The organism is Acidimicrobiales bacterium, assembly GCA_036399815.1.
GTDB lineage: Bacteria > Actinomycetota > Acidimicrobiia > Acidimicrobiales > DASWMK01 > DASWMK01.
Genome location: DASWMK010000110.1, coordinates 1 through 56132 on the forward strand (window position 1 = coordinate 1; position 56132 = coordinate 56132).

Here is a 56132-nt window from a genome sequence, read left to right on the forward strand (position 1 = left end):
GACCGGCAGCTGGGGCAGGTCGGGGTTGCACTTCAGCGCGGCGGCCGCCCGCCACTCGGGCCGCTCGGCCAGGCGCCCGGCCGCCCGCTCGGCGCCGGTGAAGTTCGGGATGCGGCCTCGCGCGCCGGGGAACCGGGCGGCGCCGGCACCGGTCAGCGCGTCCCACACCCGCTCCCTGACCTGCTGCTTGGCGTCCACGGCCCCGTGCTACCTGATCGTCATGGAACCGACCAGCCGGGTCCACCGTCGGAGTGATCGGATCTGTGAGGCTTCAAGCGCGGGCGACCCGGCCGATGGGAGCGGGCCCGACCGTGGAGGGAGGGGCGATGGACACGTGGAGCCCGACGAGTGCAGCACCGACGGAGGTGGCGTCGTTCGCCGCCCGGCTCGGCCGGCTGACCGGTGACCAGATCGAGGCCCTCGCCGGCGTCGTGCGGGCCGAGCTCGGCTCGGCCGACGGGGAGGTGCAGTGGTGGCGGGCCACCCTCGGGGTCGAGCGCTCGCTGCGCTGCGCCCGGCGCGGCCGGCTGGCCGGCGCCGCCGGGCACGAGGCGTCCGCCGCCGTCCTGCGGGCCGCCGACGCCGCCGGCATCCGCTCGACCCGCCGCGACGACGTGACCCTCGTGGCCAGGGCGGCGTCCGACGTCGCCAGGGCCATGGTCGCCGGCGGCGAGCAGGTGCCCTGCCGGGTGGCCGCCGTGCCGGCGTGGGCCGCCGTCCTCGCCACCGCCGACGCCGCCGCCGTCGTCGTCGTCGCCTGACCGGGCGCAGCCGCCGCCGCCGGGCCGAGGCGTCGGCCGGCCAAAACGCGAGAAGCCCCGAGTAGCCTCCCGGCCGAAACCGGTCCGCTCCTCGGGGCGTCCCCGCGGTCCGGCCCCGTCAGGCGCCGGACCGGCCCGAAGGCCGCCCGGCCCCCGTGGCTCCGCCACCCGAAGGTGCGACGCCCGGGACCGTCCCTCCGCCAGACGCTCCCGAACCAGCGACCCCGGCGCCCCGTTCGGCCGAAGCCTCCCGGTGCCTCCGGTGCCGCCGGGCTCGTTCCTGCCTGGCGTGCCGTCACGATGCACCAGCCATCGCCGCAGGTCAAGCGATAGTTTTCAACTCACAGGGTTATCCCGAGACTTTTTTCGAAGTCCCCAGGACGGGCCCTGTTGCCCACAGCGCCGTCCACACCTCAGGCGTCGCGATGGACGGTCTCGGGGGCGAACGCGGGGAGGCAGACGGCGACGTAGTGGGCGCCGCCCGGCCGGGGGCTGGCGTACCGCACCCACTCGCCGGCCGGCACGTGGACGGCCTGGCCCTCGCCGACCTCGAGCACCTCGCCCCCCTCGGAGCGCACCTCCAGCAGGCCGGCCAGGACGACCGTGTACTCGTCGAACTCGGGCCGCTGGCCGGGCTCCTCCCAGCCCTCGGGGCTGCGCATGACGGCGACGCTGACCGCCTCGGTGCCGGTGTTGACCCGGCCGACGAACTCGTCGATCAGCTTGGGCGGCGTGCCCGCCGCCTCGACCCGGCTGGCGGAGGGGATGAGTCGGGGCATGGGGCGTGTCTAGTACCCGGCCGCCGCCCCGGTGAGCGCCCGCGGGTCGGCCGCCCCGCCCCACACGCCGCCCCGCCCGGCCTCGATGAGGTGGGCGTGGCCGAAGCCGTGGTCGAGGCCGTCGGCCACCGCCACCCGGTGGCCCCTCGCGGCCAGCCCGTCGGCCCAGGCCGGCGGGGCGTCGTGCTCGAGGCGGAGGCCGATGCCGGCCGGGTCCTCCCACGTGTCGAAGCCCCGGGTGCCCGAACCGGAGAGCGCCCAGCGGGGCGCCGAGATGACCGTCCCCGGCGAGTGCCCGGCGGCGAGCCACCGGGCGAGGAGCTGGAGGACGATCTGGGGCTGGGTGTCGCCGCCCATGGTGCCGACGACCCCCCGCAGGCGCCCGTCGCCGGTGGTGACCAGCGCGGGGGACAGGGTGTGGGGCGGCCGCCGGCCCGGCCCGTACTCGGCCGGGTGACCGGGCTCGAGCGAGAAGCCGATGCCCCGGTTCTGGAGGAAGATCCCCGTCCTCGGCTCCACCACGTGGGCGCCGAACCCCGCCGCGTTCGACTGGATGAGCGAGACGGCCATCCCGGCGCCGTCGGCGGTGCAGAGGTAGATCGTCCCGCCACCGGCGGCGGGCGCGGCGAGGGCGCGGGCCCGGTCGGGGTCGACCGCCGCCCGCCGGGGGGCCAGGCGCGCGGGGGCGACGAGGGCCTCGCCGTCGGCGTGCTCGTGCAGCACGGCGGTGCGGTCGTGCCCCGCCTGCTTGGCCGCCTCGGCCAGCAGGTGGGCCCACGCCGGGTCGTCGGGGTCGTCGGGCAGCGGGAGGCCGTCGGCGATCCAGGCGCCGGCCAGGGTGAGGTAGCCCTGCGAGTTGGGCGGCACGGTCCACAGGCGGTGGCCGAAGGCGTCGGCGCCGAGCGGCGCCACCCAGTCGGCCTGCACCCGGCGCAGGTCGTCCTCGCTGAACTCGCCGCCGCCCACCTCGACCAGGCCCTCGCCGAAGTCGCCCAGGTAGAACCCGTCCCGCCCGTTCCGCACGACGGCGAGCAGCGCCTCGGCCACCCCGGCCCGGCGCACGAGGTCGCCGGGCCGCACGTCCACCGGGAGCCGGTTGCCGCGCAGGCCGGCGACGGAGGGGACGGCCTTCGCCAGCAGGGGCGAGGCCGGGAACCCGTGGGCGGCGTAGGCGACGGCGTCGGCGAGCACGTCGGCGAGGGGGAGGCGGCCGAACCGCTCGTGCAGGGCCAGCCACCCGTCCACGCAGCCGGGCACCGGCGTGGCCCGCACGTCGCCCCGGAACGGCATCTCGGCGTGGCCCTCGGCCCTGAGGCGGTCCGGGTCGGCTCCCGAGCCGGCCCGGCCGGAGGCGTTGAGCACCGAGGGCGGCCCCGGCTCGGCGGGGTCGTGGACCAGCGCCAGCAGGTCGCCGCCCATCCCGCACAGGTGCTGGGTGGTGACGGCGAGCACGGCGCTCGTGGCGACGGCCGCGTCGGCGGCCGACCCGCCGGCCCGCAGCACCCGCACGCCGGACGCGGACGCGAGGTGGTCGACCGAGCACACCATCCCGCCGGTGGCGTGGCGCGTCGCCGTCGGCTCAGCCATCGACGAGCGACCCGGACTCGCGCCAGGCGGCCTCCACCCGGTCGAGGCGCCGGGTGGCGCTCACCCGCAGGCGGGCGGCCACCGCCGCCACCAGGGCGTTGGCCAGGGCGAGGATGCCGACGTGGCTGTCGAAGGGCCCGGCGCTCGCCGCGGCGGCGACGAAGGTCGGCCCGCCGAGGTCGGCGAGGGGGGAGAGGCTGCTGTCGGTCACCGCCACGATCCCTACCCCGCGGTCGGCCGCCCGCCTCGCCGTGGCCAGCACCCAGCGCTCGTAGCGGCGCAGGTCGACGGCGAGGACCGTGTCGCCCTGGTCGAAGTCGGCGAGGAGCCGGTCCACCCGCACCTCCGAGCCCGACAGCAGGGTGACGCCGGGGCGGACGAGGCCGAGGTCGGCCGCCACCTGGGCGGCGATCCCGTGGGACGCCTCGGCGGCCAGCACCCCGACCCGGTGGCGGCGGTCGGCCAGCCGGGCGACGGCGGCGGCGAAGGAGCGGCGGTCGACGGCCTCGAGCGTGCGGTGGACGTTCTCCAGCTCGACGTCGAGGCTGCGGCCGAGCACGTCGCTCGGCGGGCGCTGGCGGATCCGCTCGGCCGCCGGCCGCAGCTGGCGGGCCAGCTCCTCCTGGATGCCGGCCTGGAGCCCGACGAAGCCGTCGAGGCCGAGCTTCCCGGCGAAGCGGACGACGGTGGCCGGCGACGTGCCGGCCCGCTCGGCCAGCCCGGCGACCGTGCCGAAGGCGACGACCTGGGGGTCGTCGAGCACGACGGACGCGACGCGCCGCTCCGCCGGGGTGAGGCGCTCCCGGCGCTCGGCGATCCTCGTGGCCACGTCGGCCGGCGCCCTTCCCTCCATCGGCGGGCACGAACGTTACTATCAGGCGTCTGCTGAAACGGAGGTTCCAGCGATGACGTCGACCTTCGACTCGGTCAACCCGGCCCGACCCGCCGACGTGGTGGGCACCTACCCGAACATGGGCGCCGACGAGGTGGACGCGGCCGTCGCCGCCGCGGCCGCCGCCCAGAAGGAGTGGGCCCGCGTCCCCGTCCCGGCCAGGGGCGAGATCATCGCCAGGGCAGGCGACGTGCTCGAGCGGCGCAAGGCCGAGCTCAGCCGCCTGGTCGCCACCGAGGCCGGCAAGATCCTGGTGGAGGCGGGCGGCGACGTGCAGGAGGCCATCGACATGGCCCGCTTCGTCGCCGGCCAGGGCCGCGCCGCCTGGGGCGAGACGGTGCCGTCCGAGCTCGGCAGCAAGCTGTGCTGGACGACCCGCCAGCCGGTCGGCGTCGTCGGGATGATCACCCCCTGGAACTTCCCGGTGGCCATCCCGTCCTGGAAGATCTTCCCCGCCCTCCTCGCCGGCAACGGCGTGGTCATCAAGCCCTCCGAGCACACGCCGAAGTGCGCGGTCGAGTTCGTCGCCGCCTGCGTGGAGGCCGGCGTGCCCGAGGACCTCGTGCAGGTCGTCCACGGCTTCGCCGAGCCGGCCCAGGCCCTCACCGTCCACCCCGGCGTGCGGGCGCTGAGCTTCACCGGCTCGGTGCCGACCGGCCGCAAGGTGGCGACGGCGGCCATGCAGAACGGCCCCCGCCTCCTCTCCCTCGAGCTCGGCGGCAAGAACGCCATGGTCGTCATGCCCGACGCCGACCTCGACCTCGCCGTCGACGGCGCCCTGTTCGGCGCGTTCGGCACGGCCGGCCAGCGCTGCACGTCCACGTCCCGGCTGATCGTCCACGCGGACGTGGCCGACCAGCTGGTCACCGCCATCGTCAAGCGGGCCACCGAGCTGCGCATCGGCGACCCGGTCGACCCGTCCACCGACGTCGGCCCCGTCATCACCTCGGAGTCGGCCGACCGGATCGGCGGCATGGTCGCCGCCGCCGTGGACGAGGGCGCCGAGGTCGTGTGCGGCGGCAAGCGCACCACGGCGGACGGCTGCGACGGCGGCGCCTTCTTCCAGCCCACCGTGCTGGCCGGCGTCCGCCCCGACCACCGCATCGCCCGCGAGGAGGTCTTCGGCCCGGTCCTCGCCGTGCTGGAGGTGACCGACATCGGCGACGCCGTCGACATCGTCAACAGCGTCGAGTACGGCCTGTCGGCCGCCGTCTACACCAGGGACATCAACGCCGCCCTGAACGCCGTCGCCGGCATCGACACGGGCATCGTCTACGTGAACGCCCCGACGATCGGGGCCGAGATCCCCCTGCCGTTCGGCGGCACCAAGCACACCGGCAACGGCTACCGCGAGGCCGGCTCCCGGGGCATCGAGCAGTTCAGCGAGATCAAGACCGTGTACGTGGACTACTCCGGCCGCCTCCAGAAGGCACAGATCGACAACCGCCCGCCCGTGGCGGAGAGGGAGGTGTGAGGTGAGCGACGCAGCGACCGCCACCACGGCCGAGTGGCTGGCCAGGGACGAGGCCGCGCTGGCCGGCGTCCTCGCCCGCGTCCACCACGTGGTGGCCGAGCGGGGCGAGGGGTCCTGGCTCGTCGACGTCGAGGGCCGGCGCTTCCTCGACTTCGCCTCGGGCATCGCCGTCACCAACGTCGGCCACTGCCACCCGCGGGTCGTCGAGGCCGTCGTCGAGCAGGCCCGGCGCCTGCTCCACACGTCGGTCGTCACCCACCACCAGCGGTCCATCGAGCTGGCCGAGCGCATCGGCCGGCTGGCCCGGTTCCTCTCCCACCCCCAGGTCTTCCTCTGCAACAGCGGGGCCGAGGCCGTCGACGGGTCGCTGAAGCTGGCCCGCCGGGTGACGGGCAAGCCGGGGGTCATCGCCTTCCGCCGGGCCTTCCACGGCCGCACCCTGGCGGCCACGACGCTGACGACGGCCAAGGGGAAGTACCGGGAGGGCTACGAGCCGTTCCTGCCCTCGGTCCACGTCGCCCCGTACTGCACGACCCTCGGCTTCGACAGCGAGGACGAGGCCGTCGACCGGGCGCTGGCCGAGCTGGACCAGGTCCTCGAGCTCCAGGCGCCGGGCAAGAACGTCGGGGCGATGATCGTCGAGCCGGTGCTCGGCGAGGGCGGCTACGTGCCGCCGCCCCGGCGCTGGCTGGCCGAGCTGCGCCTGCGGTGCGACCGGTGGGGCATCCTCCTCATCTTCGACGAGGTGCAGTGCGGGATGGGCCGCACCGGCCGGCCGTTCGCGGCCGAGACGTTCGACGTGCGGCCCGACGTGGTGCTGTTCGCCAAGGGCGTCGCCTCTGGCCTGCCCCTCGGCGGCATCGTCGCCCCCCGGTCGATCATGGAGCAGTGGCCGCCCGGGGCCCACGGCTCGACCTTCGGCGGCAACCCGGTCGCCTGCGCGGCGGCCATCGCCACCATCGACGTGATGGAGGACGAGGGCGTCTACCACCGGGTCCGCACCCTCGGGCAGCGGGCGCTGGCCCGCCTCCGGGAGGCGACGGAGGGCAACGCCGCCGTCCTCCAGGTGCGCGGGGTCGGCTTCATGCTCGGCGTCGAGCTGGTGGACGCGGCGGCCGCCGAGGCCGTGCAGCGCCGCTGCCTGGACGACGGGCTGATCGTGCTCACCTGCGGCCCGGCCGACAACGTGCTGCGGCTCATCCCGCCCCTGACCGTCACCGAGGACGAGCTGGACCAGGGCCTCGACACCCTGGCCAAGGCGTTCGCCGCCCTGGGCTGACCCTGGACCTGCTCGCCGCCCTGCGGTCCGCCGTCGGGCCGCGGCACGTCCTCGTCGGCGACGCGGCCGCCGGCTTCGCCGTCGACTGGACGGGGCGCTTCGCCGGGCGGGCGGCCGCCGTCGCCCGCCCCGGCTCGGTGGACGAGGTGGCCGCCGTCGTCGACGCCTGCCGGGCCGCCGGCACGGCCCTCGTGCCCCAGGGCGGCAACACCGGGCTGGTGGGCGGGTCGGTGCCGCTCGCCGGCGAGGTCGTGCTGTCGCTCCGGCGGCTCGACGCCGTCGGGGCCGTCGACCCCGTGGCCGGGCAGCTGACGGCCGGCGCCGGCGCGACGATCGCGTCCGTGCAGGCGACGGCCAGGGCCGCCGGGTGGGACTACGGGGTCGACTTCGCGGCGAGGGACGCGGCGACGGTCGGCGGCACGGTGGCGACCAACGCCGGGGGCCTGCGCGTGCTCCGCCACGGCTCGACCAGGGCCCAGCTGCTCGGGGTGGAGGCGGTGCTCGGCGACGGGTCGGTCGTGCGCCGGCTGTCCGGCGTGCTGAAGGACGCCACCGGCTACGACCTCGCCCACCTGCTCTGCGGCAGCGAGGGCACGCTCGGCGTCGTCACCGCCGCCCGCCTGCGGCTCGTGCCCCGCCACGACGAGCGGGTGGTGGCCCTGGTGGCGTTCGGGTCGGTGGGCGACGCGGTCGCCGCCGCCGGCGGCCTCCGGCGCCGGCTGGCCTCGCTGGAGGCCGCCGAGCTGGTCCTCGCCGACGGCGTCGACCTGGTGTGCCCCCATCTCGGCCTGGCCCCGCCGTTCCCGGCCCGGCACGCCGCCCTGCTCACCGTGGAGGCGGCCGCCGCGGAGGACCCGACGGCGGCGCTGGCCGAGGCCGTCGCCGACCTCGACGGGGTGGCCGACGTGGCCGTCGCCGCCGACGGCCCCCGGCGGGCCCGGCTGTGGCGCTACCGGGAGGCCCACACCGAGGCGATCAACCTGATCGGCCCGCCCCACAAGCTCGACGTCGCCCTGCCCCTCGCCCGCCTGGCCGAGTTCGCCGCGGAGGTGCCGGCGGCGGTCGCCCGGGTGGCGCCGTCGGCGCGGACGTGGGTGTTCGGCCACGCCGCCGACGGGAACCTGCACGTGAACGTCACCGGCGTGGCCCCGGGCGACGACGCCGTCGACGAGGCCGTCGTCCGCCTCAGCCTCGCCATGGGCGGCAGCACCGGCGCCGAGCACGGCGTGGGCACGGCCAAGCGCCGGTGGCTGGCCCTCGACCGCTCGCCCGCCGACCTCGCCGCCATGCGGGCCGTCAAGGCCGCCCTCGACCCCGCCGGCATCCTCAACCCGAACGTGCTGCTCCCTTGAGCGACGACTCGACCAGGGCGGCCCGGCTCTACGAGCCGTTCGCCGAGCGCTACCACCTGATCTACGAGGACTGGTGGGCGGCGGCCGAGATCGAGGGCGAGGTGCTCGACAACCTGCTGCGGGCCGAGGGGGTGGCGCCGCCCGGGCCGCTGCTCGACTGCACGTGCGGGATCGGCACCCAGGCGCTGCCCCTCGCCGCCCTGGGGTGGTCGGTGACGGGCACGGACCTGACCCCGGCCGCCGTCGACCGGGCCCGGCGGGAGGCGGCCGAGCGGGGCATCGCCCTCGAGGTCGGGGTGGCCGACGTCCGCCGGCTGGGCGACGCCCTCGGCGACCGCACGTTCGCCGCCGTCCTCACCTGCGACAACGCCCTGCCCCACCTCCAGACCGAGGAGGACCTGGGCGCCGCCCTGGGGTCGATCGCCGGACGGCTGGTGCCCGGCGGGCTGCTCCTCGCCACCGTGCGCGACTACGACGCCGTGCTCGCCGACCGGCCGACCGGGATCGCCCCGTGGACGATGGGGCGCCCCGGGGCCCGGCGGGTGATGACCCAGGCGTGGTGGTGGGACCCGTCGGGGGCGCCCGCCTACGACTTCGACCTGTTCGTGCTGGAGGAGGGGGCCGGCGAGGACGGCGGCTGGCGCACGACCCACGTCGACGGCCGCTACCGGGCCTGGCGGCGGGCCGAGCTGGTCGCCGCCGTCGAGGCCGCCGGGTACGTCGACGTCCGCTGGCTGGCCGAGGGCACGGGCTGGTACCAGCCGGTGATCCTCGCCCGCCGGCCGTCGTGACCGTCGAAGGCGGGCCCTAGCCGGGCAGGACGCGGGAGCGCTTGGCCGCCTGGCGGGCCCGCCAGCGCAGGGAGGGGCGGCCCTCGGTGTCGGTGGCGGCGAGGATCAGCCCGCCGAGCATCGACAGGTTCTTCAGGAAGTGGATGCGCTGGCCCCGCCGGGCCTGGGCGTCCTCGACCTCCCAGAACCGGTGGCCGGCCAGCGTCGTCGGCACGAGCGTCCCGGCCAGGGCGAGGGCCGACAGCCGGGGCAGCTTGCCGATCGCCAGCAGCACTCCGGCCCCCACCTGCACGCCGCCGTTCACCTTCACGAGCGTGGCCGGGTCGTCGGGCAGGTTGAGCGGGCCGGCCAGCTTCGTCGTCACCGGCTCGGCCGTCGGCGCCTTGGGGTCCGGGTTCCTGAACGAGTCCCAGCCGCCGACCACGAACATGGCGGCCATCATCGGGCGGGCGACGCGACGGGTGAGCGACATGCCGACCTTGTACCCGTGCCGGGCCGGCTAGTAGGCCAGCAGGTCGCGGAGGGTCGGGAGGACCCGCGACCTGGGGGAGTGGAGGTCCTCGAGGGCGCGGGCGAACGGGACCGGGGTGTCGAGGGCGCCGAGGCGGGTGACGGGGGCGTCGAGCCACCCGAACGCCTCCGTCCCGACGGTGGCGGCGACCTCCGCCCCGAAGCCGCCGGTGACCGGCGCCTCGTGGAGCACCAGGCAGCGCCCCGTGCGCCGGACCGAGTCGAGCACCGTCTCGGTGTCCCAGGGCAGGAGCGAGCGCAGGTCCACGACCTCCACCTCCCGCCCCTCGGCGGCGAGCGCCTCGGCCGCCTCCAGCGCCCACGGCACGCCGGCGCCGTAGGTGACGACGGTGGCGTCCCGGCCGGGGCGGGCGACCGCGGCCCGGCCGATCGGCACCTCGTACCAGCCGTCGGGCACCGGGCCCTTGGCCGCCCGGTACAGGAGCTTGTGCTCGAGGAACAGCACCGGGTTGCCGTCGCCGAAGGCGGCGAGCAGCAGCCCCTTGGCGTCGGCCGGGGTCGCGGGGGCGACCACCTTCAGGCCGGCCACGCAGGTGAACCAGGCCTCGACGTCCTGGGAGTGGAACGGGCCGGCGCCCGACCCGCCGCCGACCGGCGCCCGGACCACGACCGGCACCGGCGCGCCCCACCGGTAGTGGGTCTTGGCCAGGTTGTTGACGATCTGGTTGAAGCCACAGGAGATGAAGTCGCCGAACTGCATCTCGACCATGGGGACGAACCCGTCGAGGGCGAGGCCGAGGGCGGCGCCGAGCGCCCCCGACTCGATGATCGGCGTGTTGCGCACCCGGTCCCGGCCGAACTCCTCGACGAAGCCGGCGGTGGCCTTGAACACCCCGCCGTACTCGGCGATGTCCTGGCCCATGAGGACGACCGACGGGTCGGCCCGCATGGCCTCCCGCATGCCCTCGCTGATGGCGTCGAGGTAGCGCAGCTCCCTGGGCTCGCCGGCCGGTGGCAGCGGGCGGCGGGGCGCCGGGCGGGGGGCGAGCACGTCGCCCAGCTCCCGCTCGGCGGTCGACTCGGGCACCGGGGCGGCGAGCGCGTCCTCCACCAGCCGGTCGACCTCGGACTTGGCCCAGGCCCGCAGCTCGGCCCGCACCCGCTCGGGCAGCACGCCCCGGCCGTCGAGGACGGCCTCGAACCGCAGCAGCGGGTCGCGGGCGGCCCACTGCTCGATCAGCTCGGGCGGCACGTAGTCGGTGCCCGACGCCTCCTCGTGGCCCCGCATCCGGAACGTCTCGAACTCCATGAGCGTCGGCCCGTCGCCGGCGCGGGCCCTGGCCGCCGCCTCCCGCACGGCGGCGACGACGGCCAGCACGTCGTTCCCGTCGACGACCACGCCGGGCATGCCGTAGCCGGCGCCCCGGTCGGCCAGCCGGGCGCAGGCGTACTGCTCGGAGGTCGGCGTCGACAGCCCGTACTGGTTGTTCTCGACGACGAACAGCACCGGCAGCCGCCACACGGCGGCCAGGTTCAGCGCCTCGTGGAAGTCGCCCTCGCTGGTCGCCCCGTCGCCCGTGAACGCGGCCACCACCCGGTCCGACCCCCGCAGCCGGCCGGCGAGGGCCAGGCCGTCGGCCACCGGCAGCATGGCGGCCAGGTGGCTGATCATGCCGACGATGCCGTGCTCGAGGGTGCCGAAGTGGAACGTGCGGTCCCGGCCCCTGGTGAACCCGCCCTCCCGGCCGAGCAGCTGGCGGAACAGCTGGCCGAGGTCCAGGCCCCGGCCGGTGAACACGCCCAGGTTGCGGTGCATGGGGAGGATGACGTCGTCGTCCCGCAGCGCCCACGTCACGCCGACGGCGATGGCCTCCTGCCCGACCCCGGAGAACCACTTCGACAGCCGGCCCTGGCGCAGGAGCCGCAGCATCTTCTCCTCGATGAGCCGGGGGAGGAGGAGGGCGGCGTAGAGATCCCGCAGCTGGGCGTCGTCCCAGCCGGCGGCCAGGTCCGGGGTGGTGGGCTCGGTGGTGGTCGACATGGCCCCTCTAGGGTGCCACCCACTGGCCCCTGGCTTCGAGCACGGCCCGGAGGACGGCCGGCCGGTCGGTCATGATGCCGTCCACCCCGAGGTCGAGGAGCCGGTGCATCTCCTCCTCCTCGTCGATGGTCCACACGTGGACCTGCACCTCCCTGGCGTGGGCGGTGGTGACGAACCTGGCGTCGACGAGCGGCACGCCCCGGTAGGCGACCGGCACCTGGGCGCACAGGCCGGCGATGCGCCCGGCGAGGCGGCCGCCGGCGATGCTCGCCGCCCGCAACCGGGCCGTCGCCTTCCGGGTCAGCGCGGTGCACAGCCCGGGGCCGAGCTCCCGCCGCAGCCTGGTCAGGCGGGCATCGGAGAACGAGCCGACGCACACCCGGTCGAGGGCGCCGGCCCGGCGCAGGGCGTCGGCCAGCGGGGCCACGGCGGCGTCGTGCTTGGGGTCGACGTTCACCCGGAGGTCGGGCCAGGCGCCGAGCAGGTCCTCGAAGCGGGGGATCGGCTCCCGGCCGGCCACCTTGGCCTCCCGCACCACCGACCACGGCAGCTCGGCGATCGTCCCGGCCCGGTCGGTGACCCGGTCGAGCACGTCGTCGTGGAAGGCGAGCAGCACCCCGTCGCTCGTGGCGTGCACGTCGGTCTCGACGTAGCGGTAGCCGAGGGCGACCGCACCCTCGAAGGCCGGCATGGTGTTCTCCGGCCAGTCGCCGGCCCCGCCCCGGTGGGCGAACGGGATCGGCCCCGGCCAGTCGAGGTACGGGTGCCGGGCCGTCACCAGTCGGGGCGGAGGGGCATGGCGCTGCGGCCGTCGTCGGGCCTGACGGCGAGGAGCTGGTGGACGGCGGTGCGGCCGGCCTCGAAGTTCAGCGCCGAGGCCGTCAGGTACAGCCGCCAGATCCTGGCCCTGGCCAGGCCGGCCTCCGCGACGGCGTCGTCCCACCGGCCCATCAGGTTGCGGACCCAGGCCCGGCAGGTGAGCGCGTAGTGCTCCCGCAGGCTCTCGAGGTGGCGGGCCTCCAGGCCGGCCTCCTGGGCGGCGGTGACCACCGAGCCGACCTCGTGCAGCTCGCCGTCGGGGAACACGTAGCGGTCGATGAAGCTCGCCCGGGCGAACCGGGCCTGGCGGGACGGCGGCCGGCTGATCCCGTGGTTCAGCAGCCGGCCGGCCGGGCGCAGCAGGTCGTGCAGCCGCTCCAGGTACTCGGCCAGGCGGGCCTTGCCGACGTGCTCGAACATGCCGACCGAGGAGATGGCGTCGTAGGGACCGTCGCGGACGTCGCGGTAGTCCTGCACCCTGACCTCGACGAGCTCGCTCACCCCCGCCTCGGCCGCCCGCTTCCGCGCCAGCTCGGCCTGGGGCGACGACAGCGTGACGCCGACGGCCCGCACCGCCCTCGTGCGCGCCGCGTGGATCACCATCGACCCCCACCCGCAGCCCACGTCGAGCAGGCGCATCCCCTCCCGGAGGCCGAGCTTGGCGCAGATCAGCTCGTGCTTGGCCGCCTGGGCGTCCTCGAGCGTCGCCTCGGGCGACGGCCACACCGCGCACGAGTACGTCATCGAGGGTCCGAGGAGGATCTCGTAGAAGCGGTTCGAGACGTCGTAGTGGTGGCGGACGGCGGCCGCGTCCCTCGCCTTCGTGTGGCGCCGGCCGTGCAGCCGGGCCTCCTCCGGCGGCGGCGGCAGGCGGCGCAGGCCCGTCCGGCCGGCCTGCCGCGCCACCTCGGCCACCTGGCGGGGGGTGAGCCGCACCTCGGGCATGCGGTCGCGGAGGCGGAGGACGGCCTCCAGGTCGCCCTCCACGTCGAGGTCGCCGGCCACGAACGCCCTGGCGAAGCCGAGCTCGCCCGGCGCGGTGAGGATCCGGCTCAGCGCGTCGGGGGAGCGGACGACGATGGTGGCCGGCGCGTCCGGTGGGCCGAGCCTCGTGCCGTCGTAGGCCTCGACGCCCACCGGCAGGTCCGGCCCCAGGATGGCTTCGACGAGCGATGCGATCCCCATTCGCCCTCCTCGCGGCTCCGTCCCGACGGTAGCCGCGCGGCATGCTAGGGACCCGACGACGTCCCGGCAGGAGGAACCACATGCCCGAGGTGCATCCCGTCCGGATCGGCGACGAGCGCCACAGCGGCACCGAGTCCATCACCGTCACCTCGCCCTACGACGGCAGCGAGATCGGCGCCATCCCCTCGTGCTCGGCCGAGGACGTGGGCCGGGCCATCGCGGCCGCCAAGGCGGCCCTGGCCGACCCCCTGCCGCCGTTCCGCCGGGCCGAGGTGCTCGACACCGCCGCCCGCCTCCTCGCCGAGCGTCGGGACCACTTCGCCGAGATCATCGCCAGGGAGGCGGCCAAGCCGATCAGGACGGCGACCGTCGAGGCGACGAGGGCGGTCAGCACGTTCACCTTCGCCGCCGTCGAGGCCCGCAAGCTGGCCGGGGAGATGGTGCCGCTCGACGCCGCCGACGTCGGCAAGGGCAAGCTCGGCTTCGTCCTCCGGGTTCCAATCGGGGTGGTCGGCGCCATCACCCCGTTCAACTTCCCGCTGAACCTCGTCGCCCACAAGGTGGCGCCGGCCATCGCCGCCGGCTGCCCGATCGTCGTCAAACCGGCCTCGCAGACCCCGTTCTCGGCCATCGCGCTGGCCGAGCTGCTGCTCGACGAGTGCGGCCTGCCGCCCGGGTGGCTGAGCGTGGTCACCGGCAAGGCGTCGGTGGTCGGCAACGCGCTGGTCGACAGCGACGACGTCGCCATGATCACCTTCACCGGCTCGCCCGAGGTCGGCTGGACGATCAGGGAGCGGGCGGCCCGCAAGCGGGTCGGCCTCGAGCTCGGCAACAACGCGCCGGTGATCATCGAGCCGGACGGCGACTGGGAGACGGCGGCGGCGAAGATCAAGGTTGCCGGCTTCAGCCACGCCGGCCAGTCCTGCATCTCCACCCAGCGCATCTACGTGCACGAGGACGTGGCCGGCCCGTTCGTCGACGCCCTGGCCGAGCACGTGTCGTCGCTCGTGGTCGGCGACCCGATGGACGAGGCGACCGACGTGTCGGCGCTGATCTCCACCGACGACCGCGACCGGGTGCAGGCCTGGATCGACGAGGCCGTCGGCGCCGGCGCCAAGGTGCGGGCCGGCGGCGAGGTGCGGGACGGGATGCTGGTCCCGACCGTGCTCACCGACGTCACCGCCGACATGAAGGTGTGCCGCAAGGAGATCTTCGGGCCGGTCGTCGCCGTGCAGACCTACCGGCGCTTCGACGACGCGCTCGCGCTGGCCAACGACACCGACTACGGCCTCCAGGCCGCCGTGTTCACGGCGAACCTGTCGACCGCCCTCCGGGCCGCCCGCGAGCTCGACTACGGCGGCGTGCTCGTGAACGAGGTGCCGACCTGGCGGGCCGACCAGATGCCCTACGGCGGCGTGCGCGACAGCGGCAACACCCGCGAGGGCCCCGCCTACGCGGTCCGGGAGATGACCGAGACCCGCCTCGTCGTCCTCGACGGCTGACGCGAGGCCGGCCCCGCCTACTTGATGGCGAGGCCGGTGGCGGGGTCGAAGAAGTGGAGGCGGTCGGTGGACACCGCCACCTGCACGGTGTCGCCGACCTTGACCCGGCTGCGGGGGTCGAACTTGGCGACGACCATCGCCTTGCCCTCGCTGGTCTGGCGCTCGAGGTCCTCGACGGCGGCGGCGTCGCCGGAGGCGGCGTCGGCGGCGATGGCCTTGACGTCCTCGGTGATCGCCGGGGTGGCGTCCATCTTCAGGTGGACGAGGATCTCCGAGCCGAGCGCCTCCCGCAGCTCCACGGTCGCGTTCAGCTTCGGCATCCCGTCGGAGCGGTCGAGCGAGGCGTCGGAGAGGTCCTCGGGCCGGATGCCGACGATCACCCGCTCGTGGCCCCGGATCGACGGCCGGGCGGCGGTCAGCTCGGGCCCGCACTGGATCGTCTGGGCGCCCACGCAGAGCGACGTCGACCCGTCCTGGCCGATCACCTGGGCGTCGAGCAGGTTCATCGACGGCGAGCCGATGAAGGCGGCGACGAACAGGTTGTCGGGCTGGTCGTAGAGCCGCTCGGGGGCGTCGACCTGCTGGAGCACGCCCCGGTTGAGCACGGCCACCCGGTCGCCCATCGTCATGGCCTCGACCTGGTCGTGGGTGACGTAGAGGGTGGTCACCTTCAGGTCCCGCTGGAGCCGGGCGATCTCGGCCCGCATCTGCACCCGCAGCTTGGCGTCGAGGTTCGACAGCGGCTCGTCCATCAGGAACACGCTCGGGTTGCGGACGATGGCCCGGCCCATGGCAACCCGCTGGCGCTGGCCGCCGGAGAGCTGGCCGGGCTTGCGCTCCAGCCACTCCTCGAGCTGGAGCGTCTTCGCGGCCTGCATCACCCGCTTGCGGATCTCGTCCTTCGGCACCTTGGCCAGGCGGAGGGCGAAGCTGATGTTGTCCGCCACCGTCATGTGGGGGTACAGCGCGTAGTTCTGGAACACCATGGCGATGTCCCGGTCCTTCGGTGGGACGTCGTTCACCACGTGGTCGCCGATCTTCAGGGTGCCGGAGCTGATGTCCTCCAGCCCGGCCACCATCCGCAGGGCCGTCGACTTGCCGCACCCCGAGGGGCCGACGAGGACGAGGAACTCGCCGTCGGCGATCTCCAGGTCGAGGTCGTGGACGGCGTGGAACCCGTTCTCGTAGACCTTGTTGACGTCGTCGAGCAGGACCTCGGCCATGGGAGCCTCCTTGTCGGGCTGGGGTCAGCCCTTGACCGAACCGGCCAGCAGGCCGCGGACGAAGAACCTCTGGAGCGAGAAGAACACGGCGATGGGCAGGGCGGTCGACACGAACGCGGCCGCCGTGAGGAGGTGCCAGTCCTGGCCGCGACCGCCGGACAGGGTGGCGAGGCGGATCGTCATCGGCGCGTCTTCCGGCGACGCGCCCACGAACGTGAGCGCCACCAGGTAGTCGTTCCACACCCAGAGGAACTGGAAGATGCAGAAGGCGGCGAGGGCGGGGACCGACAGCGGCAGCACCAGGCGCCAGAAGATCGTGAAGTGGTCGGCGCCGTCGATCCTGGCCGCCTCGAACAGGTCCTTCGGGAGGCCCCTGATGTAGTTGTGCAGCAGGAAGATGGCGAGGGGCAGGCCGAAGCCGATGTGGGTGAGCCACACCGCCTCGCGGGACCCGGCCAGCTCGAGGTTCGGGAACAGGGTGATGGTCTGGCCGGCGAGGGTCAGGTGGGCGCCGCCCGTGTACAGCTGGAGCAGCGGGATCAGCGACATCTGGAGGGGCACGGCCAGCAGGGCGACCACGCCGATGAACAGCCAGTGCTTCCCCTTGAAGTCCATCCAGGCGAAGGCGTAGGCGGCGAAGGCGGCGAAGGCGATCGGGATGACGGTCGCCGGGATCACGATCGACAGCGAGTTGAGGAAGTGCTGCCACATGTTGGCGGCGTCGGTGCCGGACGACTCGAACACCGACCGGTAGTTGTCGAGGGTGAGCGACGGGTCGGTGAACACCGTCCACCAGCCGGTCGTCTTGACCGCCTCCTCGGCCCGGAACGACGACACCAGCAGGCCGATCGACGGCAGGGTCCACAGGGCGACGAGCACCCACAGGACCCCGGTCGGGATGGCGGCGAGGGCGCCGTGGACGCGGGCGCCGGTCCCGACGCGCGCCCGCGGGATGGGGGCGAGGACTGGCTCGATCGTGCTCGTGGTCAACCGAGGGCCTCCCTGCGGACGCGGCGGGCGTTGAGGACCATCATCGGGATGACGGCGACGAGGAGCACGACGGCGAGGGCCGAGCCCACGCCCCGGTTCCTGGCGATGAAGGCCTGGTCGAACATCTCGTTGGCGATCACGTTCGTGCCGAACTCGCCGTTGGTCATGACCTTGACGATGTCGTAGACCTTCAGCACGAGGATGGTGAGGGTGACGACGACCACGAGGAGGGTCGAGCGGATCTGGGGGATCGTCACCCGCCAGAAGATCTGCGGCGCCGTCGCCCCGTCCACCCTGGCCGCCTCGGTCAGCTCGGTCGGCACCGCCTTGATGGCCGCGGACAGCACGACCATGGCGAAGCCGGTCTGGATCCAGATCATGATGGCGATGAGGAACAGGGTGTTCCAGGGGAGCTGCTGGATCCACGCCTGGGGCTCGCCGCCGAGGCCGACCCACACGGCGTTCAGGAGGCCGATCTGGTCGCGGCCGGCCGGGGTGAAGGCGTAGACGAACCGCCAGATCACGCTGGCGCCGACGAAGCTGATCGCCATCGGCATGAAGATCAGCGACTTGGCCACGTTCTCGCCCTTGGCCTTGTCGGCCAGCACGGCGATGGCGAGCCCGGCGGCCGTGCTGATCAGCACGACGAAGACGATCCAGTAGACGTTGTTCCAGATCACCGCCCGCAGCGAGCCGACGGCGGCGAGCACGACGAGGAAGCCGCCGATCAGCAGGGCCAGCACGGGGGTCGGCGCCGTCATGTCGACGCCCGTCCTCGACCTCGTGCCGGAGAGGATCGTCCACCCGATCCCGAGGGCGATGACGAGCACGGCGAGGAAGAACAGCCGGCTGCCCACCAGGTCGCCGAGGCCGTTCACGTTGAAGATCGAGTCGTTGGTGAAGATGGACTGGAAGTTGTCGAGGCCGACGAACTCGTCGCCGCTGCTGTTGCGCAGGCTGAGGTAGATGGTCCTGATGGTCGGGGCGACGAGGGTGAGGAAGAGGAACAGGAGGGCCGGGGCGAGGAAGATGGCCGGCCTGGACCGCTCCGTGATCGCCGTCCGCCTGGCCCTGCTCGGGTTGCGCCGTCCCCAGACGAAGAAGCCGAACAGGGCGCCGACGACGGCGCCGCCGAGCGGCCAGAGCGCCCCGCCGAGGAACCAGCCGCCGCTGTTGACCACGAGGCCGAGGAACGCGCCGAGGGCGGCGCCGGCGACCGTGGCGAACAGGCGGAAGTTCTTGAGGGGCAGGTCGAACAGCTTGTTGACGGCCACGAACAGCGCTGCCGTGGCCAGGATGGCGATGGCGGAGCTGACGATCGTGGAGAGGAGTTGTCCCACTCGGTCCTCCTGACGAGCGGAGGGGCGCCCCGCTCAGGGGCGCCCCTCCGACGTTCCTAGTCCGATGGCCAGGACGATTCGACCTCCGCGAAGGCGGTCGGCACGTCCGATGCTCCCGTCGTGATGTCGACGGCTGCCGTCCAGAAGCTGCCCGCCCCGACGGCGCCCGGCATCAGGTCGGAGGCGTCGAAGCGGAACGGGTCCGCGCTGGTCAGGATCTCCGCGAACGTCTGGTCGATCTCGTTGACGTAGGCGCTCGTGTCCTGGTCCCGGTTGGCCGAGAGGAAGCCGCCGACGGGCTGCGCGGCCCGGGTCTCGACGTACTCCGTGCTCGACAGGAAGCGGAGGACCTCCATCACCGCGTCCGAGTCGGTGAAGGCGGCGGCGTAGGTGCCACCGCCGAGCACGACGGTGCCGAAGTCCTGGTCCTCGAACGTCGGGAGGTAGAAGGCGTTGACCTGCCCGTCCTCGCCGATCTCGGTGCCCTCCGGCCAGTTGGCGGCGTAGAAGTTGGCCTGGCGGTGCATCATGCAGTCGCCCTCGAGGATCGGCAGGCCGGCCTCGGCGAACGGCGTGGCGGCGACGTTCTGGAGGCCGCCGAACACGTAGCCCTCACGGGACCACAGGTCGATCACGTACTCGCCGACCTCGACGACCTGCGGGTCGTCGAAGGCGATCTCGTGGTTGACCCACTGGTCGTACACCTCCGGCCCCTTGAGCCGGAGCATGTAGTCCTCCATCCAGTCCGTGAACGGCCAGCCGGTGGCCGCGTCGGAGCCGAGCCCGATGCAGAACGGCGTGTTCCCGTCGGCCACCATCTGGTCGGCCAGCGCGAGCAGCTCCTCCTGGGTCTCGGGGACCTCGTAGCCGTTCTCGGCGAAGGCCTCCGGCGAGTACCACACCAGGCTCTTCAGGTCGCTCTTGTTGGGGACGCCGTAGACGTTCCCGTCGATGGTGACGAGCTCGACCCAGTACTCGTCGAAGGACCCGGAGATGGTCTCGACGATGTCGTCGGGCAGCGGCACCAGCTGGTCCTGGAAGTCCCTGATCTTGCCGGGCTGGGGGAAGATGGCGATGTCGGGCGGGTCCCCGCCGTCGACCCGGACGCCGATCTGCTCCTCGAAGCTGCGGTCGCCCTGGTACTCGATGGTGATCCCGGTCTCCTCCTCGAAGTCGGCGAGCGAGTCGGTGAAGCCCTGGGCCTCCTGCTCCACCTCGGGACCGAAGACCGTGACGGTCTGGTCACCCCCCCCGTCGTCACCGCCGCCGCTGCTCGAGCCCTCGTCCCCGTCGTCGTTGGCGCACGCGGCCGACAGGAGGGCCAGCGCCATCAGGAGCGCCAGCAGGCGCCATCGCGGTCGGTGTCGTCGGTTCATCCATTCCCCTTTCAGGACGGGATCGTCCGCCGGGGCGGGATGCGCGCGACCGGACGGGTGACGGTCGCGGACGGACCTCGTCACCCTGGCCGAGCACCTCCCCCCGGAAACGCTCGAACGCCACGCTCGTGCGAGGCGCCTCTCCATGGCCGTTTGCGCGGCAACGTACCAGACGCCTCCTGGCCACACGGTGTTCATCGGCGACGGTTCTGTCACAGTGGCGCGGTGGCGAGCCGGGAGTGGACGGTGGCGGAGGCCAACGCCGCCCTCGCGCGGGTCGCCGCGCTCGTCGAGCAGGCGAGGGACGCCGTGCGCTCCGTGCGCGAGGCGCGGGTGGCGCGCGCCGAGCTCGTCCGGCGCAACGGCCGGGGCCCCGGCGACGACCGCGGCGCGGCCGGCGAGGCCGCGCTGCGGGCCGTGCTCGGCGAGCTCGAGGACGACGGCATCGTGCTGCGCGACGTGGACCGCGGGCTGGTCGACTTCCCCGCCCGGTCGCCGAGCGGCCGGTCCTACCTGCTGTGCTGGGTGGTGGGGGAGCCGGAGGTGGCGTGGTGGCACTGGCCCGAGGACGGCTTCCCGGGCCGCACCCCGCTGTCGCAGCCGCCCGGCTGAGGCGGCCGCCGCTCAGACGACGCGCGTCTCGTGGCCGGCCCAGTACTCGTCCTTCAGCAGGCGCTTGTAGAGCTTGCCGGTGGGGTGGCGGGGGAGCTCCGGGCGGAAGTCGACCGACCGGGGGCACTTCACGTCGGCCAGCTGGGACCGGCAGAACTCCACCAGCTCCCGCTCCAGCTCGGGCCCGGCGTCCTCCATGGCCAGGGGCTGGACGACGGCCTTGACCTCCTCGCCGAACTCCTCGTGGGGCACGCCGATCACGGCCACGTCGGCCACCTTGGGGTGGGTGGCGAGGACGTTCTCGGCCTCCTGCGGGTACACGTTCACGCCGCCCGTGATGATCATGTGGGCCTTGCGGTCGGTGAGGTAGACGAAGCCCTCCTCGTCGACGTGGCCGATGTCGCCGAGGGTGGTCCACCCCTTCGGGTGGCGGGCCGAGGCCGTCTTCTCCGGGTCCTTGTGGTACTCGAACTCGGCGCCGCCCTCGAAGTAGATGGTGCCCGTCCGGCCGGCCGGCACCTCCTCGCCGTCGTCGCCCACGATGTGGACCGACCCGATCAGCGGCCGGCCGACCGTGCCCGGATGGGCCAGCCAGTCCTCCGAGTTGCAGTAGACGAACCCGTTGCCCTCGGTGCCCGCGTAGTACTCGTGGACGATCGGGCCCCACCACTCGATCATCTGCCGCTTCACCGGCACGGGCACCGGCGCGGCTGCGTGGATGGCGCAGCGGTGGGAGGACAGGTCCCGCGCCGTGCGCTCCTCCTCGGGGAGCTTCAGCATCCGGATGAACATGGTCGGCACCCACTGGCTGTGGGTCACCCGGTGGCCCTCGATGGCGTCGAGCGCGGCGACCGGGTCGAACCGATCGAGGACGACGGCCGTGGCGCCGAGCTTGTGCACCGCCCTCGTGAAGCGCAGCGGCGCCGAGTGGTACAGCGGCGCCGGCGTCAGGTACACGGACGACTCGTCCATCCCGAACAGGGCCTGGCAGAGCAGGGTGACGCCGTCGGGCAGGCTGCCGAGCGGGGCGACGGTGAGCGGCGGCTTGACCCCCTTCGGCCGCCCGGTCGTGCCCGAGGAGTAGAGCATGTCGGTGCCGTCGAACTGCTCGGCCGGCGGCTCGGGCGGGTAGGCGGCGATGGCGTCCTCGTAGGCGTCGTGGCCGTCAGCGGTGCCGCCGATCATGAGCCGGGCCCGCACGCCGGGCGTGTCGCCGACGACCGCGGCGGCGACGTCCCGCACGGCGGCCGAGGTGACGAAGGCCTTGGCCTCGCAGTCGTTCAGGACGTAGGCCAGCTCGCCCGGGGTCAGCCGGGTGCTGACCGCCGTGTAGTAGAGGCCGCAGCGGTGGGCGGCCCACAGCACGGACATGAACCGCGGGTGGTTCTCGACCATGAGCGCCATGTGGTCGCCGGGGCGGAGGCCGAGGTCGGCGAACAGCCGGGCCAGCCGGCACGACTCGGCGTCGAGCTCGCCGTAGGTGACGACCTCGCCGGTGCCGGCCATCACGACGGCGGGCTTGTCGGGGCGGGCGGCGGCGTGGACGCCTGGGTGCATGGCCGGTGACCGTACCGCCGGTACGGTTGGGGTCGTGGACCCCGCGGCGGCGGCTGCCCGCTTCGCCCGGCTCGTCCGCCAGGAGCAGCGGGCGGTGCCCCTCGACGAGGCGGCGCTGCTGCTCGCCGCCCACGCCACCCCCGGCCTCGAGGTGGCCGCCGAGCTGGCCCGCCTCGACGCCATCGCCGCCGGCTGCCCGGGCCCGACCCTCGACCACCTGCTGCCGTACCTGTTCGAGGACCTCGGCTTCCGGGGCGACCGGGACACCTACGAGGACCCCCGCAACTCGTTCCTGAACGAGGTGATGGCCCGCCGCCGCGGCATCCCGATCAGCCTGTCGGTGCTGACCATGGAGGTCGGCCGGCGCATCGGGGTGCCGGTGCAGGGGGTGGGCATGCCCGGCCACTTCCTGCTGCGCGACCGGGTGGACCACGAGGTGTTCGTCGACCCGTTCCACGGCGGCCGGTTGCTCGACCGGCAGGGTTGCGAGCGGCTGTTCCGGTCCCTCCACGGCCCCGGCGCGCCGTGGGACGAGGCCTGGCTGGCGCCGGTCGGGCCGAGGGCCATCCTCGCCCGGATGCTCGCCAACCTGGCCGCCGTCTACCGGGCGTCGGGGGCGCGAGGGGCGCTGGTGGAGGTGCTGCGGCTGCGGGCCGCCATCCCGGGCGTGGAGCCCGACGCCAGGGCGGCGCTGGCGTCCGCGCTCGCCGCCACCGGCCGCTTCGACCTGGCCGCCGGCGAGCTCGAGCGCCTGGCCGACGACCTGGAGGGCGCCGACCCGGAGCGGGCCAGCGAGCACCGGGTCGCCGCCGTCCGGGCCAGGGCCCGCCTCAACTGACGCCGGCCCGGGCGGGGTACTGTCTTGACCGTCCGGTCAACTTCTCGGAGGCTGCACGCATGACCGCCGTCGACGCCGCGCCCGCCCGCACCGACGAGGAGCGGGTCGCCGCCCTGGTGGACCGGCTGCTGGCCGAGCACCCGCCGGCCACCACGCCGCCCCGCGACTTCCTCGGCGCCCAGTTCGACCTCGGGCTGGCCTGGGTCCACTTCCCCGAGGGCCACGGCGGGCTCGGGCTCGGCCCCGGCCTCCAGCGCCTGGTCGACCACCGGGTGGCCGCCGCCGGCGGGCCGAACGCGTTCTTCCGCAACCCGATCGGCCACGGCATGGGCGCGCCCACCGTCGTCACCCACGGCAGCGAGGACCAGAAGCGCCGCTACCTCCGGCCGCTGTTCACCGGCGACGAGATCTGGTGCCAGCTGTTCAGCGAGCCCGGCGCGGGCTCCGACGTCGCCTCCCTCGCCACCCGGGCCGTCCGGGACGGCGACGAGTGGGTGGTGAGCGGCCAGAAGGTGTGGACCACCCTCGCCCACCTCGCGAGGTGGGGGATGCTCGTGGCGAGGACCGACCCCGAGCAGCCGAAGCACAAGGGGCTGACCTACTTCGTCGTCGACATGCACGCGCCGGGCGTGGAGGTCAAGCCGCTGCGCCAGATCACCGGCGAGGCCGAGTTCAACGAGGTGTTCTTCACCGAGGTCCGCATCCCCGACCGCGAGCGGCTGGGTGAGGTCGGCGAGGGCTGGCGGGTGTCGATCACCACCTTGATGAACGAGCGGGTGTCGATCGGCGGCGCCGTCGCGCCCAGGGGCTCGGGCCCGATCGCCGAGGCCGTCCGGCTGTGGAAGGAGGGGGGCCACTCGGACCCGGCCCGCCGCGACGAGCTCGTGCGCCTCTGGATCGAGGCCGAGGTGACGAGGCTGACCAACCTGCGGGCCTCCCAGATGCGCCGCCTCGGCACCCCCGGCCCGGAGGGGTCGACCGCCAAGCTGGCCTTCGCCGAGCTGAACAAGCGCATCTACGAGTTCTGCATCCACCTGATGGGCGCGGACGGGATGCTGTACGGCAGCTACGACATGGTCCGCCCCGAGGAGGTGGGCCTCGGCGGCAGGGACGCCAGGAAGATGTTCCTCCGGTCGAGGGCGAACTCGATCGAGGGCGGCACCTCCGAGATCATGCGCAACATCCTCGGCGAGCGGGTCCTCGGCCTCCCCGGCGACGTGCGGGTGGACAAGGAGCTGCCCTGGAGCAAGGTCCCCCGGTCCTGAGGCCCGGCCCCGCGGCCCACCGCTAGCGTCCCCCGGCCGTGGAGGTGCTCTCCAGCCGGGTGCTGCTCCGGCCGCACGACTTCGAGGCGTCGCTCCGCTTCTACACCGAGGTCATCGGCCTCCGCGTCTACCGCGAGTACGGCGCCGGCGGGCGGGTGACCGGGACGGTCCTGTTCCTCGGCGGCGGCTTCCTCGAGCTGCTGGCCCAGCCCGGCGACCACCGCGGGCCGCTCGGCGCCGGCGACGTCAGCCTCTGGCTCCAGGTGCCCGACGTCGACGCCGAGCACGAGCGCCTGGCCGGCCTCGGCGTCACCGTGGTCGCCCCGCCCGAGACCAAGCCGTGGGGCCTCCGCGAGTGCTGGGTGGCCGACCCGGACGGGCTGGCGCTGGTGCTCGTCGAGGTGCCCGAGGACCACCCACTGCGCCGCCGCCTGTGACCCTGGACGCCGCCACCGGGCTGTGGGTGGTCGAGGAGGGCGACCCGGACGGGCCGACCGTCGTCCTCGTGCACGGGTCGATGGACCGGGCCACCAGCTTCGCCAAGGCGGCCAGGCGGCTGGCCGACCTGCACGTCGTGCGCTTCGACCGCCGGGGCTACGGGCGGTCGGTGGGCGTGCCGGCCGTGGCCGACGTGGCCGTGCACGCCGCCGACGTGCTCGACGTGGCCGGCGGCCGGCCGGCGGTCGTGGTCGGGCACAGCATCGGCGGGGTGATCGCGCTGGTCGCCGCCGAGCGCCGCCCCGACCTCGTCCGCGCCGTCGGCGCCTTCGAGGCGCCCATGCCCTGGGAGCCGTGGTGGCCGCCGGTGACGGCGGGAGGGTCGGCGCTCGCCGCCGCGGTGGCCGACCCGGCCGGGGCGGCCGAGGTGTTCATGCGCCGCATGGTCGGCGACGCCAGGTGGGAGCGCCTGCCGCCCCGGACCAAGGCCGACCGCAGGGCCGAGGGGCCGGCGCTGATCGCCGACCTCCACATGGTCCGCAACGGCGTGGCCCCGTACGACGCCCGGGCGCTCCCCGTCCCCGTCGTGGCCGGGCACGGCACCGAGTCGGCGGCCCACCACCGCGAGGCGGCCCGCCGCCTGGCCGCCTCGGCGCCCGGCGCCGAGCTGGTCGTGGTCGACGGCGCCGGCCACGGCGGCCACACGAGCCACGCCGAGGCGTTCGCCGACTTCGTCCGCCGGGCGGTCGCCCGGGCCGGATGACGGTCGCCTTCGTCCTCGGCGGGGGCGGCAACCTGGGCGCCATCCAGGTCGGGATGCTCCAGGCCCTCGCCGACGAGGGCGTGCGGCCCGACCTCGTCGTCGGCTGCTCGGTCGGGGCGCTCAACGGGGCGGCGTTCGCGTCCGACCCGACCGGCGACTGCCTCGACCGGCTGGCGACCCTGTGGAAGGGGCTCGACGGCCGCGACGTGCTGCCCAGCCGGTGGCTGTCGACGACGGTGGCCCTCGCCCGCCGGGGCGAGGCCGTGCACACCCTCGCCGGCCTGCGGGCGGTCGTCGAGGAGTTCCTCGCCGGCCGGTCCTTCGCCGACCTGGTCGTCCCCTTCCACTGCGTGGCCACCGACCTCGAGGCGGCCGCGCCGGCCTGGTTCGCCGACGGGCCGCTGGTCGACGCCCTGCTCGCGTCGTGCGCCGTCCCCGCCGTCTACCCGCCGGTGGAGCTCGACGGCCGGCGCCTCGTGGACGGCGCGGTGGTCGACGACGTGCCTGTCGGCCGGGCCGTCGAGCTCGGCGCCGACCTGCTCTACGTGCTCACCGTCGGCACCGTCGACCGGCCGAGGCGGCCGCCCCGCCGCCCGCTCGACGCGGCCGTCGCCGCCTACTGGGTCGCCCGCCGCCACCGCCTGCGCCGGGAGCTGGCCGTGCTGCCCGCCGGCGTCGAGGCCGTCCTGCTGCCGACCGGCGACCCGCCCGCGGTGCGGCCGCACGACCTCACGAGGGCCGGGGCGCTGATCGCGACGGCGAGGGAGGCGACGGCGGCGGCCCTGGCCGCGCGCCGGGGTCGTTAGCCTCGGCGCCATGCCCGACCCCGTGTCGCTGACCCCGTCCGGGCCGCCGGAGACCGTCCTCGACCCGGAGCCGGCCGCCGCGCTCGCCGCCCTCGACGAGGCGCTCGCCGCGCCGGAGGGCGAGCGGCGGGACCGGGTGGCGGCCGTCGCCACCCGCTGGCCGGCCTTCCTCGACGCCTGGGCGAGGCTCGGCGACCTCGCCGGGGACGACGCCGAGGCGTACGCCTGCTACCGGGTCGGCTACCACCGCGGCCTCGACCGCCTCCGCCGCAACGGCTGGCGGGGCTCCGGGTTCGTGCGCTGGCGCCACGAGCCCAACCGGGGCTTCCTGCGCGCCCTCGACGGCCTCCGGCGGACGGCGGCCCGCATCGGCGAGGCCGAGGAGGCCGAGCGCTGCGCCGTCTTCCTGCGCCAGCTCGACCCCGAGTGGGAGGGGTAGGGATGCCCGTCCAGTCCGGCATCGTCGGCCCCGTCCCGGACGGCGCCGACCCGGAGGAGTACGACAAGCGCCGCCGCCGGGTGCTCTGGACGATGCCGTCGGGCCTCTACGTCGTCGGCAGCCGGGCCGGCGACCGCCGCAACGGCATGACCCTCAACCTCGCCACCCAGGTCTCGACCGACCCCAAGCTGCTCGGCATCTCGGTCGAGAAGGAGGCGCTGACCCACCGGCTGATCGCCGACGGCCGGTCCTTCACCCTCAACATCCTGAGCCGCGAGGACCGGACGATCGTCCGGAAGTTCACCAAGCCGGTCGAGGTCGACCCGGTGGCGAGGACGCTCAACGGCTTCCCGTACCACGACGGCCCGACCGGCGCCCCCGTGCTCGACCAGGCCGCCGCCTGGCTCGACTGCCGGGTGACGACCGAGGTCGACGCCGGCTCCCACACGTTCTTCGTGGGCGAGGTCGTCGACTGCGGGTTCCAGCGGCCCGAGGACGTCGAGGTCCTCCGCATGGAGGACACGAGGATGAACTACGGCGGCTGAGCTCGCCGGCGCCGTCCTCTGCGGGGGCGCCAGCCGGCGGATGGGCAGGGACAAGGCGCTGCTCCCCGTCGGCGGCCGGCCGCTGGCCGCGGTCGCCGCGGCTGCGCTGCGGGCCGCCGGCGCCGTCGACGTCGTGGCCGTGGGCGGGGACGTGGACGGCCTGCGCCGGGCCGGGCTGGCCGCCGTGCCCGACGACGAGCCCGGCCTCGGCCCGGTCGGCGGGATCGTGACCGCGCTGCGGCGGGCGCCGGCCGACCCGGTCGCCGTGCTCGCCTGCGACCTCCCGGCCGCCGACGGGGCCGCCGTCGCCGCCGTCGTCGCCGCCCTGGCCGGCGACCCGTCCGCCGACGCGGCCGTCGCCGTGGTCGACGGGCGCCGGCAGTGGCTGTTCGGCGCCTGGCGGCGGCGCTGCGCCGGCCCGCTCGCCGACGCCCTGGCCGCGGGGGAGCGGGCCGTGCACCGCGCCGCGGCCGGGCTGGTCGTCCTCGAGGTGGCCGTGCCCGATCCGGCGGCCGTCGCCGACGCCGACACCCCCCACGACCTGCACGCGCCGTGACCGTCCGTGCCGGACGGGGAGTTACCCTTGCGGGGATGGACCTCCCGCAGATCGACGTGGCCACCCTGGCCGACCGGCTGGCCGGGGGCGGCTACCTGCTGGACGTCCGCCAGCCCGACGAGTACCGCGACGACGGGCACATCGCCGGCGCCCACCTCGTGCCCCTCGGCGAGGTGGCCGACCGGGCCGCCGAGGTGCCCACCGACCGGCCGGTCTACGTGATCTGCCGCAGCGGCGCCCGCAGCGCGCGGGCCGTCCAGTTCCTCCGGGCCCAGGGGGTGGACGCCGTCAACGTCACCGGCGGGATGCTCGCCTGGGCCGACGGCGGGGAGCGCCCGGTGCGCACCGGCGACCAACCCGGGTGAGCGGCGACGGGCCACTCGCCCGCTGGGTGGACGACGACGAGGCCCTCGCCGACGTCGTCGACACGCTGGCCGACGAGTCCGCCTACGCCGTCGACACCGAGTTCCACCGGGAGCGGACCTACTTCCCACGCGTCGCCCTCGTCCAGCTCGCCTGGCCGGGCGGCATCGTGCTGGTCGACGCCCTCGCCGTCGACCTCGCCCCGCTCTCCAAGGTGCTGGCCGGGCCGGGCACGGCGGTCATGCACGCCGCCGCCCAAGACCTCGAGGTGCTCCTCCAGGAGTGCGGGGCCGTCCCGTCGGCCCTGTTCGACACCCAGCTGGCGGCCGGCTTCGTCGGCATGTCGACCCCGTCGCTCGCCGCCCTCGTCGAGCAGATGCTCGGCGTCCGCCTGCCGAAGGGCGACCGCCTGACCGACTGGCTCCGGCGCCCGCTCGGGCCCGACCAGCAGGACTACGCGGCCGCCGACGTCGCCCACCTCCTCGCCCTGCGGGACCGGCTGGTCGACGAGCTCGGGGCCTGCGGCCGGCTGGAGTGGGCGCTCGCCGAGTGCGAGGAGGCGCGGACCAGGGACTACGGGCCCCGCCCTCCCGAGGACGCGTGGCTCCGGATCAAGGAGGCCAGGGCGCTGCGGGGCTCGTCCCGGGGCGTCGCCCAGGCGCTCGCCGCGTGGCGGGAGCGGCGGGCCGCCGCCATCGACCAGCCGGTGCGCTTCGTGCTGCCCGACCTGGCGCTCGTGGCCATCGCCCAGCGGCCGCCGAGGACCCTCGACCAGCTGCGGACGGTGCGGGGCATCGAGGACCGCCAGGTGCGGGGGCCCCTCGGCCGGGAGATCCTGGCCGCCGTGGAGGCCGGCCTGGCCCTGCGGCCCGACCAGCTGCGCGAGCCCCGGCTGGTCGACGCCGGCCGCGAGCTGCGCCCGGCCGTCACGCTGGTGTCGGCCTGGGTCAGCCAGCTGGCGAGGACCCTACGCCTCGACACCGCCCTGCTCGCCACCCGGGCCGACATCGAGGCCCTGCTGCGGGGCGACGCCGACGCCCGCCTCGCCACCGGCTGGCGGGCCCAGCTGGCCGGTGAGCCGATCCGCCGACTGGTCGCCGGCGACGCCGCCGTCGCCTTCGACGGCCACGGCGGCCTCCTCCTCGAGCGCCGCAGCCACCTGCCCCTCTAGCGGCCGGCCGCGGTGAGGGCGCACCTCGCGCCGTACTGCGCCGATCTGTCACTATCTGCCCGGAAGGAGGCGGCCATGGTGGGATCGGTGTTGGCAGCGGCGGCGGTCCTCGCCGTCGGCGTCGCGGTGTCCCCGGGTGCGCTCGACCCGTCGTGGAGCGGCGACGGTGTCGCCACCCTCGACCTCGGCGATGACCAGCGCGCCAGTGAGGTCCTCGCCCTGCCCGACGGCGGGGTCCTCGTCGCCGGCTCCGAGTGGGCGCTCGGCGGGGTGCTCGTCCGCTACGGACCGGACGGCCGGCTCGACCGGACCTTCGGCGGGGGGGACGGCGTCGTCGGCGTGCGGATCGGCGGCCGGGCGACGGGCTACGCCGCCGCCGCGCGGCGCGACGATGGGACGATCGTCGCCGCCGGCTCGACCGACCTGCCCGAAGAAGGGGACGGCGGGGACGTCCTCGTCGTCCGCCACCTGGCCGACGGCTCGCTGGACCCGACGTTCGGCGGCGGTGACGGCTGGGTCGTCGTCTACCTGGACGGCATCCAGTCCGTCGATGCCGTCGCCGTCCTGGACGACGGCGGGGTGGCCGTCGCGACCATCGGGTTCGGCGCCGCCGGTGCCGTCGTCCGGTTGACGGCCGACGGCGACCTCGACGCCGCCTTCGACGGTGACGGCGTCGTCGAGCTCCCCGGGCTCGGTGGCTGGGACGTCGTTGCGACGGCCGGCGGCGGGGTCGTGGTCGCCGGGGACGCCGACGGGGTCCCGGCCCTCTTCGCCCTGCGGGCCGACGGGTCGCCCGACCCGGCGTTCGGCGGTGGCGACGGCGTCGCCACGGTGGACGCGTACGGGGCGGGCAGTGAGCTCCATGGGGTGGCCCGCCACAGCAGCGGGTTCTTCGCCACCGGGTCGGGGAAGGTGAACCGCCACAACGACGACCTCCTCGTCGCCGCCTTCGACGCGACCGGCGCGCTCGACGCCCGCTTCTCCGGTGACGGGATCTTCGTCGCGCCCCTGGGCAACCTGTTCGACCAGGGCAACGCCGTCGCCGTCCAGCCCGACGGGGGCGTGCTCGTCCTGGGGCAGGACCACACCGGCACGGGGGCGAGCGGGGAGGTGCCCGTGCTCCTCCGCCTCCGGGTCGACGGCCACCCCGACCAGACCTTCGGCGGCACCGGGCTCGTCCGCTTCCCGTCCCGCTACTTCCCCCTCCGGGCGCTGGCGGTGACCCCGGCCGGCGCCGTCGTGGCGGGCGATCGGTACGACCCCTTCGGGGGGCGCGACGGCATCGCCGTCTTCCGGATCGTCATCTGACGGCGCCGGCGGCGGAGGGTCACGCCGGCCGGAGCAGCACCGCCTGGTCGGGGGCGAGGGTCGTCTCCGGCGGGGCACCCTCGGCGGCGGGGTCGGTCGACACCTCGACCACCATGGCCCCGGGCGGGGACCACTCGACCGGCTCCGACGTGAAGTTGATCGCCACCGCCCGCCGGTCGGCGCCGCTCGTCCGCTCGTAGGCCAGGACGGCTCCCGGGGAGGCGAGCGGCGACCAGTCGCCCAGGCGCAGCGCCTCCGACCCCCGGCGGGCGGCCAGCAGCCGCCGGTAGAGGGCCAGCATCGACCCCTCGTCCTTCCGCTCGACCTCGGGGTTGCGGGTCTGGGCCTCGGGCGGGAACGGCAGCCACGGCTCCGCCGGCCAGCCGTGCCACGGCCCGTCCGGCGCCCATGGCAGCGGCGCCCGGCACCCGTCCCGCCCGCCGGGGTCGACCACCCGCCCGGGCGGGATCTCCGCGTCCTCGAGCCCCAGCTCCTCGCCCTGGTAGAGGAACGGGGTGCCCCGCAGGGTGAGGAGCAGCACGGCGGCCGCCCTCGCCCTGGCCTCGGACCCGTAGCGGGTGCGGTGGCGGGCGTTGTCGTGGTTGGACAGCACCCAGGTGGGCCAGGCGTCGATGGGCCCCAGCTCCTCGACCACCCGGTCGATGCGGTGGCGCCACTGCCCCGCGTCCCAGGGGGTGAACAGGGGCGGGAAGTTGAACGAGAGGTGCAGCTCGTCCCCGTCGCCGTAGTAGCGGGCCACCTTGGCCGTCGACAGCAGGTAGACCTCGCCGACCATCATCCGGTCGCCCGGGTACGAGTCGAGCAGGCGGCGCATCCCCCGGAGCAGCTCGTGGGTCGACTCGTGGTCGTTGAGCGACGAGTACGGCGTGTCGGCCAGCTCGGGGGGCACGTCGGGCAGGGCCGGGTCCTTGCCGATCCCGTGCACGACGTCGGCCCGGAAGCCGTCGACCCCCCGGTCCAGCCAGAACCGCAGCACCCCGTGCATGGCCTCGACCACCTCGGGGTTGGCCCAGTTCAGGTCGGGCTGCTCGGGCAGGAACAGGTGCAGGTAGTACTGGCCGGTCGCCTCGTCGAGGGTCCAGGCCGGCCCGCCGGTGAACGCCGCCCGCCAGTTGTTGGGCGGGCCGCCGCCGGCGGGCGGGTCGCGCCAGATGTACCAGTCGCGGTGGGGGTCGTCCCGGCCCGACCGGGCCGCCTGGAACCACGGGTGCCGGTCGGAGGTGTGGTTCGGGACGAAGTCGAGGAGGACCCTGATGCCGGCGGCGTGGGCGTCGGCCAGCAGGGCGTCGAAGTCGTCGAGGGTCCCGAACACGGGGTCGATGTCGCAGTGGTCGCTGACGTCGTAGCCGAAGTCCGCCATGGGCGACCGGTAGATCGGCGAGAGCCACAGCGCGTCGACGCCGAGGCCGGCCAGGTGGTCGATCCTGGACCGGATGCCCTGGAGGTCGCCGACCCCGTCCCCGCTCCCGTCGGCGAAGGATCGTGGGTAGATCTGATAGACGACGGCGGCCTTCCACCACGGTTCGGGCATCGCGTGATGCTACGGTCCATGCCCGTGGTCCCCGCCCCGCCGGGCGGTACACTCTGGCGCTGGCCATCGGTCGAGTCGGGAGCAGTGGCCCCGTGAAGAAGGGTCGTCATCGGCGCTTCGAAGAGGCGCGCAAGCTGAAGCAGGTCGGGCCGGACTTCCTCCTCGAAGATCCGGCTCTCCGCCCCCACCAGGACGACGACCGCGACGAGGACGACGAGTACGCGGAGATCGCGGCTCGGTACGGCGCCTTCGACGAGGACGACGAGGACGACGAGGACGACGACACCCGGGGCTGACCCGGGAGGTCTCGATCCAGCCGGGGGCCGGTAGGCTCGGTTCCCCGTGACCCCGGCCCCGGCGCTCCGCTCGGTCGCCCTGGTGGCCCACGTCGACCACGGCAAGACGACGCTCGTCGACGCCCTGCTCCGGGCCACCGGGCTGTTCCGATCCAACGAGACCCTCGTCGACCGCGTCCTCGACTCGAACGACCAGGAGCGGGAGCGGGGGATCACGATCCTGGCCAAGGCCGCGTCGATCACCTGGCGGGGGGTGCGGGTCAACCTCGTCGACACGCCGGGGCACGCCGACTTCGGCGGCGAGGTCGAGCGGGCCCTCGCCCTGGTCGACGGCGTGCTGCTGCTCGTCGACGCCGCCGAGGGGCCGCTGCCCCAGACCCGCTACGTCCTCTCCAAGGCGCTCGCCGCCGGGCTGCCGGCCGTCGTCGTGCTGAACAAGGTCGACCGGCCCGACGCCCGCACGACCGAGGTGCTCGACGAGGTCTACGAGCTGTTCTTCGACCTCGACGCCCCGAACCACCTGCTCGACTTCCCGGTGCTGTCGGTCGTGGCCAGGGAGGGGCGGGCCGTGAAGGGCGTGGGCGTGCCCGGCCCCGAGGACGACCTGACCCCGCTGCTCGACGCCATCCTCGACGCCATCCCCGCGCCCCAGGGCGACCCGGCGGCCCCGCTCCAGGCGCTCGTCACCAACCTCGACGCCTCCGACTACCTGGGCCGCCTGGGCATCGGCCGGGTCCACGAGGGCACCCTGCGCCGGGGCGACCAGGTCGTGCTCCTCGGCGACGGCGACGAGCCGCCCCTGCGGCGCCGGCCGGCCGCCCTGCTCCGCTTCGTGGGCCTCGACCGGGTCGACGTCGAGGAGGCGGCGGCCGGCGACCTGTTCGTGGTGGCCGGGTTCCCCGAGGTCGAGATCGGCGACACGTTCGCCGACCCGGCCGACCCCCGCCCGCTGCCCCGCCTCGCCGTGGACGAGCCCGTCCTGCGCATGACGTTCGGGGCCAACACGTCGCCGCTGTCGGGACGGGACGGCCGCTACGTCACCTCCCGCCACGTCAGGGAGCGGCTGGAGCGGGAGGCGCTCGGCAACGTGTCCATCCGCCTCGACGACGCCGGCTCGCCCGACCTCGTCGAGGTGGCCGGTCGGGGCGAGCTCCAGCTGGCCGTGCTCATCGAGTCCATGCGCCGCGAGGGCTACGAGCTCCAGGTCAGCCGGCCCGAGGTGCTGACGAGGGAGGTCGGCGGGGCCCGCCACGAGCCCCTCGAGCGGGCCGTCGTGGACGTGCCCGACGACCACGTCGGCACCGTCACCCAGGCCGTCGCCCCGAGGAAGGGGCGGGTGACCGACCTCCGCCCGGGCGACACCGGCCGCACGATCGTCACCGTCGAGGCCCCGGCCAGGGGCCTGCTCGGGTTCCGCTCGCTGCTGCTCACGGCGACGCGGGGCACGGCGCTCATCCACCAGCACCACGCCGGGTGGGTGCCGTGGGCCGGCGACCTCCCGAGCCGCCAGGGCGGCGCCATGATCGCCGACCGGGCCGGCGTGACCACCGGCTACGCCCTCGACAACCTCCAGCAGCGGGGCGTGCTGTTCGTCGGCCCCGGCGAGCAGGTCTACGAGGGGATGGTGGTCGGGGAGAACGCCCGCCCCGGCGACATGGTCGTCAACGTCACCCGCGAGAAGCAGAAGACCAACATCAGGACCCACGCCTCGGACGAGGCCATCCGGCTGACCCCGCCCCGGGCCCTGACTCTGGAGACGGCCATCGAGTGGATCGCCGCCGACGAGCTGGTCGAGGTCACGCCGTCGGCCATCCGGGTGCGCAAGCGCCTGCTCCGCGAGCAGGAGCGCCGCCGCTCCCGCTAGCGGCGGCGGGGCCGTGACGCCGGGTGGGGGAGCAGCGCCCCCGCCGACGCCTTGGCCGCCAGGTAGGTCGCCAGCAGGTCGTAGACCGGCTCACCCACCAGCTCGACGATCTCGTCGCGCATCCCCTGCCACACCGGCCGGTCGCCGGCCGCGAACGACTCGTGGCTGTCCGTGCACCACCAGTGGAACTCGAACCCGCCCGGGCCCCAGTCCCGGCGCTTCCACTCCCGCAGGGTGGACGTGACGTGCCCGTGGTCGTCGGTCTCGTCCTCGCGGCGCAGGGGCAGCTGCCAGCAGACGTCCGGCTTCCAGTCGAGGGGCCGCTCGCCCCGGCCGAGGGCGGCCCGGTGCAGCGCGCAGCCGGCCCCGCCGGGGAAGCCGGGCCGGTTGAGCAGGATGCAGGCCCCGTCGACCTGGCGGGTCACCGTCGCCCCCTCCCTCGTCCGGCGGGCGACGCCGCCGTAGCGGCGGGCCTTGGCCCTGAACTGCCACTCCGCCGGGGTGAGCTCGGCGGCCAGCCGCTCGACCCTGGCGACGTCCTCCTCGCCGGTGAAGTGGGCGCCGTAGGAGCAGCAGCCGTGCTCGAGCTCGGGGGCCGGGCCGGTCAGCACGCCCGGGCAGCCCCGGCCGAAGATGCACGTCCAGGAGCTGGTGAGGAACGTGACGTCGAAGACCCAGGTGCGGTCCTCCTCCGGGTCCTCGAACGACACCCACTCGTGCAGGTCCTCGTAGGAAACCCGGGGGGAGGCCATCCGGGGCCAGCCTACGATCCGCCGGTGACGACCGAGGTGCGCACGCCGGGGAACGACAGCGAGGTCGAGCGCATCGGCGCCATGTTCGCCCAGGCCTTCGACGCCGGCGAGGACGTCGTGCGCCGGCTGGTCGAGCGGGCCGACCGGTCCCGCATCGTCGCCGCCTTCGTCGACGGCGCCCCGGTGGCCGCCACCCAGGTGCGCCCGTTCGGGGTGTTCCTCGGCGGGCGGCGCGTGCCCCTCGGCGGCTACTCGCCGGTGGCGGTCGCCCCCGAGCATCGGGGGAGGGGGCTCGGCCGGCTGGTGTCGGTCGCCCCGCTGGCCGCCATGCGGGAGCGGGGGGAGGCGGTCGCCGGGCTGTACCCGGCGTCCACCCGGCTGTACCGGGGCGCCGGCTTCGAGGTGGCCGGCACGTGGTCGGAGCGCTCGGTCGCCACCCGCGCCCTGCTGTCGCTGCCTCGCGCCCCCGGCGTGGTGGCCAGGCGGGCGACCGTCGACGACCGGGCCGCGCTCGAGGCCTGCTACGCCCGGGTGGCGCCGACCCGCCACGGCCACCTCGACCGACCGGCCGGGTGGTGGGACGAGACCCTCTGGGACGACTTCCGGGCGAGCCACGTCTACGTCGTCGACGGGGCGGACGGCGGGGTGGCGGCGTACGTGCGCTACCGCCACGTCCCGGCCGCGGTCGACTACGACCTCGGCGTCCACGAGGTCGTCGCCACGTCCGCCGACCACGCGTGCGCGCTGTGGCGGATCGTCGGCTCGTCGTCCACCCAGGCGGCGACGACCTGGTTCAGGGCCCCGCCCGAGCACCCGCTCGTCCTCCTCCTGCCCGAGCAGGACGACAAGCCGGTGGCCCGCTACCCCTCCGAGCTGCGGCCGATGATGCGGGTGGTCGACGCTCCCGCCGCGGTGGCGGCGCGGGGGTTCCCGGCCGTCGTCCGGGCCGCCGTCGACCTCGAGCTGGCCGACCCGGACTGCCCGTGGCACGAGGGCCGGTGGCGCCTCGTCGTCGACGGCGGCGAGGGGCGCCTCGAGCCGGGCGGCACGGGCGCCGTCCGCCTCGGGCCGCGGGGCCTCGCCCCGCTCTTCAGCGGCTACGCCGGGGCGACGGCGCTCTCGGTGGCCGGGCTGGTCGCCGCCGACCGGCCCTCCGACCTCGCGACCCTCGACGCCGTCTTCGCCGGGCCCCCGCCCTTCTGTCCGGACTCGTACTAGATCTCGACCTTCGGCACGGCGCCCCCGGGGGTGGTGGTCGCCGTCTGACCGCCGGTTACGGTTGGCGGCGATGGCTGACCCCGTCGTCGCCGACCTCCGGGCGGCGCTGGCCCCCGACCGGGTCAGGGACGCGCCGCTCGAGCTCGCCCTGTTCGGCCGGGACGCGTCGAGCATCCCGGCCGGCGACGCCGCCGTCGTGGCCTTCCCGCTGACGGCGGCGGAGGTGCAGGCCTGCGTGCTCGTCGCCCGCCGCCACGGCCGGCCGTTCGTGCCGAGGGGGTCGGGCACCGGCCTCGCCGGGGGCGCCGTGCCCGTCGGCCGGCCGGTCGTGATCGTCACCACGAAGATGACCCGGATCCTCGAGGTCGACCGCGAGTCGAGGGTCGCCTGGGTCGAGCCCGGCGTCGTCAACCTCGACCTCAGCCGGAGCCTGAGCCCGCTGGGCCTCCACTTCGCGCCCGACCCGTCGAGCCAGCAGTCCTGCACGATCGGCGGCAACGTGGCCAACAACTCGGGCGGCCCCCACTGCCTGGCCTACGGGGTGACCAGCGCGCACGTGCTCGCCGTCGAGGTGGTGCTGCCCGACGGGCGCATGGCCATGCTCGGCGGCCTCGACCCCGAGCCCCCCGGCTACGACCTGCGGGGCGCGTTCGTCGGCAGCGAGGGCACCCTCGGGATCGCCGTGCGCATCGCCGTGCGCCTCACGCCGGTGCCGCCGGCCGTGCGGACCCTGCTGCTCGACTACCACGACGTCGACTCGGCCGCCGCCACGGTGAGCGCGGTGATCGCGGCCGGGCTCTTGCCGGCGGCCATGGAGATGATGGACGCCCCGATCACGAGGGCGGCCGAGGCCTACGCGCACGCCGGCTACCCGACCGACGCGGCCGCCGTGCTGCTGGTCGAGGTCGACGGGCTCCCGGCGGGGGTCGACGCGGCGGCGGCGCGGGTGGGGGAGATCGGCCGGGCCTGCGGGGCCCGCTCGGTGCGGGTGGCGGCCGACCCGGCCGAGCGGGCGCTGCTGTGGAAGGGCCGGAAGTCGGCGTTCGGCGCGGTGGCCAGGATCAACCCGAACTACTACCTGCACGACACCGTGGTGCCGAGGACGCGGCTGGTGGAGGTGCTGCGCGAGGTGTACGGCATCGCCGAGCGCCATCGGCTCACCGTGCTCAACGTGTTCCACGCCGGCGACGGCAACCTGCACCCGCTCCTGTCCTTCGACGCCCGCGAGCCGGGGGTGATGGACCGGGTGCACGCGGCCGGGGAGGACATCGTCCGGGCGTCGCTCGCCGCCGGCGGCGTCCTGTCCGGCGAGCACGGCATCGGCCTCGAGAAGCGGGACCTGATGCCCGGCATGTTCTCCGAGGTCGACCTCGACGCCCAGGACCGCCTTCGGGCGGCGTTCGACCCCGACGGGGTGGCCAACCCGGAGAAGGTGCTGCCCACCGGGTCGAGGTGCGGCGACCTGCAACGGGTGCCCGCGGGCGCGTGGGTCTGAGCGACCTCGACCGCTTCGCCGCCGAGGTCGGCGACGAGGGGCCGGTGACGGTGGTCGGCGGGCGGACGGCCTGGGAGGTCGGCGGGCCGGTCGACCCGGCGGCCAGGGAGGTCAGGGCGCCGTGCGGGGTGGTCGCCTTCGAGCCGGCCGACCTGACCGTGCGGGTCGGCGCCGGGACGCCGGTCGCCGAGGTCGACGCCGCGCTCGCCGCGGCCGGCCAGGCCGTGGCCCTGCCCGACGGGCCGGGCGCGACCGTCGGCGGGGTGCTCGCCGTCGGCCGCAGCGGCGTGCGGCGGCTCGGCTGGGGGCCGGTGCGCGACGCGCTCCTCGAAGCCCGCTACGTGTCGGCCGAGGGCCGCCTGGTCAAGGCCGGCGGGCCGACGGTGAAGAACGTCAGCGGGTTCGACCTGTGCCGCCTCCTGGTCGGCTCGCTCGGCACGCTCGGCCTGATCGGTGAGGTCGTCCTCCGCACCCGCCCGCTCCCGGCCGCGTCGCGCTGGCTGGCCGGGCCGGCCGACCCGTTCGCGCTGCTCCACGCGCTCCACCGGCCGTCGTCGCTGCTGTGGGACGGCACGACCACGTGGGCCCTGCTCGAGGGCGACCCGGCCGACGTCGACGAGCAGGCGGCCGTGTGCGAGCGGGCGGGGATGGCCGACGCCGACGGCCCGCCGCCGCTCCCAGGGCACCGGTGGTCGCTGCCGCCCGGCGAGCTCCGGGGCCTGACCGGGCGGTTCGTGGCCGAGGTCGGCGTGGGCGTCGTCCACGCCGACGGCCCGCCGCCGCCCCGGGACCTCGACCCGGTGACCGTCGACCTGAACGAGAGGGTCAGGTCGAGGTTCGACCCGACCCGCCGTCTCAACCCCGGGCGCGACCCGCTGTCGGTGTCCTGAGGCCGCCGCTATGGTCCGCGCCCTGGCCCGCTCCACCATCGACCTCGGCGTCGACGACGACGACCTCGCCGCCTGCGTGGCCTGCGGCCTGTGCCTGCCCCACTGCCCGACCTACCGGGTGACGGGGGAGGAGCCGGCCTCGCCGAGGGGCCGGATCGCGGCGATGCGGCGGGTCCACTGGGACGGCGCCCCCGCCGACGACGCCTTCGTCGGCGTGATGGACGCCTGCGTGCAGTGCCGGGGCTGCGAGACGGCCTGCCCGTCGGCGGTCCCGTTCGGCCGCCTGATGGAGCACACGAGGGCCGCCCTCGCCGAGCACGTGCCGTCGTACCAGCCCTGGTGGTGGCGCCTCGCCTACCGGGTCCTCGGCCACCACCGCCTGCTCCTCGCGGGGTCGACCGCCGCGGCCGTCGCCCAGCGGGCCGGGCTGCCGCTGCCCCGCCGGGCCGGCCTGCCCGCCCGCCTCCCGGTCCGCCGGCCCCGCCTCCGCCCGAGCGGCGACGACGTCTGGCTGTTCACCGGGTGCGTGATGGACGCCTGGCTCCGCGACACCCACGCCGCCGTCCAGCGGGTGGTCGAGGCGGCCGGGGCCGGGGTCGCCCTCCCCGGTCCGGGGGCGGCGTGCTGCGGCGCCCTCCACGTCCACGCCGGCCTGAGAGAGGACGCCCGCCGCCTCGCCGAGCGGACCATCGCCGCCCTGCCCGGCGACGCCCCCGTCCTCGTCGACTCGGCCGGCTGCGGCGCGGCCCTGAAGGGCTACGGCGAGCTGCTCGGGACGGCGGAGGCCGAGCGGTTCTCGGCGCGGGTGCTCGACGTGTCGGAGTGGCTCGCCGGCCGGCTCGACCGGCTGCCGCCGGCCCGCCGCCGCCTGGCCGCCCGGGTGGCGGTGCAGGACCCGTGCCACCTGCGCCACGTCCAGCGGGCCCACGAGCCCGTCCGGGCCGTCCTGCGCCCGTACGCCGACCTCGTGGAGCTGGACGACGAGGGCCTGTGCTGCGGCGCCGGCGGCGCGTACGCCACGACCCACCCGGAGACGGCGGGCGCCATCCGGGACCGGAAGCTGGCCGCCGTCGCCCGGTCGGGGGCGGGGGTGGTGGCGAGCGCCAACCCGGGCTGCGCCCTGCACCTGGCGGCCGCCGGGCTGACCGTCCGCCACCCGCTGGAGCTGGTCGACGAGGCCCTCGGGCTGGCCGATGGCCGGTGAGTTCCAGGACGTCAGGTCCCGGCTGCTCGCCATCGCCGAGGAGCTGGCCGACCTGGCCATGGAGCGCCTCAGGGAGTCGATCGACGCCGGCGGCACCGAGCTCCCGGTCGACGAGCGCCGCCTGACGAGGGCCCGCCGGGCGGTGGAGAAGGCGGCCGCCATCCTCGCCGAGCCCGACGACGCCGACCTGGCCTGACCGCCCGGGCCCTCGAGCAGGGGCTCGCCGCGGTGCGGGCGCGCCGGCCTTGCTAACCGTCGAGGGGCTCGCCCTCGAGCATGGGCTCGGCGGCCGGGAGGGGCGGGCGGGGCTCCTCGCCCTGCGGGGCCGACGGCAGGTCGTTCAGCGCCCGGATGAGCCGGCCGAGGCCGCCCAGCCGGAAGATGTCGAAGCGCAGGACGATGCGGGGGAGGTCCACGTGGTCGTCGTCGGCGACCTCGGGCGGGAGCGGGCCGGTCCGCTCGATGCGGCCGTCGACGGCGAGCTCCCCGAAGCGCTCGGCCAGGCCGGCGACCTCCTCGTCGGTCGGCGCGGCGTGCACCCGCAGCACCAGCCGGTCCTTCACCCAGCGCAGCGAGTGGTAGTTGCGGTAGAAGCCGATCAGCTCGTCGACCGCGGTGGTGACGTCGTCGGTGATCGTGAACAGGTCGAGGTCGTCCGGGCTGACCAGCCGCCGGTGCAGCACCTCGTCGCGCACGAAGCGCTCCCACGAGCGCCAGTAGGTCCCGCCCGGCACCTCGAGCAGCACGATCGGGGCGGGCAGGGCCTTGCCCGTCTGGAGGAGCGTGAGCAGCTCGAAGACCTCGTCCAGGGTGCCGAAGCCGCCGGGGAGCGACACGAACCCGTGCGACTCCTTCATGAGCATCAGCTTCCTCGTGAAGAAGTACTTCATCGAGATGAGCTTCTCGTCGCCGGCGATGAACGGGTTCGGGTCCTGCTCCCAGGGCAGGCGGATGTTGACGCCGAAGGACTGCTCCCGGCCGGCTCCCTCCAGGCCGGCGGCCATGATCCCCGGCCCGGCGCCGGTGACCACCATCCAGTCCCGGTGGGCCAGCTCCCTCGCGAGGTCGCGGGCCTGGGCGTAGAGCGGGTCGCTCGTGTCGGTCCTCGCCGAGCCGAAGATCGTCACCTTCTTCGCCATCCGGTAGGGGGCGAAGGCCCGGTAGGCCATCCGCATCTCCCGCAGGGCGGCGCTCGCGATCTTCAGGTCCAGGCGGTCGGCCTCGTCGAGGGCGAGGCGCACGCCGGAGACGAGGATGTCGAACAGCACGTCCCGGTTGGCGCCCGCACCGGCCGCGTCGAGCAGCTCGTCGATGCGGCGGTCGAGGTCGGCGTCGCCGGTCCGGTACCGGGGTCGGTTGGCCATGGACCCGTCAGGATCGCACGCGCCGCGGGCGTACGGTGACCTCGTGCCCGACGATCCCCCCGCCGTCTGCTCCCGGTGCGGCCGGACGGCCGACGGCCCCGGCCTCCCGGTCGACTGGTCCTTCGCCACCGGCCGCCGGGGCCTCGAGCCGCTGTGCTCCGACTGCACGAGGACCAACCTCAGGGCCATCGAGGGCCGGCTGCCCGAGGAGTGGTGGGAGTGACCGGTCAGGTCGACCAGGTGCGGGACCGCCCGATCTCCCGGTAGCCGAGGCGGCGGTACAGCCGCATCGCCTGGTGGCTCGGCTGGAGGACGGCCGGGCGCTCGGGGTCGGCCAGGGTGGCCGTCCACGTGAGCGCCTCGCCGATGCCCCGCCGGCGGGCCCGGGGGAGCACGGCGACGGCGTACACGCCGACCACGCCGGCGCCGAGCCAGGACATGGCCGAGCCGACCGGGCGGCCGCCGAGCACGGCCAGCCACGCCGTCATCCCCGGCTCGTCGAGGAGGCCGGGCCCGTGGAGGGCGAGGGGCCGGTGGGCGCCGGGGTCGCCCCCGAAGGCGGCGACGCTGGTCGCCTCGAACCGGCGCAGGGTGGCCTCGTCCCTGACCGGCACGACCTCGAGGCCGGCGGGCGGGGACCGGCGCTCGGCCGGGGCGGGCGGGCCGGGCGGCCGCTCGAACCAGGGGGTGTCACCCTCCGGTGCCAGCCCGGCGCGCCGGAGGTCGAGCCCGCCCCACGTGTCGCACACCACCGAGCGGCCCGGGCCGTCGACCGCGGTCCGCACGGCGTCGACCTGGGCGGGCGACGGCGGCTGGACGGTGATGGCCTGGAAGTAGATGGGCGGGACCGGCCCGACGCCGTGCCACACCCCGTCCGTCACCGCCGTGCGCCGGCCCACCGCCCTGACCGAGGCGTCGTGCCACCCGGCGAGGTTCCCGGCCGCCCGCCCGAGCGGATCGGCGCCGCTCACACCGGCGACGCGACCCGCCCGTAGAGCGTGGTCCGCTGCTCCAGGGACCGGCCGAGCGGCTCGACCAGGGCCCGCAGCCCGGCCTCCTCGACCAGCTGGCCGTGCACGGCGCCGGCCGCCCGGGAGATGTTCTCGTCCATCAGGGTGCCGCCCAGGTCGTTGACCCCGGCCTGGAGCATCTGCGCGGCGCCGCCGAGGCCGAGCTTCACCCAGGAGGCCTGCACGTTCGGGATCCAGCCGTCGTAGGCGATGCGGCCGACGGCGTGCATGAGCAGCGCCTCGCGGAACGTCGGCCCCCGCCTGGCCTTGCGCTGGAGGTAGATCGGGGCGGCCATGTGCACGAACGGGAGCGGCACGAACTCGGTGAACCCGCCGGTCTCCTTCTGGAGGGCGCGGGTGACGACGAGGTGCCGGGCCCAGCTCCTCGGCTGCTCGACCGAGCCGAACATGATCGTCACGTTCGACCGCAGCCCGACGGCGTGGGCGGTGCGGTGGGCGTCCAGCCACTCCTGGGTGTCGACCTTGTCGGCGCAGAGGACGGCCCGCACCTCGTCGTCGAGGATCTCGGCCGCCGTGCCCGGCAGGGTCCGCAGGCCGGCGTCCATCAGCCGGCGCAGGTAGTGGTCGAGGGGCTCGCCCAGCCGTCGCGCCCCCTCGGTGACCTCGAGCGCCGTGAACCCGTGGATGTGGATGTCCGGGGCGACGGCCTTCACCGCCCGGGTGACCTCGAGGTAGTAGTCGCCGTCGAAGCTCGGGTGGATGCCGCCCTGGAGGCAGACCTCGGTGGCGCCCCGCTCGACGGCCTCGACCACGCGCCCCTGGATGTCCTCCAGCGTCAGCAGGTAGGGCGCGCCCCTGAGGTTCAGGGACAGCGGCCCCTTCGAGAACGCGCAGAACCGGCACTTGAAGGTGCAGACGTTGGTGTAGTTGATGTTCCGGTTGACGACGAAGGTGACCACGTCGCCCACCGTTCGGCGGCGCAGGTCGTCGGCCACCTCGCACACGGCGGCGACCTCCGGGCCCCTCGCCGAGAACAGGGTGACGAGCTCGTCCTCGCCCGCCTCGTGGCCCATCAGCACGCCGGCCAGGACCTCGCCGACGGCGCCGCCGGCCGACGCCGACGGGGCCGGGAGGACGATCGGCGCCGGTGTGTCCCCGCCCGACGCCCAGCGGTCGTCGCGGGCGAGGCCCTCGGCGTCGGACCGGTCGAGCACGGGGAAGCGCAGGGCCGGGTCGAGCCACCGCTCGGGGTCGAGCGCCCAGGCCGGGTGCACGGTCAGCCGGGGGGCGAGCGCGAAGCCCCGCGCCTCGGTCACCGACCGCAGCCGGTCGAGGGCCGGCCAGGGCCGCTCCGGGTTCACGTGGTCGGCGGTGACGGGCGAGACGCCGCCCCAGTCGTCCACCCCGGCGTCGAGGAGGGCCCCGAAGTCGTCGGACAGGTTGGGCGGCGCCTGCACGTGGACCTCGGGCGGGAGCACGAGCCGGGCGAGGGCGACGGCCTCGACGTACTCGTCGGCCGGGCACGGCGGCGCGGCGTGCATGGCCGTCCCGGGCTTCGGCAGGAAGTTCTGGACGATCACCTCCTGCACGTGGCCGTGCCGGCGGTGGGAGGCGGCGATGGCCTCCAGCGCGGCGAGGCGGTCGGCCCTGGTCTCGCCGATGCCGACGAGGATGCCGGTGGTGAACGGGATGCCGAGCTGGCCGGCCGCCTCGAGGGTGGCCAGGCGGCGGGCCGGCTCCTTGTCCGGCGCGCCGCGGTGGCAGGCGAGGTCGGCCCGCAGGGTCTCGACCATCATCCCCTGCGACGGCGCCACCGGCCGCAGGGCGGCCAGTTCGTCGGCGCTCAGGGCGCCGGCGTTGGCGTGGGGGAGCAGCCCGGTCTCGTCGAGGACGAGGCGGCACATGGCGACGAGGTAGTCGACCGTCGAGGCGTGCCCGTGCTCGGCCAGCCAGGCCCGGGCGACGGGGTAGCGGTCCTCGGGGCGCTCTCCCAGGGTGAAGAGGACCTCGTGGCAGCCGGCCTCGGCGCCGGCCGTGGCGATGGCGAGGACCTGCTCGGGGGTCAGGTAGGGAGCGTCGAGGCGGGCCGGGGCCTTGGCGAAGGTGCAGTAGCCGCACCGGTCCCGGCACAGCATGGTGAGGGGGACGAAGACCTTCGGCGAGAACGTCACCCTGGTGCCGTGGGCGGCGTCGCGGACGGCCCTGGCCCTGGCCGCCAGCTCCGCGGCCCCGAGCGCGAGGAGGTCCTCCGACATGGCGGCACCTTACCGGCGCCGCCCCGTCACCCATCCGGCGGGCGCCGTCGGGCGGGACGGGACCGCCCGCACCGGCACGGATCACCCGGATCGCCACCGGCGTGGAGGAGACGGCGGGGCCGACGGCCAAGCTTTGGACGTGGACCGACGACGCTTTCTCAAGTTCGCTGGGGCGGCGGCCGGCGCGGTGGCGCTCGGGCCCGCCTTCTGGGAGGGGACCTACGCGGCCGCGGCGCAGGGGCTGCTGGCGACGGGTGCCGGCCCGTACGGGCCGCTGCTCGCGCCCGACGCCAACGGCGTCCGCCTGCCGGCCGGCTTCTCGTCGCGGGTCGTGGCCCGGTCGCTCGAGGTCGTCCCCGGCAGCGACTACCCGTGGCACGTCTTCCCCGACGGGGCGGCGACGTTCGCCCAGCCCGGTGGCGGGTGGATCTACGTCGCCAACAGCGAGGCGCCGTTGGCCGGCGGGGCCGGGGCCATCGTGTTCGACGCCACCGGGACGGTCATCGGCGCCCACCGGGTGCTGTCGGGCACGAACATGAACTGCTCGGGCGGCCGCACGCCGTGGGGCACGTGGCTGTCCTGCGAGGAGCACGAGCTCGGGCGGGTGTGGGAGTGCGACCCGACGGGGGCGACGGCCGGCGTGGTCCGCCCCGCGCTCGGCACGTTCTGGCACGAGGCGGTGACGGTCGACCCGGTGGCCGGCGTGCTCTACCTGACCGAGGACCAGCCCGACGGGCGCTTCTACCGCTTCGTCCCCGACGCCTACCCGTCCCTCGACGCCGGCCGGCTCCAGGTGGCGTCGGTCGACCCCGTCGGCCGGGTCACGTGGCTCGACGTGCCCGACCCCACCGCCCTCACCGGCGGCCCCACCCGCCTCCAGGTGCCGGCGAGCACGGCGTTCGACGGCGGCGAGGGCATCTGGTTCGACAGCGGGCACGTGTACTTCACGACCAAGGGCGACGACCGGGTGTGGGACTACCTGACCGGGCGAGGCCAGCTGCGCGTGCTCTACGACGGGGCCGCCCACCCGGAGGCGCCGCTGCACGGCGTCGACAACCTGACCGTCACGGCCGGCGGCGACATCTACGTCTGCGAGGACGGCGGCGACCTCCAGATCTGCCTCATCACCCCGCAGCGGCGGGTGGCGCCGTTCCTCCAGGTCGTGGACCACCCCGGGTCCGAGCTGAGCGGCATCGCCTTCTCGCCCGCCGCCGACCGCCTCTACTTCAGCTCCCAGCGGGGCGGCGGCACCGGCATCACCTACGAGGTGACCGGCCCGTTCCGCCAGCCGGGCACGAGCAGCGGCGCCGTCGCCGGCTGAGGGGCGGTCAGGCCAGGAAGTCGACCAGCAGGCGGTTCAGCCGGTCGGGGGCGTCGATCGGCACCCAGTGGCTCGCCCGGTGCACCCGCTCGTAGCGGAACGGGCCGTCCACGTACCGGTCCGACCCCTTGATCTGGGGCTCCAGGCAGTGGTGGTCGCCGTCGCTCCATACCGCCATCACCGGGCAGCGCACCGGCGGCAGCTCCGGCCCGAGGCCGAGCGTGAAGGCCTGGGGCGGGATGTTGGCCCGGTACCAGTTCAACGCGGCCGTGAGGGCGCCGGGGCGGGACAGGTCGGCGACGTGGCGCTCGACGTCGCCGCCGCCGGCCCACTCGCGGAGGAGCCGCCAGTCGTCGGCCCGCAGGCCCTCCTCGGCGACCCCCTCGAACTGGAAGAAGAGCATGTACCAGCTCCGCTCCCGCTGCTCGAAGCCGCCGAGGGAGAAGTAGGCGGACGGGTGGCCGACGGAGATGGCGACCAGCCGCTCGACCCGGTCGGGCGCCAGGGAGGCCAGGGTCCAGGCCACGCCGGCGCCCCAGTCGTGGCCGACCACCCTGGCCCGGTCCACGCCGGCCTCGTCGAGCAGGGCGACCACGTCCATGAACACGAGCGGGATGGCGTACTGGTCCACGCCCTCCGGCCGGTCGCTCTCCCCGAAGCCCCGCAGGTCGGGGGCCAGCACCCGGTAGCCGGCGTCGACGAGCGCGGGCACCTGGTGGCGCCAGAGGTACGACGAGTCGGGGAAGCCATGGAGCAGGAGGACGGCCGGCCCCTCGCCGGCGTCCACCACCGAGAACGTCAGGCCGTTGGCCTCCACCCGCCGGGTCGGCAGCTCGGTCACTCGCCCTCCTCGCCGGCCGCGGCCGGGTCCACGATCCACACCAGCCGCTCGGCCCGCACCCGCCCGGCCGGGACGTCGTCGCCCCGCCGGACGGCCGCGAACGCCTCGCGCTTGGACTCGCCGGCCACCGTCACGAGCACCAGCCTGGCCCTGGCGATGCCGGCGAAGGTCAGGGTCATGCGGCCGTGGGGGTTGGCGCCGGTCGGGTCCTCGTTCATCACGACGAGCCGGCCCTCGTCGGCCTCGAGCGCGGGCGAGCCGGGGAACAGCGACGCCGTGTGCCCGTCCTGCCCGAGGCCGAGGTGGACGACGTCGAGCCGGCCGAGCTCGCCGACGCGCAGCTGGTAGGGGTCGGGCCCCTCCTCGCAGCGCATCGGGTAGTAGGCGTTGGCCGCGCCGACCCGGTCGAGCAGCGCCTCCCGGCCGAGCCGGAAGTTCGAGGCCGGGTGGTCGATCGGCACGCAGCGCTCGTCGCCCCAGTAGACGTCGACCTTCCACCAGTCGATGCGGTTGCGGCCCTCGTCGGCCAGCCGCTCGTAGCACCGCCTGGCCGTCTCGCCGCCCGAGAGGGCCAGCGAGAACGTGTCGCCGTCCTTGCCGGCGAAGGCCTCGATGACGCGCCGCGCGAACTCACCGGGCACGTCGTCGGTGCGGACGAGGTCGCCGTGCACGGCGGCACCCTACCGGCCGCCGCGACGGCGCTTCTCAGCCGTTCCGCAACCGGTCGGCCTTGTCCCCGAGCGTGGTCATCAGCTCGTCGAAGGACTTGGCGAACGACGCCACGCCCTCCTCCTCGAGCACCCGCCCGACGTCGGCCACGTCGACGCCGACCTCGCCCAGCCGGTCGAGCGTGGCGGTGGCCTCGTCGACGCCCCGGTCGACCGTCCTCGCCAGCCGGCCGTGGTCGATGAAGGCGTCGAGGGTCGCCTCCGGCATGGTGTTGACCGTGTCCGGCCCGATCAGCTCGTCGACGTAGAGCGTGTCCGGCAGGGCCGGGTTCTTGGTCGACGTCGACGCCCACAGCGGCCGCTGCACCCTCGCGCCCCTCGCCGCCAGGGCGTCCCACCGCTCGCCCGAGAACGTCGACAGGAACGACTGGTAGGCGAGCTTGGCCTGGGCGACGGCGGCCCGGCCCCGCAGGGCGAGGGCCTCGTCGGTGCCGACGGCCTCGAGCCGGCGGTCCACCTCGGTGTCGACCCGGCTGACGAAGAACGAGGCGACGCTGTGCACCTTCGACAGGTCGCCGTCGTAGGACTCCAGGCCGGCCAGGTAGGCCTCCATCACGTCCACGTAGCGCTCGAGGCTGAAGATCAACGTCACGTTGATGTTCCGGCCCTCGGCCACCATCTGGCGGATGGCCGGCACCCCCTCGGAGGTGGCCGGGATCTTCACGAACAGGTTGGGCTCGGCGATGCGCTCGTGGAGGTCCCGGGCGGCGGCGATGCTGCCCTCGGTGTCCCTGGCCAGCTCGGGGGCCAGCTCGACGGAGACGAACCCGTCGACCGGCATGTCGTCGTGGACGGGCCGCAGGATGCGGAGCGCGTCCTCGATGTCGGTGACGACGAGGTCCCAGTAGGCGTCGTCGACGGACGTGCCCCCGGAGACCAGGTCGCCGAACTGGTCGTCGTAGTCGGCGCCGGCGGCGATCGCCTTCTGGAAGATCGTGGGGTTGGACGTGATGCCCCGCACCCCCCGCTCGACCCAGCGCTCGAGCTCGCCGCTCGTGATCCAGCCCCGCTTCAGGTTGTCGAGCCACGGGCTCTGTCCGTGCTGGCGGCAGAGGTCGTGCAGCTTGGTCATCGTCAGTCCTCCAGGTCCTCGAGCAGGGTGCGGGCCCGGTCGGCCACGTGCTCGGCGGTGAAGCCCAGGCGCTCCAGCACCACCTTGCCCGGTGCCGACGCCCCGAACCGGTCGATGCCGACGCAGTCGTCGGCCCAGCGGTCCCAGCCGAAGGTCGCCGCCGCCTCGACGGCCAGGGTCGGCACGTCGGCCGGCAGCACCCGGTCGTGCCAGTCGTCGCCCTGCTCCTCGAACAGCTCCCAGCACGGCATGGAGACGACGCGGACGGCGATCCCGTCCTCCCGCAGCAGCCGGGCGGCGCCGAGGCACACCGACACCTCGCTGCCCGTGCCGATCAGCACGAGGTCGGGCTCGCCGCCCGACGGGTCGTCCTCCAGCACGTAGGCGCCCCGCAGCACGCCCTCGTTGCCGGCCGTGCCCGGCAGCACGGGCACGTTCTGGCGGGTGAGGACGAGCGCGGTCGGCCCGTCCCGGTCGACGGCGACCCGCAGGGCCTGCGCGCACTCGTTGGCGTCGGCCGGGCGCATCACCCGGATGCCGGGCATGGCCCGGAGGGAGGCGAGCTGCTCGACGGGCTGGTGGGTGGGGCCGTCCTCGCCGAGGCCGACCGAGTCGTGGGTCCACACGTGGATGACGTGCGCGCCGGCCAGCGCGCCGAGGCGGACGGCGCCCCTGGCGTAGTCGCTGAAGTTGAAGAACGTGCCCCCGGCCGGCAGGACGCCGCCGTGGTAGGCCATGCCGTTCATCACTCCGGCCATGCCGTGCTCGCGCACGCCGAAGTACAGCTGGCGGCCGGCGGGGTGCTCGGCGCTCTGCTGCTCCTGGTCGTCGAGCTTGGTGCCGGTGTTGCCGGTGAGGTCGGCGCCGCCGGCGACCAGGCCGGGCACCACGTCGAGCACGGCCGAGAAGCACGCCTGGATCGACTTGCGGGTGGCGAGCGACTCGCCCGCCTCCCAGGTCGGCAGCTTGGCCTCCCAGCCGTCGAGGCCGCGGCCGACCAGGCAGGCGTCGAGCTCGGCCCGGTCGCCGGCGAAGCCGTCCATCCGCCGCTCCCACGCCTCCCGCTCGGCCCGGCCCCGGCGCCCCAGCTCGAGCCAGTGCTCGCGGACGTCGTCGGGCACCCAGAACGTCTCGTCCGGCGGCAGGCCGAGGACCTCCTTGGTCCTGCGCACCTCGTCCTCGCCGAGCGGGTTGCCGTGGGCGTGCTCGGTGTCGGTGTAGGTCGGGGAGGGCCAGCCGATGTGGCTGCGCAGGATCAGCAGCGACGGCCGGTCCTCCACGGCCATGGCCGCCCGCAGGCCCTGCTCGAGGGCGTCGACGTCGTTGGCCACCTCGCCGAGGTGCTCGACGTGCCAGCCGTAGGCCTCGAACCGGCGCCCGGCGTCGTCGGACAGCGACAGCTCGGTCGGCCCGTCGATCGAGATGTGGTTGTCGTCGTAGACGTAGACGAGGCGGCCGAGGCCGAGGTGGCCGGCGAGCGACGCCGCCTCGTGGCTGATCCCCTCCATGAGGTCGCCGTCGGAGCAGATCACGAACGTATGGTGGTCGCACACGTCGGGGCCGAACCGGGCCCGCAGCCAGCGCTCCGCGATCCCCATGCCGACCCCGTTGGCGAAGCCCTGGCCGAGCGGCCCGGTCGTGACCTCGACCCCCGGGGTGTGGTGGACCTCGGGGTGCCCCGGCGTCCTGCTCTCCCACTGCCGGAAGGCCCTCAGGTCGTCGAGGGAGAGGTCGTAGCCGGTCAGGTGGAGCATCGAGTAGAGCAGGATCGAGGCGTGGCCGGCCGAGAGGACGAAGCGGTCGCGGTCGGGCCACTCGGGCGCCTCGGGGTCGTAGCGCATGACCCGGCCCCAGAGCACGTAGGCGAGGGGGGCGAGGGCCATGGCCGTCCCCGGGTGCCCGGAGTTGGCCTTCTGGGGGGCGTCCATGGCGAGGCCCCTGATGACGTCGATGGCCCGCTGCTGCACGCCGGGGTCGGTCATGGCGCCTCCTCGGTGGGCTCGGTGGGCTCGGTGGGCCGGGTGGGCCCGGCCGGGTCGGAGAACAGGGCGACCGAGGCCGTGTAGCCGTGGACGAAGTTGCGGCCCCCGACGGGGCCGAGCTCGCCGGCGCAGAACATCCCGGCCGACGCGCCGGCCGTGGTCACGTGGCGGGCGACGAGGCCGGCGTCGTGGTCGGGCACGCCGAACAGCCCCATGCCCCGCCCGTTGCAGGTGAACACGAGCGCGGCGTCGGCCGAGCGCCCGGCCAGCAGGGCCCGCAGGTCCTCGTCGGCGGCGCCCGCATCCCGCACCTGGAACTGGACCGTCGAGCCGACCTCGACCTGGTCGCCGACGGCGATGGCGCCGGCCTCGCGGTCGGCGCCGAGCACGGCCCTGATCAGGAAGTCGCCCCGCTCGAAGTCCGTCCGGCGCTCGTCGATGACCCGGCCGACGTGGATGCCGCCGGCGGCGAGCGGGCGCTCGTCGGCGGGCAGGGCGGCGACGGCCTCCCGCAGCCGGTCGAGCGCGGGGCGGCCGCCCAGCTCGTAGACGACGTTGCGCTCGGCCCTCGTCACCGTGAGGGGCTGGCCGATGGGCCGGCACCCCTGGGAGACGACCGCGGCGACCGGCACCGATCGGTCGAGCAGGGCGCCGACGGCGCCGTCGGTGAAAACCCGGTCGTCGAGGACGAGGCGGTTCCCGCCCGGGCCCCGCGCCGCCGACGCCAGCCCACCGACGACGGTCAGGCCGGGGGCCAGCTCGGTCAGCCGGTCGAGCAGGCGGTCGGCCGGGAACGAGTACGGGTCGGGGACGAGGAGCAGGGTGGCGGCCCGGCCGGCCTCCTCGGGCATGCCGACGACGGCCGGGCCCCGGTCGGTGTCGACGGTGGCGAGGCGCACGGGCACGGGCCGGGACGGCAGGCGCGCCGCCCACAGGCTCACGCCGGGGTGCTGCTCGACCTCGCGGCTGCCGCCGAGCACCGACACGGCCGTCGCCCCGAGCAGCACGCCGGGCCGGAGGGCGGTGCGGACCACGCCGGCGATGTCCTCGATGGCGCCGCCGTGGGCCTCGGTGACGAACAGGACGGCGAGGTCGGGCTCCTCGCCGATGGCCTCGAGCACCGTGCCGACCACCTCGCCGACGGCGTGGGCCCCGGACGGGTGCTCGGAGAGCGCGGCGGCGAAGGGCACGTCAGGCGGCCGGGGGCAGGAGGGTGAAGGGCACGACGGTGGCGGGGCCGAGGTCGATGCGGCAGTGGGCCTCGACGGTGCCGTAGTCCTGGAAGTCGAGCTCGGCGCGCACGAGGCGGTAGTTGAACTTGCCCGGCTCGACGACGAGGGGCTGGACGTTGCGGGCGACCTGCTCGCCGTCGCGGCGGTAGACGACCTCGAGCGCGGCGTCCGGCCGGTCGGCCGGCGGGCAGTGCACGACCACGACGAGGTGGGGGGCGACGGTGACGGGGGCCGGGCCGGGCGCCGCCATCGAGAAGTGCACGCCGCCGAGGTCGATGCGGGTCGACGGCCCCGCGACCTGGCGGAGGTCGATCGTCTCGACGAACAGCGCGGCGACGATGTGCACGCCCGGCACCGTACCCCGGCCCGGGGGCGCCCCTACTGGGCGTCGGTCGGGCGGTCCGCGCCGCCCTCGGCGGGGACCTCGGGGTCGCCCTCGGACGGCTCGCGGCCCGGCTCGTCCTCGGTCGGGCCCGGCTGCTGGGTGGTGCCCTGGTCGCTCATGGGCGGCGGGGTACCCGGCCGCCGGGCGCGGGAACCGGCTCAGGCGGCCACCGGCTCCTTCAGCCGGGGCCGGTCGTGGCGCACGGTCGCCCACCCGGCCCGCTGGAACAGGCGGATCACCCACCAGCCGGGGTCGATCTCGCCCTTCGTGAACGCCAGCTTGGCCGAGGTCGGGGCGGCGTGGTGGTTGTTGTGCAGCCCCTCGCCCGAGGTGAGCAGGGCCAGCCACTGGAGGTTGGTCGCCGTGTTCGGGTGGGGCCGGCGGCCGAACGTGTGGGTGATGGCGTTCACGGCGGCGTTGAGGGCGAGGTAGGCGACGGCGTGGACGCCGGCGGCCAGCAGGCCGGCGAGCGGGCCGAGCACGACGACCAGGAAGGCGATGCCGATCGACAGGCCCAGCCAGGCCCGGTCGAACAGCAGCCGGTCCCACGTGTCGGCCGGCAGGTCCCTGGCGTAGCGGGCGACCTGGTCGGGGTCGGTGGCGACGGCCCGGTAGAGGCCCACGTTGTCCACCTGCACGCGCTTCCAGCCGAGGAGGACGGGGGAGTGGGGGTCGCCCTCGACGTCGGTGTAGGCGTGGTGCTTGCGGTGGACGGCGACCCACTGGCGGGGCCGGATCCCGGTGGTGACCCAGATGAGCACCCGGAACACGCCGGCCAGGCCGGGCGCCAGGGTGACGGCCCGGTGGGACAGGGCCCGGTGCAGGTAGATCGTCGTGAACAACGTGCCCAGCTGGGCCGTGGTGAAGCCGACGACGAGGGCGAGCAACGCGAGCGACATGGTGCGGTCCACCTTACCTACCTACCGGTCGGTAGAAACGTTCCGGACCTTCTGTGGATACCCTGCGCAGCGATGACCCAGACGCCGACCGTGCCGACGACGCGGGAGTCCATCCTGGTCGAGGCCCGTCGGTGCTTCGCCGAGCACGGCTACGAGGGCACGTCGCTGAACGACATCGCGGCGCGCGTCGGCATCCGCCGGCCGAGCCTCCTCCACCACTTCACGTCGAAGGAGGCCCTGTACCGCGAGGTGTTCGAGCGGGCGCTGGCCGACTGGACGACGAGGGTCGAGGACGCCGTGCGGGGCGACCGGGAGGGGTGGACCCAGGTCGACCACGTCATCACCGCGGGGTTCCGGTTCTTCATGGAGAACCCGGACTTCGTCCGCCTGGCCCGGCGGGAGGCGCTGGACGGCGGCACCCACCTCGGGCTCGACCTCGGCGCCGCCCTCCGCCCGCTGTTCCGGCGGGCCGTCGAGTACTTCGAGCGGGAGATGACCGCCGGCCGCTTCCGCCGCCACGACGCCGAGCAGCTCGTGCTCACCGGGTACGGCGCCCTGCTGACCTACTTCAGCGACCTGCCCTTCCTCGAGCACCTGCTCGACCGGGACCCGCTGTCGGCGGCGGCGATGGACGCCCGCATGGACCACGTGCGGGAGTTCTTCCGGGCCGCCCTCACCCCCACGTCGTAGGTTCGCCGAGCGGCGGGCCGGCCGGCGGGCGCACCAGGGTCGCCACCTCGCCGCAGCGGGCCAGCGCGGTCGCCCCGGGCGGGACCCGGAACGTGCCGTCCTCGCCCACCTCGACCGGCTCCTCGTCGGTCGTCACCACCGGCGCCTCGGGCGGGGCCATGCCCTCGACGGCCCGGAAGGCGAGGCGGACGAGGGCGTCGACGGCGTTGCGGTCCTCCAGGAGCGCGCCGGGCAGGAACGCCCACCGGCCGTCGGCCCGCTGCCCGAGCGCCGGCTGGACGGCCCGGCGCACGCCCATCACCTGGGGCTCGGACCGGCGCAGGGCCGGCCACTCGTGCAGGAGCGCGAAGGCGTGGCGGGCGGCGGCGTCGTCGTCGGGCGGCGCCACCCGCCCGGTGCCGTCGGCGGCGAGGGTGACGACCGGCCGGGTGGCCTGGAGCAGCAGCAGGGCCTCGGCCGCCACCGCGGCCTCCCGGTGGACGGCGGCCAGCCACGGGCCGACCTCGTCCTCCAGGCCGGGCGCGGCGCACGCCGCCGCCGCGGCCAGCCAGCGGCCGAGCGGCGCGGCCGCCTGCTGCCAGCCCGGCCCGTCCACCGCGCCGGCGAGGGACTGCACGAGGGCGGCGGGGACGGCGCCGTCGCAGGCCTCCGCGAACGTGCGCAGGTCGCCGGCCTCGGCCAGCCAGGCGGCGACCGGGTCCTCGCCCCGCAGCCAGGCGGCGGCCGACGCCAGCGGCAGCAGCGACGCCCGGGGCTGGACCATCGGGTTGGCCAGGTAGCCGCAGCAGGCGTCGGCGAGGGCCGGGTCCCGGCCCCACAGCGGCCCGAGGTGCAGGCGGTCGGCCATCAGCGCGTCGTTCACCGGGTAGTTGTCCCAGAGCAGCGGCGCCCGGCCGCCGAGCGCGGCCGCCCTGGCCCGCGCCTGGGCCGCCGTCACCCGGTCGTTGACCACGGCCTCGCCGGTCCAGGCCACCGGCACGTCCTCGGGCACCCCCTCGGCGATGGCGGCCAGGTACGGGGTGGCCGACGTGCCCGCGTACTCGGTGGGCACCAGCACGAGCGTCGCCCGCCCGGCCAGGTGCTCGGCCAGCCCGGCCGCCAGGCGGGCGTGGCCCGGGCCGGCGTCGGGCCGCCAGGGCAGGTCGTCGAAGGCCAGGCACACGAGGTCGACGCCGGTCGCCACGACCTGGTCGACCTTGGCCGCCAGCGCGGCCCGGTCGTCGGCCGACGACCCGTCGACCGACAGCCCCGGCGAGATGGCGAAGCCGACCCGCACCCCGCTGTCGGCCACGAGCCGGGCGAACCCGTCGAGGTCGGCGGCGTCGTAGGGCTCGCGCCAGCGGTCGCGGTGCCGGGGCTCGGACTTCGGCGCGTAGACGTAGTCGGTCATGCCCCGCTCGGCGCAGTGGCGGAGCACGAGCAGCCGCTCGTCCCAGGTCCACGGCCGGCCGTAGAACCCCTCGATCAGCCCGCGGACGGCCCACGCCACGGTCGATACCGTACGGGCGTGCCGGGCCCAGCCACGAGGACCCTCTCCGAGGCGGACTCGAAGGCCCTGCTCTCGGCGTTCGGCGTGCCCATCCTGGAGGAGCGCCTCGCCGCCACCCCGGACGAGGCGGCCACCATCGCCGGCGCCATGCGCTTCCCGCTCGTCGCCAAGCTGTGCGGGGCCGGCATCGCCCACAAGACCGAGCGGGGCCTCGTCCGCCTGGGCCTCGGCGACCCCGACGCCGTGCGGGCCGCGGCCGCCGACCTGCTGGCCGCCGCCCGGCCCGAGGACGGCGAGGTCGACGTCCTCCTCGCCCCCCAGGTGAAGGGCAGCCGGGAGCTGATCGCCGGCCTGTCCAGGGACCCCCAGTTCGGCCCGGTCGTGATGCTCGGCGTGGGCGGCGTGCTGGCCGAGGCGCTCGGCGACGTCGCCTTCCGCCTCGTGCCGATCGACGAGGCCGACGCCGAGGAGCTGGTCGACGACCTGCGCACCCGGGCGCTGCTCGGGCCGTTCCGGGGCGAGCCGGCCGTCGACCGCGACGCGCTGGTCACCGTGCTGCTCGGCCTGTCGCTCGTGGCCGAGGTGACGCCGACCCTGGTGTCGGCCGACGTCAACCCGCTGGTCGTCGTGGACGGGGCGCCGGTGGCGGTCGACGCCCTGGTGGAGCTCGATGCCCCAGCCGGCTGAGCGCTTCCGGGCGCTGTTCGAGCCGAGGGGGGTGGTGGTCGCCGGCGCCTCGACCCACCCCGGCAAGTTCGGCTTCGTCACCCTCCACAACCTCCTCGCCGCCGGCTACCGGGGCCGGGTGCTCGCCACCAACCTCGACGGGGCGCCGGTCCTCGGCGTCGAAACGGCCCGGTCGGTGGACGACCTGCCGGCCGGCGAGGCCGACCTCGTCGTCGTGTGCACGCCGCCGGCCGCCGTCCCCGCCGTGCTGCGGTCGAGCGCGGCGAAGGGCATCACCGCCGCGTTCGTGACGACCGCCGGCTACGGCGAGGCCGGCGAGGACGGGCGGCGGGCCGAGGCGGAGCTGGTGGCACTGGCCGACGGCCTCGGGATGCTGCTGGCCGGCCCGAACGGGCAGGGCGTGGTGTCCACGCCGGTGTCGC

General features: G+C 75.3%; 56 protein-coding genes and 1 pseudogene (1 of these 57 running past the window's edge). 30 read left to right on the forward strand and 27 right to left on the reverse strand.

All coding sequences use genetic code 11. The annotated features are described in order from the left end of the window. On the reverse strand, positions 1–198 hold a 198-nt coding region (locus VGB14_07770), incomplete at its 3' end, for a hypothetical protein (GenBank protein HEX9992806.1). Between the two features lie 128 nt (positions 199–326). Here VGB14_07770 and VGB14_07775 point away from each other — a divergent pair. Continuing rightward, positions 327–761, forward strand: coding sequence for a hypothetical protein (locus tag VGB14_07775; GenBank protein HEX9992807.1), 435 nt, complete (start codon positions 327–329; stop codon positions 759–761). 413 nt (positions 762–1174) lie between these two features. On the opposite strand, the gene VGB14_07780 is transcribed toward VGB14_07775, so the two are convergent. From VGB14_07780 to VGB14_07790, 3 genes are read right to left on the reverse strand one after another with little or no spacing between them, the layout of a single operon-like run. Continuing rightward, positions 1175–1540, reverse strand: coding sequence for a cupin domain-containing protein (locus VGB14_07780; protein ID HEX9992808.1), 366 nt, complete (start codon positions 1538–1540; stop codon positions 1175–1177). 9 nt (positions 1541–1549) lie between these two features. Then, positions 1550–3127 (reverse strand): gamma-glutamyltransferase, encoded by a 1578-nt coding sequence (locus tag VGB14_07785; protein ID HEX9992809.1) that lies wholly within the window; start codon positions 3125–3127, stop codon positions 1550–1552. Further along, the gene (locus VGB14_07790; GenBank protein ID HEX9992810.1) at positions 3120–3980 is read right to left on the reverse strand and encodes a MurR/RpiR family transcriptional regulator; all 861 of its coding nucleotides are present in this window, start codon (positions 3978–3980) and stop codon (positions 3120–3122) included. The genes VGB14_07785 and VGB14_07790 overlap by 8 nt, the downstream gene beginning before the upstream one ends. 52 nt (positions 3981–4032) lie before the next feature. On the opposite strand from VGB14_07790, the gene VGB14_07795 reads away from it, so the two are divergent. The 4 genes from VGB14_07795 to VGB14_07810 are packed head-to-tail and all read left to right on the forward strand — an operon-like array spanning position 4033 to position 8915. Then, complete coding sequence (locus VGB14_07795; protein HEX9992811.1) at positions 4033–5493, forward strand: aldehyde dehydrogenase family protein; 1461 nt, start codon at positions 4033–4035, stop codon at positions 5491–5493. A gap of 1 nt (position 5494) precedes the next feature. After that, positions 5495–6772, forward strand: coding sequence for an aminotransferase class III-fold pyridoxal phosphate-dependent enzyme (locus VGB14_07800; GenBank protein HEX9992812.1), 1278 nt, complete (start codon positions 5495–5497; stop codon positions 6770–6772). 20 nt (positions 6773–6792) lie between these two features. After that, positions 6793–8124 (forward strand): FAD-binding oxidoreductase, encoded by a 1332-nt coding sequence (locus VGB14_07805; GenBank protein HEX9992813.1) that lies wholly within the window; start codon positions 6793–6795, stop codon positions 8122–8124. Next, a complete protein-coding gene (locus VGB14_07810) occupies positions 8121–8915 on the forward strand; it encodes a class I SAM-dependent methyltransferase (GenBank protein ID HEX9992814.1) in 795 nt (264 codons plus the stop codon). The genes VGB14_07805 and VGB14_07810 overlap by 4 nt, the downstream gene beginning before the upstream one ends. Before the next feature lie 16 nt (positions 8916–8931). Here the strand turns inward: VGB14_07810 and VGB14_07815 are convergent, their stop codons facing one another. From VGB14_07815 to VGB14_07830, 4 genes are read right to left on the reverse strand one after another with little or no spacing between them, the layout of a single operon-like run. Further along, entirely contained in the window at positions 8932–9387 is a 456-nt protein-coding gene (locus tag VGB14_07815; GenBank protein ID HEX9992815.1) for a DoxX family protein, read from the reverse strand. A 27-nt stretch (positions 9388–9414) separates the two neighbouring features. Further along, positions 9415–11427, reverse strand: a complete 2013-nt coding sequence (locus VGB14_07820) for a thiamine pyrophosphate-dependent enzyme (GenBank protein HEX9992816.1) — start codon at positions 11425–11427, stop codon at positions 9415–9417. A 7-nt stretch (positions 11428–11434) separates the two neighbouring features. After that, on the reverse strand, positions 11435–12205 hold the full coding sequence (locus VGB14_07825; protein HEX9992817.1) for a glycerophosphodiester phosphodiesterase: 771 nt from the start codon (positions 12203–12205) through the stop codon (positions 11435–11437). After that, a complete protein-coding gene (locus tag VGB14_07830; protein HEX9992818.1) occupies positions 12202–13431 on the reverse strand; it encodes a cyclopropane-fatty-acyl-phospholipid synthase family protein in 1230 nt (409 codons plus the stop codon). The genes VGB14_07825 and VGB14_07830 overlap by 4 nt, the downstream gene beginning before the upstream one ends. Before the next feature lie 80 nt (positions 13432–13511). Between VGB14_07830 and VGB14_07835 the strand changes: the two genes are divergently transcribed. Then, positions 13512–14933 carry an aldehyde dehydrogenase family protein gene (locus VGB14_07835; protein ID HEX9992819.1) on the forward strand — a complete coding sequence of 474 codons (1422 nt, stop codon included), beginning with the start codon at positions 13512–13514 and terminating at the stop codon, positions 14931–14933. A gap of 17 nt (positions 14934–14950) precedes the next feature. Here VGB14_07835 and ugpC read toward each other — a convergent pair whose 3' ends face one another. From ugpC to VGB14_07855, 4 genes are read right to left on the reverse strand one after another with little or no spacing between them, the layout of a single operon-like run. After that, a complete protein-coding gene (ugpC, locus tag VGB14_07840; protein ID HEX9992820.1) occupies positions 14951–16156 on the reverse strand; it encodes a sn-glycerol-3-phosphate ABC transporter ATP-binding protein UgpC in 1206 nt (401 codons plus the stop codon). Between the two features lie 24 nt (positions 16157–16180). Next, the gene (locus tag VGB14_07845) at positions 16181–17146 is read right to left on the reverse strand and encodes a carbohydrate ABC transporter permease (protein HEX9992821.1); all 966 of its coding nucleotides are present in this window, start codon (positions 17144–17146) and stop codon (positions 16181–16183) included. Continuing rightward, a complete protein-coding gene (locus tag VGB14_07850) occupies positions 17143–18486 on the reverse strand; it encodes a sugar ABC transporter permease (protein ID HEX9992822.1) in 1344 nt (447 codons plus the stop codon). The genes VGB14_07845 and VGB14_07850 overlap by 4 nt, the downstream gene beginning before the upstream one ends. 56 nt (positions 18487–18542) lie before the next feature. Next, positions 18543–19862, reverse strand: coding sequence for an ABC transporter substrate-binding protein (locus VGB14_07855; GenBank protein HEX9992823.1), 1320 nt, complete (start codon positions 19860–19862; stop codon positions 18543–18545). A gap of 225 nt (positions 19863–20087) precedes the next feature. Between VGB14_07855 and VGB14_07860 the strand changes: the two genes are divergently transcribed. Continuing rightward, positions 20088–20474, forward strand: coding sequence for a DUF2203 family protein (locus tag VGB14_07860; GenBank protein ID HEX9992824.1), 387 nt, complete (start codon positions 20088–20090; stop codon positions 20472–20474). Between the two features lie 12 nt (positions 20475–20486). Here VGB14_07860 and VGB14_07865 read toward each other — a convergent pair whose 3' ends face one another. Continuing rightward, positions 20487–22031 (reverse strand): AMP-binding protein, encoded by a 1545-nt coding sequence (locus VGB14_07865; protein ID HEX9992825.1) that lies wholly within the window; start codon positions 22029–22031, stop codon positions 20487–20489. Positions 22032–22065: 34 nt separating this feature from the next. On the opposite strand from VGB14_07865, the gene VGB14_07870 reads away from it, so the two are divergent. The 11 genes and pseudogenes from VGB14_07870 to VGB14_07920 all read left to right on the forward strand — a co-directional run bounded on the left by VGB14_07870 (position 22066) and on the right by VGB14_07920 (position 30523). Further along, positions 22066–22869: a transglutaminase-like domain-containing protein gene (locus VGB14_07870; protein ID HEX9992826.1), complete on the forward strand. Its 804-nt coding sequence runs from the start codon at positions 22066–22068 to the stop codon at positions 22867–22869. 59 nt (positions 22870–22928) lie between these two features. Beyond that, the gene (locus VGB14_07875; GenBank protein HEX9992827.1) at positions 22929–24134 is read left to right on the forward strand and encodes an acyl-CoA dehydrogenase family protein; all 1206 of its coding nucleotides are present in this window, start codon (positions 22929–22931) and stop codon (positions 24132–24134) included. Between the two features lie 38 nt (positions 24135–24172). Next, positions 24173–24571 (forward strand): VOC family protein, encoded by a 399-nt coding sequence (locus VGB14_07880; GenBank protein HEX9992828.1) that lies wholly within the window; start codon positions 24173–24175, stop codon positions 24569–24571. Further along, positions 24568–25335, forward strand: coding sequence for an alpha/beta hydrolase (locus tag VGB14_07885; protein HEX9992829.1), 768 nt, complete (start codon positions 24568–24570; stop codon positions 25333–25335). The genes VGB14_07880 and VGB14_07885 overlap by 4 nt, the downstream gene beginning before the upstream one ends. After that, positions 25332–26141, forward strand: coding sequence for a patatin-like phospholipase family protein (locus VGB14_07890; GenBank protein ID HEX9992830.1), 810 nt, complete (start codon positions 25332–25334; stop codon positions 26139–26141). Before VGB14_07885 ends, VGB14_07890 begins: the two co-directional genes overlap by 4 nt. Positions 26142–26151: 10 nt before the next feature. Beyond that, the gene (locus VGB14_07895; protein HEX9992831.1) at positions 26152–26580 is read left to right on the forward strand and encodes a DUF3151 domain-containing protein; all 429 of its coding nucleotides are present in this window, start codon (positions 26152–26154) and stop codon (positions 26578–26580) included. Positions 26581–26582: 2 nt separating this feature from the next. Continuing rightward, positions 26583–27125 (forward strand): flavin reductase family protein, encoded by a 543-nt coding sequence (locus tag VGB14_07900; protein ID HEX9992832.1) that lies wholly within the window; start codon positions 26583–26585, stop codon positions 27123–27125. A 19-nt stretch (positions 27126–27144) separates the two neighbouring features. Continuing rightward, positions 27145–27681 (forward strand): annotated as a pseudogene (locus VGB14_07905) (molybdenum cofactor guanylyltransferase). 35 nt (positions 27682–27716) lie between these two features. Then, complete coding sequence (locus VGB14_07910) at positions 27717–28046, forward strand: rhodanese-like domain-containing protein (GenBank protein ID HEX9992833.1); 330 nt, start codon at positions 27717–27719, stop codon at positions 28044–28046. Then, a complete protein-coding gene (locus tag VGB14_07915) occupies positions 28043–29215 on the forward strand; it encodes an HRDC domain-containing protein (protein HEX9992834.1) in 1173 nt (390 codons plus the stop codon). The genes VGB14_07910 and VGB14_07915 overlap by 4 nt, the downstream gene beginning before the upstream one ends. Positions 29216–29290: 75 nt before the next feature. Further along, positions 29291–30523: a hypothetical protein gene (locus VGB14_07920; GenBank protein ID HEX9992835.1), complete on the forward strand. Its 1233-nt coding sequence runs from the start codon at positions 29291–29293 to the stop codon at positions 30521–30523. A 19-nt stretch (positions 30524–30542) separates the two neighbouring features. Here the strand turns inward: VGB14_07920 and VGB14_07925 are convergent, their stop codons facing one another. Beyond that, positions 30543–32075: an alpha-amylase family glycosyl hydrolase gene (locus VGB14_07925; GenBank protein HEX9992836.1), complete on the reverse strand. Its 1533-nt coding sequence runs from the start codon at positions 32073–32075 to the stop codon at positions 30543–30545. Positions 32076–32167: 92 nt separating this feature from the next. Here VGB14_07925 and VGB14_07930 point away from each other — a divergent pair, with 92 nt between their 5' ends. Both VGB14_07930 and typA read left to right on the forward strand, forming a co-directional pair. Continuing rightward, positions 32168–32371: a hypothetical protein gene (locus tag VGB14_07930; GenBank protein HEX9992837.1), complete on the forward strand. Its 204-nt coding sequence runs from the start codon at positions 32168–32170 to the stop codon at positions 32369–32371. A 46-nt stretch (positions 32372–32417) separates the two neighbouring features. Next, positions 32418–34235: a translational GTPase TypA gene (typA, locus tag VGB14_07935; GenBank protein ID HEX9992838.1), complete on the forward strand. Its 1818-nt coding sequence runs from the start codon at positions 32418–32420 to the stop codon at positions 34233–34235. On the opposite strand, the gene VGB14_07940 is transcribed toward typA, so the two are convergent. Next, on the reverse strand, positions 34232–34987 hold the full coding sequence (locus VGB14_07940) for a hypothetical protein (protein ID HEX9992839.1): 756 nt from the start codon (positions 34985–34987) through the stop codon (positions 34232–34234). The two genes, typA and VGB14_07940, sit on opposite strands and share 4 nt — an antisense overlap. A 24-nt stretch (positions 34988–35011) precedes the next feature. On the opposite strand from VGB14_07940, the gene VGB14_07945 reads away from it, so the two are divergent. The 5 genes from VGB14_07945 (at position 35012) to VGB14_07965 (ending at position 39990) form a co-directional block, all read left to right on the forward strand. Continuing rightward, the gene (locus VGB14_07945) at positions 35012–36205 is read left to right on the forward strand and encodes a GNAT family N-acetyltransferase (protein HEX9992840.1); all 1194 of its coding nucleotides are present in this window, start codon (positions 35012–35014) and stop codon (positions 36203–36205) included. A gap of 70 nt (positions 36206–36275) precedes the next feature. Then, entirely contained in the window at positions 36276–37700 is a 1425-nt protein-coding gene (locus VGB14_07950) for an FAD-linked oxidase C-terminal domain-containing protein (GenBank protein HEX9992841.1), read from the forward strand. Next, the gene (locus VGB14_07955; GenBank protein ID HEX9992842.1) at positions 37691–38590 is read left to right on the forward strand and encodes an FAD-binding protein; all 900 of its coding nucleotides are present in this window, start codon (positions 37691–37693) and stop codon (positions 38588–38590) included. Before VGB14_07950 ends, VGB14_07955 begins: the two co-directional genes overlap by 10 nt. 10 nt (positions 38591–38600) lie before the next feature. Beyond that, on the forward strand, positions 38601–39794 hold the full coding sequence (locus VGB14_07960) for a (Fe-S)-binding protein (GenBank protein HEX9992843.1): 1194 nt from the start codon (positions 38601–38603) through the stop codon (positions 39792–39794). Further along, positions 39784–39990, forward strand: coding sequence for a hypothetical protein (locus VGB14_07965; protein ID HEX9992844.1), 207 nt, complete (start codon positions 39784–39786; stop codon positions 39988–39990). Before VGB14_07960 ends, VGB14_07965 begins: the two co-directional genes overlap by 11 nt. A 52-nt stretch (positions 39991–40042) precedes the next feature. Here VGB14_07965 and VGB14_07970 read toward each other — a convergent pair whose 3' ends face one another. After that, the gene (locus VGB14_07970) at positions 40043–41158 is read right to left on the reverse strand and encodes a TIGR00730 family Rossman fold protein (protein ID HEX9992845.1); all 1116 of its coding nucleotides are present in this window, start codon (positions 41156–41158) and stop codon (positions 40043–40045) included. A 43-nt stretch (positions 41159–41201) separates the two neighbouring features. Between VGB14_07970 and VGB14_07975 the strand changes: the two genes are divergently transcribed. Further along, the gene (locus tag VGB14_07975; protein ID HEX9992846.1) at positions 41202–41381 is read left to right on the forward strand and encodes a hypothetical protein; all 180 of its coding nucleotides are present in this window, start codon (positions 41202–41204) and stop codon (positions 41379–41381) included. Between the two features lie 4 nt (positions 41382–41385). Here the strand turns inward: VGB14_07975 and VGB14_07980 are convergent, their stop codons facing one another. Together VGB14_07980 and cofH are read right to left on the reverse strand one after the other, a co-directional pair. Continuing rightward, entirely contained in the window at positions 41386–42129 is a 744-nt protein-coding gene (locus VGB14_07980) for a GNAT family N-acetyltransferase (GenBank protein ID HEX9992847.1), read from the reverse strand. Further along, on the reverse strand, positions 42126–44384 hold the full coding sequence (gene cofH, locus VGB14_07985) for a 5-amino-6-(D-ribitylamino)uracil--L-tyrosine 4-hydroxyphenyl transferase CofH (protein HEX9992848.1): 2259 nt from the start codon (positions 44382–44384) through the stop codon (positions 42126–42128). Before cofH ends, VGB14_07980 begins: the two co-directional genes overlap by 4 nt. A 139-nt stretch (positions 44385–44523) precedes the next feature. Here cofH and VGB14_07990 point away from each other — a divergent pair, with 139 nt between their 5' ends. Further along, positions 44524–45705, forward strand: coding sequence for an alkaline phosphatase PhoX (locus VGB14_07990; protein HEX9992849.1), 1182 nt, complete (start codon positions 44524–44526; stop codon positions 45703–45705). Positions 45706–45712: 7 nt separating this feature from the next. Here the strand turns inward: VGB14_07990 and VGB14_07995 are convergent, their stop codons facing one another. From VGB14_07995 to VGB14_08030, 8 genes are read right to left on the reverse strand one after another with little or no spacing between them, the layout of a single operon-like run. Beyond that, positions 45713–46546, reverse strand: coding sequence for an alpha/beta fold hydrolase (locus VGB14_07995; GenBank protein HEX9992850.1), 834 nt, complete (start codon positions 46544–46546; stop codon positions 45713–45715). Beyond that, entirely contained in the window at positions 46543–47217 is a 675-nt protein-coding gene (gene pgl / locus VGB14_08000; protein HEX9992851.1) for a 6-phosphogluconolactonase, read from the reverse strand. The genes VGB14_07995 and pgl overlap by 4 nt, the downstream gene beginning before the upstream one ends. Before the next feature lie 34 nt (positions 47218–47251). Further along, entirely contained in the window at positions 47252–48346 is a 1095-nt protein-coding gene (gene tal, locus VGB14_08005) for a transaldolase (GenBank protein HEX9992852.1), read from the reverse strand. A 2-nt stretch (positions 48347–48348) separates the two neighbouring features. After that, the gene (gene tkt / locus VGB14_08010; protein ID HEX9992853.1) at positions 48349–50328 is read right to left on the reverse strand and encodes a transketolase; all 1980 of its coding nucleotides are present in this window, start codon (positions 50326–50328) and stop codon (positions 48349–48351) included. Beyond that, positions 50325–51518 (reverse strand): FIST N-terminal domain-containing protein, encoded by a 1194-nt coding sequence (locus VGB14_08015; protein ID HEX9992854.1) that lies wholly within the window; start codon positions 51516–51518, stop codon positions 50325–50327. The genes tkt and VGB14_08015 overlap by 4 nt, the downstream gene beginning before the upstream one ends. 1 nt (position 51519) lies before the next feature. Further along, on the reverse strand, positions 51520–51906 hold the full coding sequence (locus VGB14_08020) for a hypothetical protein (GenBank protein HEX9992855.1): 387 nt from the start codon (positions 51904–51906) through the stop codon (positions 51520–51522). 32 nt (positions 51907–51938) lie between these two features. Next, positions 51939–52064 (reverse strand): hypothetical protein, encoded by a 126-nt coding sequence (locus VGB14_08025; protein HEX9992856.1) that lies wholly within the window; start codon positions 52062–52064, stop codon positions 51939–51941. A gap of 39 nt (positions 52065–52103) precedes the next feature. Next, entirely contained in the window at positions 52104–52856 is a 753-nt protein-coding gene (locus tag VGB14_08030) for a fatty acid desaturase (protein ID HEX9992857.1), read from the reverse strand. 60 nt (positions 52857–52916) lie between these two features. On the opposite strand from VGB14_08030, the gene VGB14_08035 reads away from it, so the two are divergent. Then, a complete protein-coding gene (locus tag VGB14_08035) occupies positions 52917–53534 on the forward strand; it encodes a TetR/AcrR family transcriptional regulator (GenBank protein ID HEX9992858.1) in 618 nt (205 codons plus the stop codon). On the opposite strand, the gene VGB14_08040 is transcribed toward VGB14_08035, so the two are convergent. Then, positions 53518–55023, reverse strand: a complete 1506-nt coding sequence (locus tag VGB14_08040; GenBank protein HEX9992859.1) for a beta-N-acetylglucosaminidase domain-containing protein — start codon at positions 55021–55023, stop codon at positions 53518–53520. The genes VGB14_08035 and VGB14_08040 overlap by 17 nt on opposite strands. Before the next feature lie 18 nt (positions 55024–55041). Between VGB14_08040 and VGB14_08045 the strand changes: the two genes are divergently transcribed. Continuing rightward, complete coding sequence (locus VGB14_08045; protein ID HEX9992860.1) at positions 55042–55710, forward strand: acetate--CoA ligase family protein; 669 nt, start codon at positions 55042–55044, stop codon at positions 55708–55710. Further along, on the forward strand, positions 55694–56132 hold part of the coding region annotated (locus tag VGB14_08050; protein ID HEX9992861.1) for a CoA-binding protein (this coding region is incomplete at its 3' end). The annotated region continues 960 nt past the right edge of the window; 439 of 1399 annotated nt are visible. The genes VGB14_08045 and VGB14_08050, both read left to right, overlap by 17 nt.

Bases quoted from the DNA above. Each gene is read 5' to 3' on its own strand.
- VGB14_07775 (HEX9992807.1), top strand. From the start codon at position 327: ATGGACACGTGGAGCCCGACGAGTGCAGCACCGACGGAGGTGGCGTCG.
- VGB14_07780 (HEX9992808.1), bottom strand. From the start codon at position 1,540: ATGCCCCGACTCATCCCCTCCGCCAGCCGGGTCGAGGCGGCGGGCACG.
- VGB14_07785 (HEX9992809.1), bottom strand. From the start codon at position 3,127: ATGGCTGAGCCGACGGCGACGCGCCACGCCACCGGCGGGATGGTGTGC.
- VGB14_07790 (HEX9992810.1), bottom strand. From the start codon at position 3,980: ATGGAGGGAAGGGCGCCGGCCGACGTGGCCACGAGGATCGCCGAGCGC.
- VGB14_07795 (HEX9992811.1), top strand. From the start codon at position 4,033: ATGACGTCGACCTTCGACTCGGTCAACCCGGCCCGACCCGCCGACGTG.
- VGB14_07815 (HEX9992815.1), bottom strand. From the start codon at position 9,387: ATGTCGCTCACCCGTCGCGTCGCCCGCCCGATGATGGCCGCCATGTTC.
- VGB14_07820 (HEX9992816.1), bottom strand. From the start codon at position 11,427: ATGTCGACCACCACCGAGCCCACCACCCCGGACCTGGCCGCCGGCTGG.
- VGB14_07830 (HEX9992818.1), bottom strand. From the start codon at position 13,431: ATGGGGATCGCATCGCTCGTCGAAGCCATCCTGGGGCCGGACCTGCCG.
- VGB14_07835 (HEX9992819.1), top strand. From the start codon at position 13,512: ATGCCCGAGGTGCATCCCGTCCGGATCGGCGACGAGCGCCACAGCGGC.
- ugpC (HEX9992820.1), bottom strand. From the start codon at position 16,156: ATGGCCGAGGTCCTGCTCGACGACGTCAACAAGGTCTACGAGAACGGG.
- VGB14_07855 (HEX9992823.1), bottom strand. From the start codon at position 19,862: ATGAACCGACGACACCGACCGCGATGGCGCCTGCTGGCGCTCCTGATG.
- VGB14_07865 (HEX9992825.1), bottom strand. From the start codon at position 22,031: ATGCACCCAGGCGTCCACGCCGCCGCCCGCCCCGACAAGCCCGCCGTC.
- VGB14_07875 (HEX9992827.1), top strand. From the start codon at position 22,929: ATGACCGCCGTCGACGCCGCGCCCGCCCGCACCGACGAGGAGCGGGTC.
- VGB14_07890 (HEX9992830.1), top strand. From the start codon at position 25,332: ATGACGGTCGCCTTCGTCCTCGGCGGGGGCGGCAACCTGGGCGCCATC.
- VGB14_07895 (HEX9992831.1), top strand. From the start codon at position 26,152: ATGCCCGACCCCGTGTCGCTGACCCCGTCCGGGCCGCCGGAGACCGTC.
- VGB14_07900 (HEX9992832.1), top strand. From the start codon at position 26,583: ATGCCCGTCCAGTCCGGCATCGTCGGCCCCGTCCCGGACGGCGCCGAC.
- VGB14_07910 (HEX9992833.1), top strand. From the start codon at position 27,717: ATGGACCTCCCGCAGATCGACGTGGCCACCCTGGCCGACCGGCTGGCC.
- VGB14_07920 (HEX9992835.1), top strand. From the start codon at position 29,291: ATGGTGGGATCGGTGTTGGCAGCGGCGGCGGTCCTCGCCGTCGGCGTC.
- VGB14_07925 (HEX9992836.1), bottom strand. From the start codon at position 32,075: ATGCCCGAACCGTGGTGGAAGGCCGCCGTCGTCTATCAGATCTACCCA.
- VGB14_07940 (HEX9992839.1), bottom strand. From the start codon at position 34,987: ATGGCCTCCCCCCGGGTTTCCTACGAGGACCTGCACGAGTGGGTGTCG.
- VGB14_07950 (HEX9992841.1), top strand. From the start codon at position 36,276: ATGGCTGACCCCGTCGTCGCCGACCTCCGGGCGGCGCTGGCCCCCGAC.
- VGB14_07960 (HEX9992843.1), top strand. From the start codon at position 38,601: ATGGTCCGCGCCCTGGCCCGCTCCACCATCGACCTCGGCGTCGACGAC.
- VGB14_07965 (HEX9992844.1), top strand. From the start codon at position 39,784: ATGGCCGGTGAGTTCCAGGACGTCAGGTCCCGGCTGCTCGCCATCGCC.
- VGB14_07970 (HEX9992845.1), bottom strand. From the start codon at position 41,158: ATGGCCAACCGACCCCGGTACCGGACCGGCGACGCCGACCTCGACCGC.
- cofH (HEX9992848.1), bottom strand. From the start codon at position 44,384: ATGTCGGAGGACCTCCTCGCGCTCGGGGCCGCGGAGCTGGCGGCCAGG.
- tal (HEX9992852.1), bottom strand. From the start codon at position 48,346: ATGACCAAGCTGCACGACCTCTGCCGCCAGCACGGACAGAGCCCGTGG.
- tkt (HEX9992853.1), bottom strand. From the start codon at position 50,328: ATGACCGACCCCGGCGTGCAGCAGCGGGCCATCGACGTCATCAGGGGC.
- VGB14_08025 (HEX9992856.1), bottom strand. From the start codon at position 52,064: ATGAGCGACCAGGGCACCACCCAGCAGCCGGGCCCGACCGAGGACGAG.
- VGB14_08035 (HEX9992858.1), top strand. From the start codon at position 52,917: ATGACCCAGACGCCGACCGTGCCGACGACGCGGGAGTCCATCCTGGTC.